General features: G+C 75.8%; 51 protein-coding genes and 2 tRNA genes. 33 read left to right on the top strand and 20 right to left on the bottom strand.

Features of this window, described 5'->3' with window-relative positions:
• Positions 1-110 precede the first annotated feature (110 nt).
• Together ACI781_RS15560 and ACI781_RS15555 are read right to left on the bottom strand one after the other, a co-directional pair.
• Positions 111-533, bottom strand: coding sequence for a PaaI family thioesterase (locus ACI781_RS15560; RefSeq protein WP_456567025.1), 423 nt, complete (start codon positions 531-533; stop codon positions 111-113).
• Complete coding sequence (locus tag ACI781_RS15555; RefSeq protein WP_456567024.1) at positions 530-892, bottom strand: VOC family protein; 363 nt, start codon at positions 890-892, stop codon at positions 530-532. The genes ACI781_RS15560 and ACI781_RS15555 overlap by 4 nt, the downstream gene beginning before the upstream one ends.
• Positions 893-1074: 182 nt before the next feature.
• Between ACI781_RS15555 and ACI781_RS15550 the strand changes: the two genes are divergently transcribed.
• Positions 1075-1788 carry a YbaK/EbsC family protein gene (locus tag ACI781_RS15550; RefSeq protein ID WP_456567023.1) on the top strand — a complete coding sequence of 238 codons (714 nt, stop codon included), beginning with the start codon at positions 1075-1077 and terminating at the stop codon, positions 1786-1788.
• Positions 1789-1791: 3 nt separating this feature from the next.
• On the opposite strand, the gene mscL is transcribed toward ACI781_RS15550, so the two are convergent.
• From mscL to ACI781_RS15530, 4 genes are all read right to left on the bottom strand, one after another.
• Entirely contained in the window at positions 1792-2229 is a 438-nt protein-coding gene (mscL, locus tag ACI781_RS15545) for a large conductance mechanosensitive channel protein MscL (protein ID WP_456567022.1), read from the bottom strand.
• Between the two features lie 52 nt (positions 2230-2281).
• Entirely contained in the window at positions 2282-2899 is a 618-nt protein-coding gene (cpaB, locus tag ACI781_RS15540; protein WP_456567021.1) for a Flp pilus assembly protein CpaB, read from the bottom strand.
• A gap of 84 nt (positions 2900-2983) precedes the next feature.
• Positions 2984-3313 (bottom strand): FmdB family zinc ribbon protein, encoded by a 330-nt coding sequence (locus tag ACI781_RS15535; RefSeq protein WP_456567020.1) that lies wholly within the window; start codon positions 3311-3313, stop codon positions 2984-2986.
• Positions 3314-3779: 466 nt separating this feature from the next.
• Positions 3780-4307, bottom strand: coding sequence for an ArsI/CadI family heavy metal resistance metalloenzyme (locus ACI781_RS15530; protein ID WP_456567019.1), 528 nt, complete (start codon positions 4305-4307; stop codon positions 3780-3782).
• Positions 4308-4406: 99 nt separating this feature from the next.
• Between ACI781_RS15530 and ACI781_RS15525 the strand changes: the two genes are divergently transcribed.
• From ACI781_RS15525 to ACI781_RS15515, 3 genes are read left to right on the top strand one after another with little or no spacing between them, the layout of a single operon-like run.
• Complete coding sequence (locus ACI781_RS15525; RefSeq protein ID WP_456567018.1) at positions 4407-4796, top strand: ArsR/SmtB family transcription factor; 390 nt, start codon at positions 4407-4409, stop codon at positions 4794-4796.
• Between the two features lie 5 nt (positions 4797-4801).
• Positions 4802-5539, top strand: coding sequence for an aquaporin (locus ACI781_RS15520; protein ID WP_456567017.1), 738 nt, complete (start codon positions 4802-4804; stop codon positions 5537-5539).
• Complete coding sequence (locus tag ACI781_RS15515) at positions 5536-5973, top strand: arsenate-mycothiol transferase ArsC (protein WP_456567016.1); 438 nt, start codon at positions 5536-5538, stop codon at positions 5971-5973. Before ACI781_RS15520 ends, ACI781_RS15515 begins: the two co-directional genes overlap by 4 nt.
• Before the next feature lie 25 nt (positions 5974-5998).
• Here ACI781_RS15515 and ACI781_RS15510 read toward each other — a convergent pair whose 3' ends face one another.
• The 3 genes from ACI781_RS15510 to ACI781_RS15500 form a co-directional block, all read right to left on the bottom strand.
• Positions 5999-6169: a hypothetical protein gene (locus ACI781_RS15510; RefSeq protein ID WP_456567015.1), complete on the bottom strand. Its 171-nt coding sequence runs from the start codon at positions 6167-6169 to the stop codon at positions 5999-6001.
• 27 nt (positions 6170-6196) lie between these two features.
• Positions 6197-7363, bottom strand: coding sequence for a lactate 2-monooxygenase (locus tag ACI781_RS15505; RefSeq protein WP_456567014.1), 1167 nt, complete (start codon positions 7361-7363; stop codon positions 6197-6199).
• A gap of 80 nt (positions 7364-7443) precedes the next feature.
• Complete coding sequence (locus tag ACI781_RS15500) at positions 7444-7995, bottom strand: dihydrofolate reductase family protein (RefSeq protein ID WP_456567013.1); 552 nt, start codon at positions 7993-7995, stop codon at positions 7444-7446.
• A 133-nt stretch (positions 7996-8128) separates the two neighbouring features.
• Between ACI781_RS15500 and ACI781_RS15495 the strand changes: the two genes are divergently transcribed.
• Entirely contained in the window at positions 8129-8629 is a 501-nt protein-coding gene (locus ACI781_RS15495; protein WP_456567012.1) for a MarR family winged helix-turn-helix transcriptional regulator, read from the top strand.
• A 49-nt stretch (positions 8630-8678) separates the two neighbouring features.
• On the opposite strand, the gene ACI781_RS15490 is transcribed toward ACI781_RS15495, so the two are convergent.
• The 3 genes from ACI781_RS15490 to ACI781_RS15480 all read right to left on the bottom strand — a co-directional run bounded on the left by ACI781_RS15490 (position 8679) and on the right by ACI781_RS15480 (position 11305).
• On the bottom strand, positions 8679-9392 hold the full coding sequence (locus tag ACI781_RS15490; RefSeq protein ID WP_456567011.1) for an AAA family ATPase: 714 nt from the start codon (positions 9390-9392) through the stop codon (positions 8679-8681).
• Between the two features lie 30 nt (positions 9393-9422).
• Positions 9423-10610: a CaiB/BaiF CoA transferase family protein gene (locus tag ACI781_RS15485; protein ID WP_456567010.1), complete on the bottom strand. Its 1188-nt coding sequence runs from the start codon at positions 10608-10610 to the stop codon at positions 9423-9425.
• A 101-nt stretch (positions 10611-10711) separates the two neighbouring features.
• Positions 10712-11305 (bottom strand): 5-formyltetrahydrofolate cyclo-ligase, encoded by a 594-nt coding sequence (locus ACI781_RS15480; RefSeq protein ID WP_456567009.1) that lies wholly within the window; start codon positions 11303-11305, stop codon positions 10712-10714.
• 31 nt (positions 11306-11336) lie between these two features.
• On the opposite strand from ACI781_RS15480, the gene ACI781_RS15475 reads away from it, so the two are divergent.
• The 7 genes from ACI781_RS15475 (at position 11337) to ACI781_RS15445 (ending at position 16910) form a co-directional block, all read left to right on the top strand.
• On the top strand, positions 11337-12254 hold the full coding sequence (locus ACI781_RS15475) for a UTP--glucose-1-phosphate uridylyltransferase (RefSeq protein WP_456567008.1): 918 nt from the start codon (positions 11337-11339) through the stop codon (positions 12252-12254).
• Between the two features lie 35 nt (positions 12255-12289).
• Positions 12290-13681 carry a molybdotransferase-like divisome protein Glp gene (gene glp, locus ACI781_RS15470; RefSeq protein ID WP_456567007.1) on the top strand — a complete coding sequence of 464 codons (1392 nt, stop codon included), beginning with the start codon at positions 12290-12292 and terminating at the stop codon, positions 13679-13681.
• 6 nt (positions 13682-13687) lie between these two features.
• Positions 13688-14311: a GNAT family N-acetyltransferase gene (locus tag ACI781_RS15465; protein ID WP_456567006.1), complete on the top strand. Its 624-nt coding sequence runs from the start codon at positions 13688-13690 to the stop codon at positions 14309-14311.
• Positions 14312-14511: 200 nt separating this feature from the next.
• Positions 14512-15231 carry a divisome protein SepX/GlpR gene (gene sepX, locus ACI781_RS15460; protein WP_456567005.1) on the top strand — a complete coding sequence of 240 codons (720 nt, stop codon included), beginning with the start codon at positions 14512-14514 and terminating at the stop codon, positions 15229-15231.
• A gap of 77 nt (positions 15232-15308) precedes the next feature.
• Positions 15309-15382, top strand: a tRNA-Ala gene (locus ACI781_RS15455).
• A 79-nt stretch (positions 15383-15461) separates the two neighbouring features.
• Entirely contained in the window at positions 15462-16688 is a 1227-nt protein-coding gene (locus ACI781_RS15450; RefSeq protein WP_456567004.1) for a 3-deoxy-7-phosphoheptulonate synthase, read from the top strand.
• A 3-nt stretch (positions 16689-16691) separates the two neighbouring features.
• A complete protein-coding gene (locus tag ACI781_RS15445) occupies positions 16692-16910 on the top strand; it encodes a hypothetical protein (RefSeq protein WP_456567003.1) in 219 nt (72 codons plus the stop codon).
• A 10-nt stretch (positions 16911-16920) separates the two neighbouring features.
• Here the strand turns inward: ACI781_RS15445 and ACI781_RS15440 are convergent, their stop codons facing one another.
• Positions 16921-17715, bottom strand: a complete 795-nt coding sequence (locus tag ACI781_RS15440) for an enoyl-CoA hydratase/isomerase family protein (protein WP_456567002.1) — start codon at positions 17713-17715, stop codon at positions 16921-16923.
• A 98-nt stretch (positions 17716-17813) separates the two neighbouring features.
• Positions 17814-19331: a dolichyl-phosphate-mannose--protein mannosyltransferase gene (locus ACI781_RS15435; protein WP_456567001.1), complete on the bottom strand. Its 1518-nt coding sequence runs from the start codon at positions 19329-19331 to the stop codon at positions 17814-17816.
• A gap of 90 nt (positions 19332-19421) precedes the next feature.
• On the opposite strand from ACI781_RS15435, the gene rsmI reads away from it, so the two are divergent.
• A complete protein-coding gene (gene rsmI / locus ACI781_RS15430) occupies positions 19422-20261 on the top strand; it encodes a 16S rRNA (cytidine(1402)-2'-O)-methyltransferase (protein ID WP_456567000.1) in 840 nt (279 codons plus the stop codon).
• 104 nt (positions 20262-20365) lie between these two features.
• Here rsmI and ACI781_RS15425 read toward each other — a convergent pair whose 3' ends face one another.
• A complete protein-coding gene (locus ACI781_RS15425) occupies positions 20366-21067 on the bottom strand; it encodes an endonuclease domain-containing protein (RefSeq protein WP_456566999.1) in 702 nt (233 codons plus the stop codon).
• Positions 21068-21501: 434 nt separating this feature from the next.
• Entirely contained in the window at positions 21502-22611 is a 1110-nt protein-coding gene (gene corA / locus ACI781_RS15420; RefSeq protein WP_456566998.1) for a magnesium/cobalt transporter CorA, read from the bottom strand.
• Between the two features lie 144 nt (positions 22612-22755).
• Between corA and ACI781_RS15415 the strand changes: the two genes are divergently transcribed.
• From ACI781_RS15415 to ACI781_RS15380, 8 genes are all read left to right on the top strand, one after another.
• Positions 22756-24261: an amino acid permease gene (locus ACI781_RS15415; RefSeq protein ID WP_456566997.1), complete on the top strand. Its 1506-nt coding sequence runs from the start codon at positions 22756-22758 to the stop codon at positions 24259-24261.
• Positions 24262-24357: 96 nt separating this feature from the next.
• Complete coding sequence (locus tag ACI781_RS15410) at positions 24358-24999, top strand: hypothetical protein (RefSeq protein ID WP_456566996.1); 642 nt, start codon at positions 24358-24360, stop codon at positions 24997-24999.
• A 34-nt stretch (positions 25000-25033) separates the two neighbouring features.
• Positions 25034-26830 (top strand): methionine--tRNA ligase, encoded by a 1797-nt coding sequence (gene metG / locus ACI781_RS15405; RefSeq protein ID WP_456566995.1) that lies wholly within the window; start codon positions 25034-25036, stop codon positions 26828-26830.
• A gap of 25 nt (positions 26831-26855) precedes the next feature.
• Positions 26856-27728, top strand: coding sequence for a TatD family hydrolase (locus ACI781_RS15400; RefSeq protein WP_456566994.1), 873 nt, complete (start codon positions 26856-26858; stop codon positions 27726-27728).
• Positions 27729-27925: 197 nt separating this feature from the next.
• The gene (locus tag ACI781_RS15395) at positions 27926-28765 is read left to right on the top strand and encodes a hypothetical protein (protein ID WP_456566993.1); all 840 of its coding nucleotides are present in this window, start codon (positions 27926-27928) and stop codon (positions 28763-28765) included.
• Positions 28766-29126: 361 nt separating this feature from the next.
• The gene (locus ACI781_RS15390) at positions 29127-30230 is read left to right on the top strand and encodes a ubiquitin-like domain-containing protein (protein ID WP_456566992.1); all 1104 of its coding nucleotides are present in this window, start codon (positions 29127-29129) and stop codon (positions 30228-30230) included.
• A 70-nt stretch (positions 30231-30300) separates the two neighbouring features.
• Entirely contained in the window at positions 30301-31140 is an 840-nt protein-coding gene (rsmA, locus tag ACI781_RS15385; RefSeq protein WP_456566991.1) for a 16S rRNA (adenine(1518)-N(6)/adenine(1519)-N(6))-dimethyltransferase RsmA, read from the top strand.
• Positions 31137-32105, top strand: coding sequence for a 4-(cytidine 5'-diphospho)-2-C-methyl-D-erythritol kinase (locus ACI781_RS15380; protein WP_456566990.1), 969 nt, complete (start codon positions 31137-31139; stop codon positions 32103-32105). The genes rsmA and ACI781_RS15380 overlap by 4 nt, the downstream gene beginning before the upstream one ends.
• A 42-nt stretch (positions 32106-32147) precedes the next feature.
• Here ACI781_RS15380 and ACI781_RS15375 read toward each other — a convergent pair whose 3' ends face one another.
• Together ACI781_RS15375 and ACI781_RS15370 are read right to left on the bottom strand one after the other, a co-directional pair.
• Positions 32148-32741 (bottom strand): TetR/AcrR family transcriptional regulator, encoded by a 594-nt coding sequence (locus tag ACI781_RS15375; RefSeq protein WP_456566989.1) that lies wholly within the window; start codon positions 32739-32741, stop codon positions 32148-32150.
• Positions 32742-32845: 104 nt separating this feature from the next.
• Positions 32846-33796, bottom strand: coding sequence for an acyl-CoA desaturase (locus tag ACI781_RS15370; protein WP_456566988.1), 951 nt, complete (start codon positions 33794-33796; stop codon positions 32846-32848).
• Positions 33797-34046: 250 nt separating this feature from the next.
• Here ACI781_RS15370 and ACI781_RS15365 point away from each other — a divergent pair.
• The 9 genes from ACI781_RS15365 to ACI781_RS15325 all read left to right on the top strand — a co-directional run bounded on the left by ACI781_RS15365 (position 34047) and on the right by ACI781_RS15325 (position 42978).
• Positions 34047-34119 (top strand) — tRNA-Gln (locus tag ACI781_RS15365).
• A 58-nt stretch (positions 34120-34177) separates the two neighbouring features.
• Complete coding sequence (glmU, locus tag ACI781_RS15360) at positions 34178-35716, top strand: bifunctional UDP-N-acetylglucosamine diphosphorylase/glucosamine-1-phosphate N-acetyltransferase GlmU (RefSeq protein WP_456566987.1); 1539 nt, start codon at positions 34178-34180, stop codon at positions 35714-35716.
• A gap of 13 nt (positions 35717-35729) precedes the next feature.
• A complete protein-coding gene (locus tag ACI781_RS15355; protein ID WP_456566986.1) occupies positions 35730-36710 on the top strand; it encodes a ribose-phosphate diphosphokinase in 981 nt (326 codons plus the stop codon).
• Between the two features lie 336 nt (positions 36711-37046).
• Positions 37047-37751 carry a 50S ribosomal protein L25/general stress protein Ctc gene (locus ACI781_RS15350; protein WP_456566985.1) on the top strand — a complete coding sequence of 235 codons (705 nt, stop codon included), beginning with the start codon at positions 37047-37049 and terminating at the stop codon, positions 37749-37751.
• Positions 37752-37846: 95 nt separating this feature from the next.
• Positions 37847-38416: an aminoacyl-tRNA hydrolase gene (gene pth, locus ACI781_RS15345; protein ID WP_456566984.1), complete on the top strand. Its 570-nt coding sequence runs from the start codon at positions 37847-37849 to the stop codon at positions 38414-38416.
• A 300-nt stretch (positions 38417-38716) separates the two neighbouring features.
• A complete protein-coding gene (locus ACI781_RS15340) occupies positions 38717-40123 on the top strand; it encodes a sugar transferase (protein WP_456566983.1) in 1407 nt (468 codons plus the stop codon).
• Between the two features lie 127 nt (positions 40124-40250).
• Entirely contained in the window at positions 40251-41507 is a 1257-nt protein-coding gene (locus ACI781_RS15335; RefSeq protein ID WP_456566982.1) for a DUF1972 domain-containing protein, read from the top strand.
• 35 nt (positions 41508-41542) lie between these two features.
• Positions 41543-42256, top strand: a complete 714-nt coding sequence (locus tag ACI781_RS15330; RefSeq protein ID WP_456566981.1) for a hypothetical protein — start codon at positions 41543-41545, stop codon at positions 42254-42256.
• Positions 42257-42267: 11 nt separating this feature from the next.
• The gene (locus ACI781_RS15325) at positions 42268-42978 is read left to right on the top strand and encodes an acyltransferase (protein WP_456566980.1); all 711 of its coding nucleotides are present in this window, start codon (positions 42268-42270) and stop codon (positions 42976-42978) included.
• Positions 42979-43229: 251 nt separating this feature from the next.
• Here ACI781_RS15325 and ACI781_RS15320 read toward each other — a convergent pair whose 3' ends face one another.
• On the bottom strand, positions 43230-43988 hold the full coding sequence (locus ACI781_RS15320) for a CDP-alcohol phosphatidyltransferase family protein (protein WP_456566979.1): 759 nt from the start codon (positions 43986-43988) through the stop codon (positions 43230-43232).
• Between the two features lie 357 nt (positions 43989-44345).
• On the opposite strand from ACI781_RS15320, the gene ACI781_RS15315 reads away from it, so the two are divergent.
• Entirely contained in the window at positions 44346-48860 is a 4515-nt protein-coding gene (locus ACI781_RS15315) for a PKD domain-containing protein (protein WP_456566978.1), read from the top strand.
• Positions 48861-48935: 75 nt separating this feature from the next.
• The gene (locus ACI781_RS15310; RefSeq protein WP_456566977.1) at positions 48936-50207 is read left to right on the top strand and encodes a hypothetical protein; all 1272 of its coding nucleotides are present in this window, start codon (positions 48936-48938) and stop codon (positions 50205-50207) included.
• A 4-nt stretch (positions 50208-50211) separates the two neighbouring features.
• Here ACI781_RS15310 and ACI781_RS15305 read toward each other — a convergent pair whose 3' ends face one another.
• Complete coding sequence (locus ACI781_RS15305; RefSeq protein WP_456566976.1) at positions 50212-51381, bottom strand: glycosyltransferase family 4 protein; 1170 nt, start codon at positions 51379-51381, stop codon at positions 50212-50214.
• A 129-nt stretch (positions 51382-51510) separates the two neighbouring features.
• On the opposite strand from ACI781_RS15305, the gene ACI781_RS15300 reads away from it, so the two are divergent.
• Positions 51511-52605: O-antigen ligase family protein (locus tag ACI781_RS15300; protein WP_456566975.1), on the top strand; the 1095-nt coding region annotated here is incomplete at its 3' end.

The following is a 52605-nucleotide window of genomic DNA, read 5'->3' as shown; positions in this document are numbered from 1 at the left end:
CCCCCCCGCCCCCCCCCCCCCCCCCCCCCCCCCCCCCCCCCCCCCCCCCCCCCCCCCCCCCCCCCCCCCCCCCCCCCCCCCCCCCCCCCCCCCCCCCCCCCCCCCCACGGTCAGGTCTGCGGCCGCGGCACGTTCTGCAGCCGCACCTGGCCGCGGGCGACGGTCTTGCCGTCCTCGGCGCGGGTCAGCACGACCTGCCACAGCTGCAGGGTGCGGCCCTGCTGGATCGGCTCGGCGACGACGTCGAGCCGCCCGGCGGTCATCGGGCGCAGGAAGTCGGTGCTGTTGTTGACGCCGACGGCGAACTGGCCGCGGTCGGCGACGGCCGCGCTCGCGCCGATGCTGGCGGCGGACTCGACGACCGCGCAGTAGAGACCGCCGTGCACCACGCCCCACGGGGTGTGCTGCTCCGGGCCGGTCTGCACGGTGCCGGTGACCCGCGTGCCGGTGGCCTCGGTGACGTCGAAGGCGGTCGCCGCGACGAACGGGCTGGCGACGGCCAGGTCGACCGGGGGCAGGTCGGCGGCGCTCACGCGGCGTCCCAGACCAGGCAGAAGGGGTGGCCGACCGGGTCGGCGTAGACGCGGAAGTCCCCGCCGCCGCCGGGCAGCTTCCGGGCGCCGAGCGCGAGCACCTCCCGCTCGGCCTGCTCGACGTCGGTCACGAAGACGTCGAGGTGGAACTGCTGCGGCCGGTCGGGGTCGGGCCAGTCCGGCGGCTGCAGGTCCGGTGCCTGCTGGAAGGCCAGGCGGTGGCCCTGCCCGGTGACCACGACCCAGTCGTCGCCCGGGCCGCCCTTGCTCACCTCCAGCCCGAGGAGCTCGGCGTAGAAGGTGGCGAGCGCGTGCGCGTCGGGGGCGTCGAGGACGACGGAGTGCAGCCGGCCGATCATGGCCCCCATCCTCGTGCGGCCGGCCGGTCGCGGCCCAGCGGGGATCCGGCCAGGAACCAGCCGGATCCGGCCGCCCCGTGTGCAGGACCGCACTCCTGCCCGGGGCGGAACCGCACTCCTGCCCGGGGGCGGGGGCGGGGGCTCGGGTGCGCGGGTCGGCGGCGGTGCCGGAGGATCGGGAGGTGCCCGACGCCGTTCCCGCCCCCAGCCTCGGCTCCCTGACCTGGCTGCCCGCCGCGCAGCACCCCGAGCTGCTCGGCGCGCCCGTCGCGGCAGCCCTGCCCGCCCTCGACGGCGCCGCGTGGGTCGCCGCCATCGACGAGGACCTGGCCGACACGGCCGCGTTCAGCGAGGCCTACGACGTGCCGCTGGAGGCGTCGGCGAACTGCGTGGTGGTCGCCGCCCGGCGCGCCGGCCAGACCAGCCTCGCGGCGTGCCTGGTGCTCGCGACCACGCGTGCCGACGTCAACGGCCTGGTGCGTCGCCACCTCGACGCCCGCAAGGCGTCGTTCGCCCCGCAGGACGTCGCGGTGGCCGGCAGCGGCATGGCCTACGGCGGCATCGCCCCGGTCGGCCTGCCCGCGGGGTGGCCGGTACTGGTGGACGCCGCGGTCGCCGCCGCCGGCCTCCTCGTCGTCGGGTCGGGCACGCGCGGCAGCAAGCTCGCCGTCCCCGGGCCGGTGCTGGCGGCCCTGCCCGGTGCCGAGGTGGTCGAGGGCCTGGGCCGGCCGGTGCCGGTCGAGGAGCCACGGGCGGTGGCTCCGCCCGCGCCCGCCCCGGCGGCCGAGCGGGCGCCCGACGACCGGGACGTCGGCTGGGGCGAGCGGTTCCCCGACGTCAGCGACGACGACCGCCGCTACCTGGAGGACCGCCCGCCGCACTGGGGCAGCGACTAGCGCCTACAGCTGGCCGGGGAACGTCGTCGTGCCCGGACCCGACGGGTCGCGGCCGGGGCCGGCGCCCTGCTGGGCGCGCAGCAGGTCGCGGATCTCCACCAGCAGCTCGATCTGCGTGGGCCCGGCCGGGCCGGCCTCCACGCCGCGCTTGCGGCGCTCGGCGATCTTCTTCAGCGGCAGCACCACGAGGAAGTAGACGACCGCCGCGGTGATCACGAACGTGATGACCGCGTTGACGAACGCGGCCCAGTCGAAGACCTGCTCGTTGACCGTGAAGGTGCCGCCCTCGAGCCCGCCGCCGCCGAAGAGCGCGATGAGCGGCTCGAGGAACGAGGCGGTGAACTGGCTGACGACCGCGGTGAACGCGGCACCGATGACGACGGCCACGGCGAGCTCGACGACGTTGCCGCGGAGCAGGAAGTCCTTGAATCCCTTGAGCATGGGGCCCATTGGCGCACGCGCTCGCGGAACGGGTCCAGCACCGTACGGAGTGTCACGGCGGGGGCAGGCTGAGCGTCAGGGTCGAGGTCGTCGCCGCGGCCGCCAGCTCCGCGGCCGTGCCTACGTCGACCGCGAGCAGCAGGAGCCCGGCAGCGGGGTCGTCGGGGCCGGAGGGGGCGAGCAGCACCAGGGCTCCGCCGGCCACCCGGCGCGCCTGCCCGTCACCCTCGGCGGTGGCCAGGACGTCGACCCGGTCGCCCGGCCGGGCCAACGCGCTCACCGCGACGTCGGCCGGGCGCACCGGCGCGGCCACCGTGCCCGGGGGCAGCAGTGCGGTCAGGCCGGCGCCCACGAGGCGGACGTCGGTCACGGCCTCCCCGGCGCGGACCGCTCCGGCCAGCGTGCGACCCACCAGCGCCGCGGGGTCTGTCGCCGCCCCGCCCGGGGCGGCGGGGAGCCGGACGACGGCCAGGTCCGGCGCCGCCAGCACCGTCCCGGCCGGCAGATCGGCGGCCGCGGTGACCACGGGCGCGCCGGCCTCGACGGCGTCCGCGGCCGGCCCGGCGGGCGGGGGTCGCACCGCCAGGACGAGCGCGCCGGCCGCCAGTGCCGCGGCCAGGCAGCGACGGACGAGGACGGGGATCGACCGGGGGCGGCGCAGGCGGACCATGCCCACCACCGTGCGCGGCCGGCGCCCTCCGCGAGGGGCCGGCCGCGAGGATGTGGACGGGCGGGCGCGCTGTGGACGGCCCGGTCAGCCGGCGCTGGCGGCCTTGGCGGGGGTGCTGCTGGAGCTGCTCGACGACGAGCTCGTCGACGACTCCTTCTTCGCGCTGCTGCCGCCGTCCGAGCCGGACGACGAGGAGGAGCTCGAGGACGCCGACTCGCTGGCCGACGAGGTCTTGCGGCTGTCGGTGCGGTAGAAGCCCGACCCCTTGAACACGACGCCGACCGAGCCGTAGACCTTGCGCACCCCGGCGCCGCACTGGGGGCACTCGGTCAGGGCGGCGTCGGAGAACGACTGCACGACCTCGAACTCGTGCTTTCCGTCGGGGTTGGTGCAGGCGTACTGGTAGGTCGGCACGGCGGGATGCTCCTGGTCGGACGCGGGTGGGGCGCGCCGGGCTGGCACTCTCACCCGGCGACTGCCAATGATGCGCCACCGTTCGCCGTCCGTCCATCACCCGTGGGCGAGGTTCACGTCCACGGCCGTGATGTGGGTGACCGCAGGCGCAGCGTGTGCCGTGGCCGGTCCGAGCGGCGTGGGCGGCCCCGGCGGTGGCCAGGAGGCAGGGCTGACAGCGCCGGCCGACGGCTGTGCGGCCGGGCCGTGCCCGGCCGCGGGGGGGGGGGGTGGGGGGGGGGGCCGGGCCCGGCCCGCGCGGCGACCCCCGGTGCGGTGCAGCGAGGGTCGCCGCGGTCCTGTCAGCAGCAGCCGGTGGCGCACTCCTGGCTGGTGCAGCCCTCGCAGCACTCGTCGGTCATGGCGGGTCACCTCCTCTCGGGGGCGGTGGTGGGCGCGGCGGCCGGACCCCGTCGACGCCGGGGGCTCAGCAGCAGGCGGACGGGGCGGCCGGCTGCGCGGTGGTCGCGCCGCCGGCGGGCGCGGTGGTCCCCGCGGCGGGGGCGCAGCAGGCCGGCGCGGCGCCGGGGGAGCCGGGCCCGCTGCCGGTGTCGGCGGCCGCCGCTGCTGTGTCACCGGAGAACGTCTGCGAGTCGGCGAGCACGGTGTAGATCTCGAAGCGCACGTCGTCGGGGGTGTTCTCCACCCAGAACTTCGTCTGCTCGGCGTAGCAGCAGGTCGAGTCGCGCTCCTCGGTGGAGGCGAGCCCGGCCGCGGCGAGGCGGGCCTGCTCGGCGTCGACGGTGGCGACGTCGGCCACCTCGATGCCGAGGTGGTTCAGGGTGCCGCCGGCGCCCGGGTTCTCCAGCAGCACGAGCTTCAGCGGCGGGTCGGCGATCGCGAAGTTCGCGTAGCCGGGCCGCGTCTTGGCCGGCTCGACGCCGAAGAGCGTGCTGTAGAAGGCGGTGGCGACCGCGACGTCGTCGACGTCGAGGGCGAGCTGGATGCGGGACACGGGGACCTCCGGGGCCTCGGCTCGGGGATCGGAGCCATTGACGGTTGTCGATGAATGACTGTGCCGCTAGCATCGACAACTGTCAATGGATCCGCGTGAGTGGCCGCCGACGACGAGGAGACCGACCCGATGACCGTCCGCGAGCTGCCGGTGCTCGACCAGCCCGAGGGAGGCGCCGCCTGCTGCGCGCCGCTGTCGGTCGAGCTGCTCTCCGCCCCCGACGCCAGGACGCTGGCCAGGCAGTTCGCGGCCCTGGGCGACCCCGTGCGCCTGCAGCTGGTGTCGCTGCTGGCCACCGCCGAGGGCGGGGCGATCTGCGTGTGCGACCTGACCGGGCCGGTCGGCCGCAGCCAGGGCACGGTCAGCCACCACCTGCGGATCCTCGTCGAGAGCGGACTGGCCACGAGCGAGAAGCGCGGCCGGAACGTCTGGTACGCCGTCGTGCCCGCCGCGCTGGAGGCGCTGCGCGGCGCCCTGGCCCCCCGCTGACCGCGGTGGGGTCGGCGCTGGCGCGCAAGGCGCTGGCCGAGGGGCTCGGCACGTTGCTGCTGGTCGCCACCGTCGTGGGCTCCGGCATCGCCGCGCAGCGGCTGTCCCCGGACGACGTCGGTCTGCAGCTGCTGGAGAACGCGCTGGCCACCGGGGCCGTCCTCGTCGCGCTGATCCTCGCGCTGGGCCCGGTGTCGGCGGCGTTCAACCCGGTGGTCACCCTCGCCGAGCGGCTCCTCGGTGCGATCAGCACCCGCGACGCCGTGGTGTTCATCGCCGCCCAGTTCGCCGGGGGCGCCGCCGGCGCGGTGCTCGCGAACCTGATGTTCGACCTGCCCGTGATCGAGGTCAGCACGCACGACCGCGCCGGCGGCGGGCTGTGGCTCGGCGAGGTGGTGGCCACCTCCGCGCTGCTGCTGGTCGTCTTCGGCGTGGTGCGCGGCGGCCGCGGGCCGCACGTCGCCTACGCCGTCGCCGGCGTCATCACGGCCATGTACTGGGCCACCAGCAGCACGTCCTTCGCCAACCCCGCGGTCACCGCCGCGCGCACGCTGAGCGACACGTTCGCCGGCATCGCCCCGGCCTCGGTGCCCGGCTTCGTGGTCGCCCAGCTGGCCGGCGCCGCGCTCGCCGTCGGCGCGGTCCGGCTGCTCTACCCGGACGCGGCCGCCGTGGCCGGCGAGCTCGCCGCCACCGACCCCGCCGACCGCCCCCGCCGTCCCTCCCCGGAAGGAACCCCATGAGCGCCGGACGCCCCTCGGTCCTGTTCAGCTGCGTGCACAACAGCGGCCGGTCGGTCGCCTCCGCCGCGCTGGCCCGGCACTACGCCGGCGACGCCGTGGAGGTCCGCGACGCGGGCTCCGAACCGAGCGGCGAGGTCAACCCGGTGGTCGCCCAGGTCCTCGCCGAGGCGGGCCTGCCGGTCACCGGCCACACCCCGACCAGGCTGAGCCACGAGCTGGTCGACGCCGCCGACGTGGTGATCACCCTCGGCTGCTCGGAGCAGTGCCCGGCGGTGCCCGGCGCGCGGATCGAGGACTGGCCGATCGACGACCCGAAGGGCCAGGACCCGGCCACGGTCCGGCGCATCGTCGCCGACCTCGACACCCGCGTCCGGGTCCTGCTCGGCGAGCTGGCCCCGCAGCTGGCCCTGCCGCCGTCGGTGCTCGAGGGCTGACGCGGCCGCGGCGCCGGGGGCCGGGTCAGTCGCCGTCCGCGTCGCCGGAGCCGCCGTCGGCCCAGGGCAGGGCGTCCACCCGCCAGTCGGCCGGGGGCGGCACCGGCTCGGACTGCACCTCGACCTGGGCGTCCAGCGGCACCCGCGCGCCGGCGAGCAGCTCGTCCTCCGCCAGCCGGTACCGGTTCTCCGTCATCGCCACAGACTGGCAGGCGCACGGGGCTCACCGCACGGGGCGCAGCGCCTCCCGGTGCAGCGCGCCGACCGTCGGGTAGCCGTTGATGGCCATCGTCAGGTCGGTCTCGGCGAGCAGGCAGCGGAGCACGTGCTCGATCCCGGCCTGGCCGCCGACTGCCAGGCCGTAGGCGTAGGGACGTCCGACGGCCACCGCCCGCGCCCCCATCGCCAGCGCCTTGACGACGTCGGCGCCGCCCCGCACCCCGGAGTCGAAGACGACCGGCGCGTCCCCCGCGGCGTCCACGACCTCGGGCAGGCAGTCCAGCGCCGGCAGGCCGCCGTTGGCCTGGCGGCCACCGTGGGTGGAGCAGTAGATGCCGTCGATGCCGGCGTCGACGGCGCGCCGGGCGTCGTCGGGGGAGCAGATCCCCTTCAGCAGGATCGGCAGCGTGGTCAGCGAGCGCAGCCAGGGCAGGTCCGCCCAGCTGAGGCTCTGGTTGCCGAAGACCCGCGACCACGCCCCGACCGCGGCCTGCGGGTCCTCCTCCGGCGGCGCGGCCAGCCGCGACCGGAACACTGGGTCGGACATGTAGTTGGCCAGGCACAGGCCCGTCAGCTGCGGGAAGCTCGCGATGGACAGGTCCCGCGGCCGCCAGCCCAGCGCCAGGGTGTCCAGCGTGATGACGACGGCGGTGAACCCGGCCGCCTCCGCCCGCCGGACGAGGCTCTCGGTCAGCTCCCGGTCGTTGGGCGGGTACAGCTGGAACCAGCCGGGGGTGTCGCCCAGCGCCGCGGCGACGTCCTCCATCGGGTCCTGGGTCAGCGTGGAGGCGATCATCGGGACGCCGGTCGCCGCCGACGCGCGGGCGGTGGTGAGGTCCCCGTGGCCCTCCGGCTCGCAGATGCCGATCACCCCGACCGGGGCGAGCATCAGCGGCGTGGGGAACCCCTGCCCGAACAGCTCCACGGACAGGTCCCGCTGGGCCGCGCCGGCGAGCATCCGCGGCATGAGGCCCCAGCGGGTGAACGCGGTGACGTTGGCCCGCTGGGTGTGCTCGTCGCCGGCGCCGCCGGCCACGTAGGACCACACCTCCCGGGACATGGCCCGTTCGGCCGCCGCCTCGAGGCTGGCGAAGTCCATCGGCAGCGCCGGCGTCACGCCGGTCAGCCCCTCCAGGTAGATGCCCAGCTGCCAGTCCCCGAAGTTGGCCACGTGCACTCTCCTTGCGCTGGTCGCGGGCGGGTCCCTGCAGCGTCGCAGGCCCGCGCCGTCCTGTCGCCGCGGGAGCGCGCTCAGCACACGCGGAAGTGCAGCGTCGTGCGCACGCCGACCTCCGCGACGCCGATCTTCTCCAGCGCCCGGGGCCCCGCACCGGCGAACAGCGGCAGCCCCGAGCCGAGCAGGACGGGCATGACGTCCACGCGGAGCTCGTCGGCGAGCCCGGCCGCCAGCAGCTGCCGGTTGAGGTCCGCGCCGCCGACGACGGTCACCGCGCGGTCGCCGGCCGCCGCCACCGCGCGTGCCACGGCTGCCGCCACGCCGTCGGTCTCGAACGTGAACGTGAGCCTGTCGGTGCCCCGCGGCGCCACCGCGGGAGGGGAGTGGGTGACGACGACGACCGGCACCTGGAACTCGTAGTCCGCATCCGCCCACGCGTCCGGGCCACCGCCCATGTCGAACGTGCGCCGGCCCATGAGGACCGCCCCCGTCTCCTCCTGCAGGGTCCGCATGTAGTCCGAGTCCGCCAGCACGTCGAAGTCCGGGTACAGCGCGGCGGAACTGCCCGCGTCGTCGGCCACGAAGCCGTCCAGCGACATCGTCATCCCCGCGATCACCCTGGCCATCGGTCCGCCTCTCCTCGCGCCCCGGCGGGGCGGTCGCAGGTGAGGACCGGGCCGGGCCCGGGGACTCATCGCCCCGCGGCGGCCGGCCGGCGGACGGGTGTGCCGGCAGGCCGGGGGACGTACGGTCGCCCCCGTGGCGACCCGGTGGCTGGACGACGAGCAGCAGCGCGCCTGGCGCGCCTGGCTGAGCGTGGCCGAACTGGTGCCGCGGGTGCTCGACGCCCAGCTGCGGCGCGACGCGGGGCTCAGCCACACCGCCTACGTCGTGCTCGCGATGCTGTCCGAGGCCCCCGGCAGGGCGCGGCGGATGAGCGACCTGGCCCGCCGGGCCAACCAGACGCAGAGCCGGCTGTCGCACACGGTCGCGCGGCTGGAGCAGCGCGGCTGGGTGCGCCGCGAGCGGGCCGCCGACGACGGCCGGGGCAGCCTCGCCGTCCTCACCGACGCGGGGTGGGAGGTCGTCCGGCAGGTGGCACCGGGGCACGCGGAGGCGGTCCGCGACGCCGTGTTCGACCCGCTCACCCCCGAGCAGACCCGCGTGCTGCGCGAGGCGCTGGAGCGGGTCCTCGAGCAGCTGGACCCCGACCACAGCCTGCGCGTCGAGCACGGCGCCGACGCCGCGCCGGAGCGCTGACCGGGGAGCCGGGCCGGCTCCCGGAGCCGTGCGACCTGCCCCGCCCCGCTCAGCGCAGGTGCCGCAGGTAGGAGTCCGGTGCCTGCAGGAACCGGCGCCAGTTCTCGGTCAGCTCCAGCTCCGCCCAGGCGGCCGGCCGGATGCCCCAGGGGCCGACCTCCAGCAGCGCGGCGCCGGGGAGGGCGGCCAGCACCGGGGAGTGGGTGGCGACGACGACCTGTGCGCCGCGGGCGGCGAGCTCGGTGAGGGAGGCGACCAGCGACAGCGTCGCGGTGAACGACAGCGCGGCGTCGGGCTCGTCCAGCAGGTAGAGCCCGGGGCGGGTGGCGCGGTCGTGGAACAGCGCGAGGAACGCCTCGCCGTGCGACAGCTCGTGGAACGCCGTCCCGTCGCCACCGGGGTTGTCCTCCAGGTAGCTGTAGAGGCCGTGCAGCGTCTCGTCGCGCAGCAGGTAGGCCCAGCGGGGGGCGCCCGGCCCACGCTCCACCACGAGGTCGAGCGAGCCGGGCTCGCTGGGGCGCGTGCTGTGCCGGGCGCCGACCGACCCGCCCTCGGCGTTGAGCCCGACCGCCGCGGCGAGGACCTCCACCAGCGTCGACTTGCCCGAGCCGTTCTCGCCGACGAGCACCGTCACGCCGGCGGCGAGCTCCAGGCCCTCCCGGAGGACCTGCGCCACGGCCGGCACGGTGGCCGGCCACACGTCGCCCGGGACCGGCGCCGCGTCCGGGTCGGGGCGCAGACGGCGGACGGGGCGGCGGTCCATGGCGTCATCCTGTCCGGGCGCCGGTCGGGGTCAGCCGGTCCCCTCGGCCAGCCACGCCCGGATCGCGGCGTCGGACGCGCCGAGCACCGGGGGAGCGGTGTGGTCGCGGCGGGTCGTCTCGGTCTCGCCGTCCGGACCGGCGGCGAAGAACCGCAGCGGCGGGCCGGGCAGCTGCAACCGGCCGAGCGTGGCGTGGTCGACGTCGACCAGCAGGCCCTGCGACAGCGTCTGGTCCCAGCCGTAGGTCTCGTCCAGGGTCCGCACCTCGCCCGCCGGGATGCCGGCCGCGGCCAACCGGGCCAGCAGCTCCGCCGGCCCGATCCCGGCGAAGGCCTCCTCCAGCAGCGCGACCACCCGCTCCCGGGCGCGGACCCGCTCGCCGTTGGTGGCCAGCCCGTCGGCCTCGGCGTCCAGGCCGAACTCCGCGCACAGCCGCCGCCACAGCGACTCCGAGCCGCAGGACAGCTGCACGCTGCCGCCGGCGCAGCGGAACAGGCCGTAGGGCGCGATCGAGGGATGGTGGTTGCCCTGCGCCCGGTTGACCTGCCCGCCGACGGTCCACGCCGTCCCCTGGAACGCGTGCACGCCGACGATCGCCGCCAGCAGCGAGGTGCGCACCACCTGGCCGCGGCCGGTCCGCTCGCGTTCCAGCAGCGCGGCCAGCACCCCGTAGGCGCCGTAGATGCCGGCCAGCAGGTCGCCGATCGGGACGCCGACGCGCTGCGGGTCGTCGGGGCCCGAGCCGGTCAGCGACATCAGCCCCGCCTCGCCCTGCGCGATCTGGTCGTAGCCGGCGCGCCCGCCCTCGGGACCGTCGTGCCCGAACCCGCTGATCGCCAGCGTCACCAGCCGCGGGTTCAGCCCGGCCAGGACGTCGGTGCCGAAGCCGAGCCGGGCGAGCGTGCCGGGCCGGAAGTTCTCCAGCAGCACGTCGGCGCGGCGGACCAGCTCGCGCAGCAGCTCCTTGTCGCCCTCGTCCTTGAGGTCGAGGGTGATCGACTCCTTGTTGCGGTTGGCCGACAGGAAGTAGGTGGACTCCCGCTCGCCGGAGTCGGGCTGCACGAACGGCGGGCCCCACCCGCGGGTGTCGTCGCCCGTGCCGGGGCTCTCCACCTTGATCACGCGGGCGCCGAGGTCGCCGAGCATCATCCCGGCGTGCGGGCCGGCCAGCGCGCGGGTCAGGTCAACGACGAGGACGCCGTCCAGCGGTCCGGGCACGGACCACCTCCGATCGGTCGGGAGCCACCCCCGGGCCCCAGGGACGAGCCAGGTCGGAACGGTCCCACGACCGCCGCGACCGGCGGGTGTCCCGGGCTCCCTCAGCGCGCGGCGGGCAGCGTCTGCCAGCCGCCCGACGGCGTCACCACCGCACCCACCCGGCGGTCGTGCGGCTCGGCCGGGAGCTCGTCCACCAGCTCGTCGTCGTACACGACGGCCACCAGCAGGGCGCCGGGCCGCGCGTGCACCAGCGCCCGGTCGTAGAAGCCCCCGCCGCGGCCCAGGCGCACGCCCGAGCGGTCGACCGCCACCGCGGGGACGACGACCGCCTCCGCCGTCCCGACCGCCGTCGGACCCAGGCGGGGGCCCAGCGGCTCCAGCACGCCGTACCGGCCCGGCGCCAGCCGCCCGGTGTCCACCGCCCAGCGCAGCTCCGCGTCCCCCTCGGCCACCACCGGCAGCAGCACGCGCGCGCCGAGCTGGGTGAAGGCCGCCGGGAGCCGGCCGTGCCCGGGCTCCAGCTCGTCGGGGCAGAACGCGGCGACCGTGCGGACGCCGGCCAGGCCGCGCAGCAGGGCCGAGCTCACCGCCGCTGCGGCCGCCTCGCGCTCCGGACCGGGCCGGGCGCGACGCCGTTCCCGCAGCTCCTGCCGCAGGGCGGCCTTGGCCGCACCCACCTCGGAAGGGGGAGTCACCGGCGCAGGCTAGCTGGATACGCTCCCCGCCATGTCCCCCGCGAGCTCGCGCGCCGCGCGCAAGGCCGTCATCCCCGTCGCCGGCATGGGCACCCGCTTCCTGCCCGCGACCAAGGCCGTGCCGAAGGAGCTGCTCCCGGTCGTGGACCGCCCGGCCCTGCAGTACATCGTCGAGGAGGCCGCCCGCGCCGGCCTCGCCGAGGTGCTCATGGTCACCGGCCGCAACAAGGCCGCGATCGAGGACTTCTTCGACCGCGTACCCGAGCTCGAGGCCGCGCTCGAGAAGAAGGGGGACGCCGGCCGGCTGGCCGCCGTCTCCGAGTCCACCGACGTGGCGCAGGTGCACTTCGTCCGGCAGGGGGAGGCCCGCGGCCTCGGCCACGCCGTCCTGCAGGCCGCGGCGTTCGTCGGCGAGGAGCCCTTCGCCGTCCTCCTCGGCGACGACCTCATCGACGCCCGCGACCATCTGCTGGAGCAGATGCTCGCGGTGCAGGCCGACAAGGGCGGCTGCGTGGTGGCGCTGCTCGACGTCGGCGCGGAGAACATCGACAAGTACGGCGCGGTGGCGATCGAGGAGGACACCTCCGAGGGCGTCGTCACGATCACCGGGCTGGTCGAGAAGCCGCCGGTCGACGAGGCCCCCAGCAGCCTGGCGATCATCGGCCGGTACGTGCTCGCGCCCGAGGTGTTCGACGTGCTCCGGGAGACCGAGCCCGGCCGCGGCGGGGAGATCCAGCTGACCGACGCCCTGGCCACCCTCGTCGCGCGCGGCGAGCCGGTGCACGGCGTCGTGTTCGACGGCCGCCGCTACGACACCGGCGACAAGCTCGACTACCTCAAGGCGGTCGTCCGGCTGGCCGTCGAGCGCGAGGACCTGGGGCCGGCGCTGCGGGCCTGGCTGACCGAGTTCGTCGGCCAGCTGCCCGCCGAGGGCGCGTCGCAGGCCTGACCCGTGGCTCCCAGGGGGGAGCATCGGGAGTCGTGATGGGTGTGGACGACGACAGCGCCGGGGCGGCCGCGCCCGGGCCCCGGGACACGACGGCGCTCGACCTGCGGTCGGGCACGGTGGGCGGGGCCGCCGTCGGCGTGCAGCACACGGCGCAGATCGACCCCTCGGCGGTGCCCCCGCCCCCTGGCGTGCCCGAGCCCGAGCTGCCCCGCTCGGTCGAGCAGCACCTGGACGAGATCCTCGCCGCGGTGCCCCAGCCCGACGCGATCGAGCTCGCCGTCCTCGACGCCCAGGGCCTGCTGTGCGCCGAGGAGGTCGTCAGCCGGCGCGCCCTGCCCGCCCACGACCAGGCCGCCCTGGACGGGTACGCGGTCCGCGCCGAGGACGTCGCCGCGGCCACGCTGGAGGCGCCGACCGCGCTGGCCGTCGTGGGGGAGACCGTGGCCGGGGCCGCCGGCCCGTCGTCCATCGGCCCGGGGCTGGCCCACAAGGTGGCCGCCGGGGCCCTGCTGCCCGGCGGCGCCGACGCCGTCGTCCCCGCCGTGTGGACCGACCGCGGCGTCGTCACCGTGACCGTGCACGCCGGCGTCGCGCCGGGCAACTACGTCCGCCGCGCCGGGGACGACGTGGCCGCCGGCACCCCCGCGGTCGCCGTCGGCACCCCGATCGGGCCGGCGCAGATCAGCCTGCTGGCCGCCGTCGGCCGCGAGCGCGTGCTGGTGCGTCCCCGCCCGCGGGTCGGGATCCTCTCCGGTGGCGGCGAGCTGGTGGACATCGCCAGCGACCCGGCGCCCGGGCAGGCCGTCGACGTCAACAGCTACGCGCTCGCCGCGGCGGCCCGCGACGCCGGGGCCGACGCCTACCGGTCGGGCATCGTGCCGGCCGACCCGCGCCGGCTGTCCGAGGTGCTCGAGAGCCAGACGCTGCGCAGCGACCTCGTGCTCATCTCCGGGACCTTCCCGGACGAGGGCGACCCGGTGCGCGAGGCGCTGTCCGCGCTCGGCGAGGTGCGGTTCCGTCCCGTGACGATGCACCCGGGGCCGGTGCAGGCGTTCGGCCGGATCGGCCGGGAGCAGGTGCCGGTGATCGTCGTGCCGGGGGAGCCGGTGGCGGCGCTCGTGGCCTTCGAGGTGTTCGTGCGCCCGGCGATCCGGCTGATGCTGGGCAAGCGGCAGCTGTTCCGCCGCACCGTGCAGGCGATCGCGGCGCAGCCGCTGTACTCGCCGCTGGGCTACCGCCAGTACCTGCACGGGCAGGTCATGCGCCACCCCGACGGCGGGTACGTGGTCGAGCCGCTGGGCGACGGCGACGAGGCGATGCTCGCCCGCATGGCCCGGGCCAACTGCCTGATCGTCGTCGACGAGGACGTCACCGAGGTGGCGGCGGGCGGGCTGGTCACCGTCATGCCCCTGCTGCTGGGCGGCTGAGGCGCCGTGCTGGGCGACCCGGCCCTGCGTCCGGGGTGGCCGGCCACCCTGGGCTGGGGGCCGGTGGAGCTGCACCCGCTGCGCCGCTCCGACGCCGCCGAGTGGAGTCGCGTCCGGCTGGCCAACGAGGCGTGGCTGGCGCCGTGGGAGCCGACCGCCGCCCAGCCCTGGGCGCAGCGGCACACCCCCGCGGCGTTCCGCGCGGTGCGCCGCCGGGTGCTCCAGCGCGCCCGGCTGGGGCTGACGCTCCCGTTCACCGTGCGCGTGGAGGGGCGGCTGGCCGGCCAGGTGACGATCGACAACGTGGTCCGCGGGGCACTGCGCTCGGGCAACGTGGGCTACTGGATGGACCGCGCCGTCGCCGGCCGGGGGATGGGGTCGCTGGCGGTCGCGCTGGTCTGCGACCACGCCTTCGCCGCGGCGGGGCTGCACCGGCTGCAGGCCGACATCCGGCCGGAGAACGCACCCAGCCGGCGGCTGGTGGAGCGGCTGGGCTTCCACGAGGAGGGACTGCTGCGCCGCTACCTGGACATCGACGGGGACTGGCGCGACCACCTCACCTACGGGCTGCTGGCCGAGGACGTGCCCGGCGGCGTGCTCGCCCGCTGGCTCGCGCGGTCCGGCGGTTGAGCGCGGCCCGCGGTGGGTACCACGCGTGGTCGCCTAGCACGGAACCGACCGGTCCCCCCGGGTCGCCGTGTCGACACGCCGTCGCCGGTGCACTCCCGTCACACAACACTCCGACGACACACCGCGCGCCTCCCGCCGATGGGCCCGCGACCTGCATAACCTGCCGCGGCAAGTGACTCGTGTGACGGGTGGTGTTCTCCATGGGATCGGGTGTGCTGCTGGCCGCTCTGGTCGTCCTCTGGTTCGTCGTGCTGGTGCCGATGGTGGTGACCCGCGGCGACGAGCGGACGCGCTCGGCGGCGGGTGACTCGGGCCGCACGCTGAAGCGCCGCCGGGTCGTCGACCCGGTGGTGCACGCGGAGACCGAGCGCGTCTCGGTCGACCGCGGGCGGCTGCTGGAGACCGGTGAGCTGCGGGTCGACGTGCACGCGGTGCGCCGCCGCACCCTGGCCGGCCTGGTCGCGCTGACGCTGCTGACCCTGGTCGGGGCGCTCGTCGTCGCCTCGTGGATCTGGGTCCTGCAGGTGCTCCTGGACGCCGCGACCGTCGCCTACCTCGCGGTGCTGCGCGCCGCGGCCCGCCGCGAGCAGGCCGCCGCCCGCCGCGCCGCCCGGATGGCCGCGCGCCGCGCCGCCCGGGTCGCGCCGGCCCCGCGCCCGGCGATGGCCGAGGAGCACCTCGCCGAGGAGTTCGCCGAGGAGGAGCTCGCCGAGGCCGGGCCGGTGCACCACACCGTCGGCCTGCGCCACCCGAGCCTGCCGCTGGCCCCGGTGCACCCGCTGCGGCCGGGCCGTGTCGTCGCCGCCCGCACCGGCACCCCGGCCGGCTGGCAGAACAGCGCCGTCGTCGGCCTGGACGACGACGACATCGGGTTCGCCGACATCGACGAGTACGAGCCGCGGCGCGTCGCCAACGCATAGGCGTCGCCCGCGACACCCCGGCGCCACCACCCCGTGGTGGGGCCGGGAGCGGTGGGCGGTAGTCTTGTCCCCCGTCAGGGGCTGTAGCGCAGTCCGGTAGCGCACCTCGTTCGCATCGAGGGGGTCAGGGGTTCGAATCCCCTCAGCTCCACCCCGACACCCAGGGCGTCCTCCACCCGGAGGGCGCCCTGAGTCGTTCCGGGGCAGGGAAGCCGAGCGAGGAGAGGTCGATGACGCAGGACGGGAACCGGTTGCTCCCGGAGGCGGCCCGCATCGCCGAGCACCTGCTCGCGGTGCAGCAGCGGGTCAACGACCAGGTCGACACGCTGCAGGCGGGGCTCATCCCGGAGGTCCGGCGCCGGCTGGGGCTGCCCGAGGCCGAGCCGGTCGACGTCGCCGACCTGGTGAACGCCCGCATCGCCGGCCTCAGCGTCGTCGTCACCCCGGAGGCGGTCGCCACCGTCGTCCCGCTGACCGCCGCCTCCGCCGCCACCACCCGGGCCGGGCGCGCCGCCATGACCGGCATCGTCACCGGCACCGACCCGCGGCTGGCCGTCATCGCCGGCCCCTGCTCGATCCACGACCCGGCCGCCGCGCTGGAGTACGCGGCGTTCCTCGCCCGCATGCGGGAGCGCTTCGCCGCCGACCTCGAGATCCTCATGCGCACCTACACCGAGAAGCCGCGCACCGAGGTGGACTGGAAGGGCTTCGCCTACGACCCGTACCTGGACGGGTCCAACCGGATCAGCGTCGGCCTCGTCGCCACCCGGATGCTGATGATCGCCGTCACCGGCCTCGGCGTCCCCGTGGCGGCCGAGCCGCTCAACGCGCTCACCCCGCAGTACGTCAACGGCCTGGTCACCTACAACGGCGTCGGCGCCCGCAACGTCACCGACCAGACCGCACGCGAGCGGGTGTCCGGGTTCTCCTCCGTCGTCGGGTTCAAGAACTCGCCGGAGGGCAGCATCGAGGTCGCCGTCCAGGCCGTCGTGTCCGCCCGTGCCCCGCACGAGTTCCTCGGCGTCGACCGGCACGGGGTGACCGCGCAGCTGTCCACGACGGGCAACGAGACCGGCCACGTCATCCTGCGCGGCGACAAGTCCGGCCCCAACCACTCGGCGGCCCACATCGCGGCCACCCGCGCCGCGCTGCGGGCCCGCGGCCTGCCCGAGGTCGTCGTCGTCGACGCCTCGCACGGCAACAGCCAGAAGGACCACCGCCGCCAGTTCGACGTCGTCCGCGACCTCGCCGCCCAGGTCCGCGGCGGGGAGCCGGCCATCCGCGGGGTGATGCTGGAGAGCAACCTGGTCGCCGGCCGGCAGGACCTCGACCAGCGCGACCCGGGGTCCCTGGAGTACGGCAAGAGCGTCACCGACGGCTGCGTCGACCTGCCCACGACCGAGGCGATGCTGGAGGAGCTGGCCGCGGCGTCCCGGGCCCGGCGGACGGCGGCCTGACCGGTGCCCGGCGTCGTCGACGCGGTCCTGGCCGCGCTCGCCGCCGGGGACCGGTCCGGCCTGCGGCTGCTGCTGCACCCCCACCTGCACTGGACGACGCCCGAGGGCACCGTCGTGCGGGGCCGGACGCGGGTGCTGGCCCTGCTCGAGACGTCCCCGCTCCCACCGCGGCCGGCCTCGGTGGAGCTGCGCGACGGTCAGGTGTACCGCTGGACCTGCTGACCGCGCGGGGTCAGCCGGCGGAGCGGAAGTCCGGCAGCCGCCGCTCGACGAAGGCCCGCACGCCCTCGCGTCCCTCCGGGTCGTCGGCGGACGCGGCGATCAGCCGGGCCTCCTCGTCCAGCTGCTGCTCGAGCGTGCGGACCGCCGCCTGCCGCACCAGCTCGCGGGTGCGCACCATGGCGCGGACCGGGCCGGCCGCGACGGCGTGCGCCAGCGTGGTGGTGGCCGCGTGCACCTCGTCGTCCTCCACCAGCCGGGCCACCAGGCCCGCCGCGTGCGCCTCGGCGGCGGTCAGCGAGCCGTTGGTCAGGCACAGGTCCAGGGTCCGCGGGGCACCCAGCGCCCGGGTGAGCGCCCAGGACGTGCCACCGTCGGGGGAGAGGCCGATCGCCCCGTAGGCCGGGCGGATCTTGGTGGAGCGGGCGCAGACGACGATGTCGCAGGCGCCCACGAGCCCGACCGCGGCACCGGCCACGGCCCCCTGGATGCCGGCCACGACGGGCACCGGGCAGTAGAGGACCTCCCGCACCACCCGGTGCCAGGACTCCGCGAGCCCACCGACGAGCGCGCCGGGGTCGGCCGCCTCGGCGAACAGCCGCACGTCACCGCCGACGCTGAACCGCAGGCCGTTGGCCAGCAGCAGCACCGTCCGCGCCGCTGCCGGGCGGGCGGCCAGCGCGGCGGTCAGCGCGGCCGCCAGGGCGGGGTCGATGGCGTTGCCGGTCTCGGGGCGGTCGAGGGTGATCCGCCAGACGTCGCCGTCGATCTCGCCGAGCACGGCAGGGCGTGTGCCTGGGCTGGTCATCGTCGTCCCCTCGTCCGGTCCGCGGACCCACCGTACGGCCGGTCGGCGGCCGGGGCCCGGCGGTCCGGCGGCGGCCCGCCGTCGCCGGCGCCCGGTGCTCAGAACCAGGAGGGGAACCACATCCGCTGCAGCCACTCGCCGTGCGACAGCGGCTGCCCGGTGAGCACCGGGTGGAAGAACACGAACGTGGCGGCGACCACGCCGACGTACAGGGCCACCAGCCCCAGCCCCACCCGGCGCCGGACGGGCGGGCCGGTGGCCGGACCCAGGACGTCCTGCAGCGCGAGCACCACGGCCAGCACGAAGAACGGCACCACCGGGGCCATGTAGAAGACGAACATCGTGCGCTCGGCGTTGAGGAACCACGTGCCCCAGCCGGCCCCGATCATCACCGCGAGCAGCACCGCGGCCGGGTCCCGGCGCGCCACGATGCGCCAGCCGAGCCACACCAGCGCCGGCGCGAAGGCGAACCAGAGCGTCGGCGTCCCGACCATGAGGATGTACCGCACCACCTGGTCGCCGGCGGCGTCGGTGAGCCCCTGCGGGTTCCACAGCAGGATGGGGCGGCCGTTGACCAGCCAGGACCAGGGCCCCGACTCCCACGGGTGCGGGGAGGACAGCCCGTTGTGGAACTCCAGCCACTGCGCGTGCTGGTGCCACAGGGCGCGCAGCGGCCCGGGGATCCAGGGGAAGGCGGTGTCGGGGTTCTGCTGCGCCCAGGCCTTCCCCTGCGACGTCTCGCCGAGGAACCAGCCGGTGAAGGTCGCCAGGTAGGTCAGCACCGGGACCGCCGCCAGCGCCCACAGGGCGCCGGGCAGCCCGCGGCGCGCCGTGACCGCCGTCGGCCGGGGCACATTCGCCTCCCGCCAGGCGGCACGCTCCCAGAACAGCGAGAGGACGGCGGCGGACGCCAGGAACCACACGCCGCTCCACTTGACCGCGCAGGCGCAGCCGAAGAGGACGCCGGCCGCGATCCGCCAGCCCCGGGGTCCCAGCCGGAAGCCGGTCCGCGGCACCTCGCCCAGCGCGCGCACGCGGGCGCGCACCCGGTCGCGGTCGACCACCAGGCAGGCGACCGCGGAGACGACGAACACCTGCAGGAACACGTCGAGCAGGCCGATCCGCGACAGGGTGAAGGAGAACCCGTCGAGCGCGAGCAGCAGCCCGGCGACGACGCCCAGCAGGGTCGAGCCGGTCAGCCGCCGCGCCAGCCGGACGAGGACGACGACCGCGATCGTCCCGGCCACCGCGGAGGGGAACCGCCAGCCGAGGGACTCGTAGCCGAAGAGCTTCACGCCCAGCGCGATCAGCCACTTGCCCAGCGGTGGGTGGACGATGAACGTGTAGCCGCGGTTGTACTCGTGGCCCCAGGTGAGCAGGTCCTGCGCCTCCGGCGGGTAGTAGGCCTCGTCGAAGAGCAGGTCGCGCGGGTAGGAGATGTCCCAGAGCCGGACGGCGAACGACACGACGCCCAGGACCCCGGCGAGCACCCACGCCAGCCGGTTGTCGCCGGGCAGCGGCGGGATGCGGTCCAGGCGGCGGGCCGGCAGGCGGCGTCGCCGCGTGGCCTGCGCCGGCGGCTCCTGCTCCTCGCGCTCGGGAGCCAGGACCGCCATGGGCCCAGGGTAGTGACCGGACCTGCCCACCTCCCGGCGCTCGTCCGGCCGCGTCGGGCCCCGGGCGGCGGCCGTGACAGGCTCCTCGCCGTGAGCGGACGGCTGGTGCTGGGCGGGGCGCCCCTCGGGCAGCCCGGCGACGTCGGCCCGCGGCTGCGCGAGGTGATGGCCTCGGCCGACGTCCTGGCCGTGGAGGACACCCGCCGGCTGCACCGGCTGGCCACCGACCTCGGCGTGACGCTCACCGGGCGGGTGGTCACGTTCCACGAGTCGGTGGAGCGGGCCCGCCTGCCCGGCCTGCTCGACGCCCTGGCCGGCGGCGCGACCGTGCTGCTGCTCACCGACGCGGGCATGCCCTCGGTGTCCGACCCCGGCTACACGCTGGTGCGCGCGGCCATCGACGCCGGCGTGCTCGTCACCTCGGTGCCCGGGCCCTCGGCGGTGACGACGGCGCTGGCCGTCAGCGGCCTGCCGGTCGACCGGTTCTGCTTCGAGGGGTTCCTGCCGCGGCGCGGGGGTGAGCGGCGCACCGCGCTCGCGGCGCTGGCCGGTGAGCGGCGCACAATGGTCTTCTTCGAGTCCCCGCACCGGCTGGCCGACGCGCTCGCCGACGCCGCCGCCGCGTTCGGCGACGAGCGGCCCGCCGCGGTGTGCCGGGAGCTGACGAAGACCTACGAGGAGGTCCGGCGCGGGCCGCTGGCCGAGCTCGCCGCGTGGGCCGCCGAGGGCGTGCGCGGCGAGATCACGCTGGTGATCGGGGGAGCCCCCGAGGTGCGGGTGGAGCTGACGCCGGCCGAGCTGGCCGCGGAGGTCGCCGCCGAGGAGGCCGCCGGGGCGACCCGCAAGGACGCGATCCGGGCGGTCGTCGTCCGCACCGGGCTGCCGCGGCGCACCGTCTACGACGCCGTCGTCGCCGCGAAGCCCCGCTGACCGCCGGCGATTGTGCACATCGCCCCGCCGACGAGGCATGGGAAGCCTTCCCCACGCTTGAGGCCGCCGGACGTGGGGATCGCTTCCCATGCTTCGTGGGCGGATTAACCCACGCGCAACTGGGCGGCCCGCGCGGCGTAGACCTCGAGGACCCGGCGGCGCACGGCCTCCGGATCGCGCAGGACGTCCGCGTAGGTGAAGCGGAGCACCACCCACCCGAGAGCGGCGAGCGCCGTGTCTCGGGCGAGGTCGCGCCGCCGGTCAGCCGGGGACGTGTGGTGCTTCGCGCCGTCCAGCTCGACTGCCAGCTTCACCTCGGGCCAGGCTCGATCGAGTCGCACCGCGCCCTGGGGCAGGACCAGCCGGTGCTGCCCGACGCTCCTGGGCAGGGAGCGGTGCCGGAAGACGTTGAGCACGCCCAAGGCCTCGAGCTCACTCTGGCACCCGTCCTCGATGAGGTCGATGGTCTGGGCGAGGGCACGGTGGCCGCCGACGTTGGGCCGTTCGGCGAGCGCCTGCCGGACGTCCTTCGCGACGACGAGGCCGCGGCGGGCTGCGTCGAGGAGGAGCGGACGACGGTCCGGGACCGGCAGCAGCGGCCAGGAGTCGACGAGAGTCCTCGGTAGCACGGTGATGCGGAGCCCGTTCCGCTCCACGCACTGCGGCGCCCCGGGCGTGAACCGCAGGCGACGGTGGACGAGGAGGTCCGGCGCCCCTGCTCGGCGCACTGAGTGGTCGACGGTCACGTGCAGCGGGCGGTCGAGGGGGATCAGTCCCCACACCGCCAGCGCCGTCGTGTGGCTCAAGGCAGCGACCGGTCCGGCATGGCGGAGGGCGGCCCGGAGGAGCAGGTCGTCCGTCATCGGTTCCCCTGCCCGGCAGTAGACGTGGGGGAAGACGCGGTGGAGGACGCGGCGTCCGACGTAGCCGTCCAGGACCGTCTCGGGTAGTCGGGCGAGCAGTTCACGTCGGGTCGCCAGCCCTCCGTGGATCTGGAGGACGTCACGGAGGAGCTCGCGCCACTGCATCGCGGCAGCCTGGCCGAACGCGGGCGGGGGCAGCGGCGATCGGGCCCGACCTGTGGATGGACTGGGCTCGGCGACACCTGTCCGGAGCGCGAAGGGGCGCGGCATGGGAAGCGATCCCCACGTTCTCGCCGCGCAGACGTGGGGATGGCTTCCCATACCTCAGGAGAGCGGGCCCGGCGCTCGTGAGGTGGATCAGTGCACAGCGGTGGGGGTCAGAGCCAGCCGTTGCGCTTGAAGCCGCGGTACAGCCACACGCACGACACCGCGATCACCAGCAGGACCAGCGGGTACCCGAACCGCCAGTGCAGCTCCGGCATGAACGCGAAGTTCATGCCGTAGATCCCGGCGATCGCGGTGGGGACGGCGACGATGCCCGCCCACGCCGAGATCTTGCGCATGTCCTCGTTGTCGGCCATCGACGTCCGCGCCAGCGAGGCCTGCAGGATCGACGACAGCAGCTCGTCGAGCCCGGCGACGGTGTCGCGCACCCGGATGGCGTGGTCGAGCACGTCGCGGAAGTAGGAGCGCATCGCCCCGGGGACGACGGCCATCGACCGCTCCGACAGCCGCTGCAGCGGGACCTCCAGCGGCGCCACCGCCCGGCGCAGCGACATCAGCTCCCGCTTCAGCTGGTACAGGCGCCCGATGTCGTCGGTGCGCTCGGGGCTGAACACCGACGCCTCGAGCTCGTCGACGTCGTCCTGCACCGCGTCGGCGACGTCGACGAAGGTGTCCACGACGAGGTCGGCGACGGCGTAGAGGACGGCGGCCGGCCCCAGGCACAGCAGCTCCCGCTGCTCCTCCAGCCGGTGCCGCAGCTCGGCCAGGTCCCCGTGCCGGCCGTGCCGGACCGTGATCACGTAGTGGCGGCCGAGGAAGACCATGACCTCGCCGGTGTCGACCACCTCGCTGGTCGCGGTCAGCCGGTCGTGCTCGACGTAGGTCGCCGTCTTCAGCACCATGAACAGGTCGTCGTCGTAGTGGTCGAGCTTGGGGCGCTGGTGGGCGTAGACGGCGTCCTCCACCGCCAGCGGGTGCAGGCCGTAGCGCGCGGCGATGGCCTCCAGCTCGGCGGCGCTGGGCTCGAACAGGCCCAGCCACACGAACCCGTCCCGCTCGACGGCGACGCCCAGCGCGTCGCCGGGCTCCACCGGCGCCTGCCGCCGGCCGTCCACGTAGACCGCGCAGTCGACGACGGCGCCCTGCCCCGCCGCCCGGCCGGGCGTGGCCGGCGGCGCGCCGGCGGGGCGGGGCCGGGTGGTGGGCTCGCGCCGCCCGGGGGTCCCGGTGGACGCGTCGTGGGACGGGTCGGTCGCGGTCACGGCACCTCCTCGGTTCCCTCTCGTGACGGTCCAGCGTAGGCATGCGGACCTGGGGCGCCCGTGCCACGCTGCCGGAGTCGAACGGGCAGGTCGCACCGGGAGGGGGACGTCGTGGCGGACACGGCTCGCGGGAACAGGGCCCGGGTGAAGTCGGTCGAGGACTCGATCCGCGACACCGAGGAGCCCGAGCACCGGCTCAAGCGCAACCTCTCCGGGCTCGACCTCACCGTCTTCGGGGTCGGCGTGATCATCGGGACCGGCATCTTCGTGCTGACCGGTGAGGTCGCGAAGACGACGGCCGGCCCGGCGGTGGCCATCTCGTTCGTGATCGCCGGCATCACCTGCGCCCTGGCCGCCGTCTGCTACGCCGAGTTCGCCTCGACGGTGCCGGTCGCCGGCTCGGCCTACACGTTCAGCTACGCCACCCTCGGGGAGCTGCTGGCCTGGATCATCGGCTGGGACCTCGTGCTGGAGCTGGCGCTGGGTGCGGCCACCGTGTCGGTCGGCTGGTCGGGCTACCTCAACCAGCTGCTCGGCGACATGGGCATCCCGCTGCCGGAGTCGATCGCGGGGGAGGACGCGACGGTCAACATCCCGGCCATCGTCATCGCCCTGCTGATGACCGGCGTGCTGGTGCTGGGCATCAAGCTGTCCTCGCGGGTGACGAGCGTGATCGTGGCGATCAAGGTCGCGATCGTCCTGTTCATCATCGCGCTCGGGTTCTTCTACACCAGCGCCGACAACTACAGCCCGTTCGTGCCGCCGTCGCAGGGCGCCGCCGAGGGGGAGACCGGCTGGCAGCAGCCACTGATCCAGCTGTTCGGCGTCACCCAGGGCACGTTCGGCTGGGGCGGGGTGATCGCGGGGGCGGCCATCGTCTTCTTCGCCTTCATCGGCTTCGACATCGTCGCCACGGCCGCGGAGGAGACCCGCAACCCCAAGCGGGACCTGCCGCGCGGGATCATCGGCTCGCTGCTCGTCTGCACCTTGCTCTACGTGGCGGTGTCGCTGGTCGTGGTCGGCATGCAGCCCTACGACGAGCTCTCGGTGACCGCGCCGCTGGCCGACGCGTTCGCCAGCGTCGGGCTGTCGTGGGCGAGCAGCCTCATCTCGGTGGGCGCGCTGGCCGGCCTCACCTCGGTCGTCATGATCCTGATGCTCGGCCAGTCGCGGGTGCTGTTCGCGATGAGCCGCGACCACCTGCTGCCGCCGTCCCTCGGCGCCGTCCACCCGCGCTTCGGCACGCCCTACAAGATCACGATCGTCACCGGCGTCGTCGTCGCCCTGCTGGCCGGTTTCCTGCCGATCTCCACGCTGGCGGAGCTCGTCAACATCGGCACCCTGTTCGCCTTCGTCCTGGTGTCGATCGCGGTCGTCGTGCTGCGCCGCACCCGGCCGGACCTGCCCCGGGCCTTCCGCGTGCCGCTGGTGCCGCTGCTGCCCGGCCTCTCCGTGGTCGCCTGCCTCTACCTGATGGCGAACCTGCCGGTGGAGACGTGGGTGCGGTTCGCCGTCTGGATGGTCCTGGGCCTGGTCGTCTATCTCGTCTACGGACGGCGGCGCAGCCGGCTGGCGGGGGCCGAGGGTGCCGCCGCGGCCGAGCGCGCAACCGCCGACCGCGCGGCCCGGGGGAGGACCGGGGACGGCTGACCCCATGGGGTGAGCCGCCGCCCGCGGCCGTACAGCGCGGCGCGCGGCGGGACGACCTGACCGGAGACCGACCGTCCCCGGCCAGGGAGCAGCCCCGTGGCGAGCGCCACCACCCTCGACGTCCGCGCCGACCGTGCGACCGCCACCCCCGTCCCCCGCCGGCACCCCCGGCCCCCGGCCACCGTGCTGGCCGCCACGGCGCTCGCGCTGCTGGAGGCGCTCGCCGTCCTCGCCGCGGCGCTGACCGGGCTCGACGGCCTGCTCACCTCCCTGCAGCGCCCGCCGGGCCTGCTGGCGGCCGGGCTGCTGGTCGGGCTCGCCGCGTGGGCGGTCTTCGGCGCCGGCGGCGGCCTCGTGCTGCTCGACGGCTCCGGCGCCCGGCTGCTGACCGGCGTGGCGTGCGCCGAGCTGGGCGTGTGCGCCGGCGTGTTCGTGCTCGGGCTGACCACCTCCGCCGTGGGGAGCGAGGTCGCCGGGCTGCCCGTGCCGGCGCTGGCGCTCAGCGCGTCGGCCCTGCCGGTCGGGAAGCTGCTGCTGGCCACCTCGCCGTCGGCGGGCGCCTGGGTCGACGCGGGTCCGCGCCCCCGTGCGCCGCAGCCCCAGCTGGGCGCGGGCCGCCGCGTCCTGCGCGCCGCCACCGTCGTGGTCATCGGGCTGGCGCTGGTGTCGGTGGCGCTGCTCGACCCGGGCCGGCCCGACGCCGGGCAGCCCGCGCCGGCCTCCACCGGCCAGCACTGAGCGGCCCCGCCCGCGCCATCACTACTCTCGTGCCGTGAGTGATCGGCACATCCTGACCGCCGTGGCCTGGCCCTACGCCAACGGCCCGCGGCACATCGGCCACGTCTCCGGCTTCGGCGTCCCCTCCGACGTCTTCAGCCGCTACCACCGGATGGTGGGGGACCGGGTGCTGATGGTCAGCGGCACCGACGAGCACGGGACACCGATCACGGTCGCGGCCGACGCCGAGGGGGTCACGCCCCGCGAGATCGCCGACCGGAACAACCGCATCATCACCGGGGACCTGCAGTCGCTCGGCCTGAGCTACGACCTGTTCACCCGGACCACGACCGGCAACCACGCCCAGGTGAGCCAGGAGATCTTCCTGGGCCTGCTCAAGAACGGGTACGTCTTCCCGCAGACGACGCTCGGCGCGATCAGCCCCTCCACGGGTCGCACCCTGCCCGACCGCTACATCGAGGGCACCTGCCCCATCTGCGGCTACGACGGCGCCCGCGGCGACCAGTGCGACAACTGCGGCAACCAGCTCGACCCGACCGACCTGATCAACCCGGTCAGCCGGATCAACGGGGAGACGCCGAGGTTCGTCGAGAGCGAGCACTACTTCCTCGACCTGCCCGCGTTCACCCGGGCGCTGGGCGACTGGCTGGCCACCCGCAAGAGCTGGCGGCCCAACGTCCTGAACTTCAGCGTCAACCTGCTCGACGACCTCAAGCCGCGCAGCTACACCCGCGACATCGACTGGGGCGTGCCGGTGCCGCTGGACGGCTGGCGCGACCGGCCGGACAAGCGGATCTACGTGTGGTTCGACGCGGTGGTCGGCTACCTGTCCGCGTCGATCGAGTGGGCCCGCCGGTCGGGGGACCCCGAGGCGTGGCGGCAGTGGTGGCAGGCGCCGGACTCCGACGCCTACTACTTCATGGGCAAGGACAACATCGTCTTCCACTCCGAGATCTGGCCCGCCCAGCTGCTCGGCTACAACGGCGAGGGCGACCGGGGCGGCAGCCCGGGCTCCCTCGGTCGGCTCAACCTGCCCACCGAGGTCGTCTCCAGCGAGTTCCTCACCATGGAGGGGCGGAAGTTCTCCAGCAGCCGCCAGGTCGTCATCTACGTCCGCGACTTCCTGGCCCGCTACGACGCCGACGCGCTGCGCTACTTCATCGCCGCCGCCGGGCCCGAGTCGCAGGACACCGACTTCACGTGGTCGGAGTTCCGCCGCCGCAACAACGACGAGCTGGTCGCCGGCTGGGGCAACCTGGTCAACCGCTCGGTGTCGATGGCCGCCAAGAACGTCGGCGCCGTGCCCACGCCCGGTGACCTGACCGACGCCGACCGGGCGCTGCTGGCGACGACGTCGGGCGCGTTCGGCCCCATCGGCGAGCTGCTCGCCCGCAACCGGCAGAAGGCCGCGGCCGCCGAGACCATGCGGGTGGTCGGCGAGGCGAACAAGTACCTGTCCGACCAGGCGCCGTGGAAGCTCAAGGAGGACCCCGCCCGCCGGGACACCGTGCTGCACACCGCGCTGCAGGCGATCAGCGACTGCAACGCGCTGCTCACGCCCTTCCTGCCGCACTCCGCGCAGAAGATCCACGAGCTGCTCGGCGGCACCGGCGTGTGGTCGCCGGCGCCGCGGATCGACGAGGTCACCGACCTCGACGACGGGTCGCCGTACCCGATCATCACCGGCGACTACGACTCCGCCCAGGCGGTGTGGGCCTCCCGCCCGCTGCAGCCGGGGACGCCGCTCGCCCCGCCGACCCCGGTGTTCACCAAGCTCGACGAGTCCATCGTGGAGGAGGAGCTGGCCCGGCTGGAGGGCGGCGCCTCGTGAGCACCGCGCGCGCGGGACGGCGCCGGTGAGCCGCTCGGCCTCCTCGCGGGCCAACCGGCGCGGTGAGCTGCCGCCGGACCCCGAGCCGCTGCCGGCACCGGTCGTCGACAGCCACACCCACCTGGACATCACCGTGGGCGGCTTCGACCGGTCCCCGGACGACGCCGAGGTCGACGCCCAGGTCGCCGCCGCCGCGGCGGTCGGGGTGCCCCGGCTGGTGCAGGTGGGCGTCGACGTCCCCTCCTCGCGCTGGTCGGCGGAGCTCGCGGCGCGGCACCCGAACGTGCTGGCCGCCGTCGCCGTCCACCCCAACGACGCCGCCGAGGGCGGGGCCGGCGACGACGCCCTGGCAGAGATCGACCGGCTCGCCGCGCTGCCGCGCGTGCGGGCGGTGGGGGAGACCGGCCTGGACCGCTTCCGCACCGGACCCGAGGGCTGGGCGGCGCAGGAGGCCTCCTTCCGCGCGCACATCCGCATCGCCAAGGAGCACGGCACGGCGCTGGTCATCCACGACCGCGACGCCCACGACGAGGTCCTGCGCGTCCTCGACGACGAGGGGGCCCCGGAGCACACGGTGTTCCACTGCTTCTCCGGCGACGCCGCCTTCGCGCGGGCCTGCGTGGCGCGCGGGCACGTGCTGTCCTTCGCCGGCACGCTGACCTTCGGCAGCGCCGGGGCCCTGCGCGAGGCGGCCGCGGTGACGCCGCTGGACCAGCTGCTGGTCGAGACCGACGCCCCGTTCCTCACGCCGGCGCCGCACCGGGGGCGCCCGAACGCGTCGCGGCTGGTGCCGCACACCGTCCGCACGCTGGCCGACGTCACCGGCGTGGAGCTCGACCAGCTGTGCGCCGCGCTCACCGCCACCGCCGAGCGCGTGTTCGGCGCCTGGGAGCCGTGACGAGCGGGGGCCCGGAGGGTCCCCCGAGGAGCGGCGGGTCCCGCGCAGCGGTCTGACCGAGCGGGAGGCCGGAGGCCTCCCCGAGGCCGGACGGGGAGGGCTCCGACCAGCGGGGGGACGGCACCTGGCCGCCGTGTCGCCCGGAGGGCGACGAAGTCGTGGTGGCGGTGTCGTCCGGTAGGACGACAATGAGCGGCGTGGGTCGCCTCATCGCCGTCGTGCTCTTCATAGCCGTGCTGGTGCCTGGGGTCCTGCTCGCCCGCGGCTGGGCGCTGGCCGCGGGGCGGCGGGCGGTCGCCGCGGCCTCGGTCGAGTTCGCCCCGCCCAGCGAGGAGGGGCGCCGCACCCTGCGGCGTCAGGCCGTGCACGGGCGCCGCGTGCGCCGGGTGGGCCTGCTGCTGGGCCTGGTCGCGGTCGTGGGCAGCGTCGTCGTCTTCGCCGAGGCATCGGTGTTCCTGTGGCCGCCGGCGATCGCCGTCGGGCTGCTGCTGGGCGTCGTCCTGGCCGAGGCGACCCGGCCCCGGCCGCGCTGGCGGGCCAGTTCACCCCCGCGGCGGCCCCGGCGCCCGGAGCAGATCTCGCTGTGGCTGCTGTGGACCATGCGCGCCGTGGTCGTGGCCGAGGTGCTGACCGTCGCCCTGCTGTGGCGGCACGACGACGTACCCGACCGCGTCGCGTGGCCGGCCGTGGCCGTGCCGCTCGCGGCCTGGCTGCTCGCGGAGGTGGCGCTGCTGCGGTCGCTGGTCCGGCCGCTGCCCGCCGAGGGCGCCGACGTGCCGGTGGACGAGGCGCTGCGCACCTGGACGGCGCACCTGGTCACGGCCGCGACGAGCGTGCTGGCCCTGCTGCCGCTGGGCGGGTTGCTGCTCGCCGCCGGGGTGTGGCTGGGCGACCGCGTGACCGAGGGCGTGGACCTGTGGCCGGTGGCGCTGGTGGCGGCCGGCTTCTCGGCGTTGGCCGCGGGGCTGGCCCTCGCGGGCTTCCTGGTGACGTGGCTGCGGCCGGTGCAGGTCGCCGAGCGCGCGCTGGCCGGCTGACCGACCGGGCTTCATACCCCTCTGTGTTCACGAGCACGCGGTGACATCGGTCACCTCGTCCGTCTCACCCTGCGCGACCGCACCACCCGTCCCACGCGGCACGTCCGTCACGGACCGTGTCGGCGCGGCGCCATGTCGACGTGTCGGCCACCTGGAACACTCCTCCACGCACCGTTGCCACCTGCACCACGCCCGTTATCGTGTCGTGACCAGCCGGGGTGGGGACCGACCCCGGGCAGCGTCGTCGGAGCCCCCGCTGGGCCGGCGTCGGCCGCCCGGGAGCGGAGCCGCCCGGCGCGCCGCTGCCCGCTGCGCGCCGGAGGGCACCCCCTGCCCGGTCCCGTGACCCCGTGGAAGTGTCGTGCCTCGATCCCTGAAGTTCTCCCTCTTCGCCCTGGTCCTGCTCGGGCTGGTCGGCGGCTCCGTGGCGTTCTACGCCGCGCAGAAGTCGCTGACGCTGACGGTCGACGGGCAGGCGCGCGAGGTGCGCACCTACGCCGACACGGTCAGCGAGGTGCTGGACGAGGAGGGCCTGGAGACCCGGGCGCACGACGTCGTCCTCCCCGAGCCCGACGCCTCGGTCGACGACGGTGACACCGTCGTGGTGACCCGCGCCCGGCCGATCCAGCTGACCGTCGACGGTCGCTCCAGCGAGGTCTACGTCACGGCCCTGTCGGTCGACGAGGCGCTGGACCAGCTCGGCTTCCGCGCCGACGGCCTCGTGCTCTCCGCCAGCCGCAGCGAGCGCCTCCCGCTCGACGGCATGGCGCTGTCGATCTCGACCCCCAAGGACGTCACGCTGATCGCCGACGGCCAGCAGCGCGTGGTGACGACGACGGCCGCGACCGTGGGCGACCTGCTGACCGAGCAGGGCGTCACGCTGTCCGAGACCGACCGCACGAGCATGTTCCCGACCCAGCCGCTGCTGGCCCGGATGACGCTGCAGGTGTACCGGGTGCAGGTCAGCGAGGTCGTCGAGACCACCGAGATCCCGTTCCAGACGGTGCGGTCCGAGGACCCCGAGGCCCTCGAGGGCGACGACACCGTCACCCAGGAGGGCGTCGACGGGCAGCAGACGACCACCTACCGGGTCACGGTCGTCGACGGCGTGGAGACCGCCCGCGAGCAGGTCTCCACCGTCGTGGACGTCGCGCCGGTCGACGAGCTCGTCACGGTCGGCACCAAGCCCCGCCCGGCCGCCTCCTCCGGCTCGGTCCCGGCGACCGCCGACGGGCTGAACTGGGCCGCGCTGGCGCAGTGCGAGTCCGGTGGCCGGCCGAACGCCGTGAGCTCCACCGGCCGGTACCGCGGCCTCTACCAGTTCTCGATGTCCACGTGGGCCTCGGTCGGCGGCAGCGGCGACCCGGCGGCCGCCTCCCCGGAGGAGCAGACGATGCGCGCGCAGATGCTGTACGCGCGCTCCGGCGCGGGTCAGTGGGGCTGCGGCTCCCATCTGTTCGACTGATGTCGGACCTCCCCGTTCCGCACCGCTCGCGTCCCCGCGGGCCCCAGCAGCGAGGCCGTTCCTGACCGCCTTGCTGGGGCCCGCGGCGATCCGCGAGCTGGCCCAGGAACTGGACCTGCGGCCCACGAAGTCGCTCGGCCAGAACTTCCTGCACGACGCGAACACGATCCGGCGGATCGTGGGCACCGCCGAGCTGCGCCCGGACGACGTCGTCCTCGAGGTCGGGCCGGGGCTGGGCTCGCTGACCCTCGGCCTGCTGCCGGCCACCGCGGCCGTGACCGCCGTGGAGATCGACCCCCGGCTGGCCGGCCGGCTGCCGCGGACCGTGGCCGAGCGGGCGCCGGAGCTGGCCGGCCGGCTGACCGTGGTCGAGGCCGACGCGCTGCGGGTCGAGGCGCTGCCCGGGCCGCCCCCGACGGCGCTCGTGGCGAACCTGCCGTACAACGTGGCGGTGCCCGTCCTGCTGACCCTGCTCGAGCGCCTGCCGACCCTGCGGCGGGCGCTGGTCCTCGTGCAGGCCGAGGTCGCCGAGCGGCTGGCCGCCCCGCCCGGCTCCGCGGCCTACGGCGTCCCCTCGGTGAAGGCGGCCTGGTACGGCCACGTGCGCCGGGCCGGGAACGTGGGACGGCGGGTCTTCTGGCCCGAGCCCAACGTCGACTCCGGGCTGGTCGCGCTGGATCGCCGCCCGCCCCCGCCCGGTGACCGCGCGGCCACCTTCGCGGTCGTCGACGCCGCCTTCGCCACCCGGCGCAAGGGGTTGCGCGCGGCCCTGGCGGGCTGGGCGGGCAGCCCGGTCGCCGCCGAGGCCCGGCTGCGCGCCGCCGGCATCGACCCGGCCACCCGGGGGGAGCGGCTGTCGGTCGCCGACTTCGCCCGGCTGGCCGCCACCCCGGGGGCGGGCACCGCGTGAGCGGCGCGTCGCACGGCGGGCCCGGGCGGATCACCGGGGACGGCGCGGTCGTCGCCCGGGCTCCGGCGAAGGTCAACGTGCACCTGGCCGCCGCGCCGGTCGGGGGCGACGGCTACCACCAGCTGCACACCGTCTTCCTCGCCGTCTCGCTGTTCGACACGGTCACGGTGCGCCCGGCCGGCGGGCTGACCATCGAGCTGACCGGGGAGTTCGCGGGCGGCCGCACGGGCCCCGACCGGATCCCCACCGACCGGCGCAACATCGTGTGGCAGGCCGCCGAGCTGCTGGCCGAGCGCGCGGGCGTCCGCGCCGAGGCGGCGATCACCATCGACAAGTCGATCCCGGCGGCCGCGGGCCTGGCCGGGGGCAGCGCCGACGCCGCCGCCGCGCTGGTCGCCCTCGACGCGCTGTGGGGCACGCGCGCGACCCGCGGCGACCTGGCGCAGCTGGCCGCCCAGCTGGGCAGCGACGTCCCGTTCAGCCTGCTCGGCGGTGTCGCGCTCGGCGCGGGCCGCGGGGAACGGTTGAGCCCGGTCCTGGCGCGGCGTCCGTGGCACTGGGTCCTCGGCATCGCCGGCGAGGGGCTGTCCACCCCCGCCGTGTACGCCGAGCTGGACCGGCTGCGCGCCGAGGGGCTGCTGCCCTCGGGCGAGGCGCTCGTCTCGCCCGAGCCGGTGGTGGCGGCGCTGCGCAGCGGCCCGGTCGGTGCGCTGGCCGCCGCGCTCTCCAACGACCTGCAGGCCGCGGCGATCAGCCTGCGCCCCTCCCTGCGGGAGGCGCTGGACGCCGCCACCGCCGCCGGGGCGGCGGGCGCCCTGGTCAGCGGGTCCGGCCCGACCGTGGCCGCGCTGGCCGCCGACGAGGACGACGCGGCCGCGCTCGCCGCGCAGCTCACCGCGGACGGGGCGTTCCGCACGGTGCGCGCCGTGCACGGGCCGGTGCCCGGGGCGCGCCTCGTCGGCTGACGGCCCGCCGGCCCGGGAGGGGCGGGCGCGGCCGCGGGCCCGTCAGTCCGACAGGCGGGGGCGGCGCTCCAGGTGGCCCATGCCGTTCCAGGCGAGGTTCACCAGGTGCGCGGCGACGTCGGCCTTGGCCGGCGTCCGGTCCTCCAGCCACCAGGCGCCGACCAGCGCGACCATGCCGACCAGGGCCTGGCTGTACAGGCCGGCCAGCCGGGGGTCGTACCCGTTGTGCCGGAACTGCGACGCGAGCAGGTGCTCGACCTCGTGCGCGGCCTCGCCGAGCAGTGAGGAGTAGTGCCCGGCGGCGTCGCTGATGGGGGAGTCGCGGGAGAGCACCCGGAAGCCGTCGGTGTCCTCCTCGATGTAGTCCAGGAGCACCAGGGCGGCCCGCTCGAGCAGCAGGCGGGGGTGGCCGCCCGCGGACAGCGCCGCGGTGAACCGGTCGAGCAGGCGGCGCATCTCCTGCTCGACGACGACGGCGTACAGCCCCTCCTTGCCGCCGAAGTGCCCGTACACGACGGGCTTGCTCACCGACGCGCGGGCGGCCAGCTCCTCGATCGAGGTGGCCTCGTAGCCGCGCTGGCCGAACAGCTGCCGGCCCACGTCGATGAGCTGCTGGCGGCGTTGCGCGCCGGTCATCCGCACGCGCGGGCGCGGGGACGCCCCCGCGCCCCCCTCGGGACGTCGCCGCCCGGGCGACCGTGCCGGAGCAGGTCGCCCGGGCGGGACGTCCGCGGTGGTGCTCAGCCGGCCGCCCCGGCGGGAGCCTGGCGCTTGGCCGCCAGCCGCTGCGGGTCGGGCCACTTGACCCCGTGCACCCAGCCCAGCTTCTCGAAGACCCAGATCAGCCGGGCGCTCATGTCGACCTGGCCGCGCAGCACGCCGTGCCGGGCGCTGGTCGGGTCGACGTGGTGCAGGTTGTGCCACGACTCGCCGGCGCTGAGGATCGCCAGCGGCCAGACGTTGGTCGCGCGGTCCCGGGAGGCGAACGGCCGGCTGCCGATCACGTGGCAGACCGAGTTGACCGACCAGGTGACGTGGTGCAGCAGCGCGGTCCGGACCAGGCCGGCCCAGAAGAACGCCGACAGCGCCCCGGCCCACGAGCCGGTGACCAGGCCGCCGATGACCGCGGGCAGGGCCAGGCTCAGGAACGCCCAGACCACGAACAGGCGGCTGACCACCCGCAGGCCCTTGTCCTTGAGCAGGTCGGGGGCGTAGCGCTCGGGGTTGGTCTGGCGGCGGTCGAACAGCCAGCCGAGGTGGGCGTGCCACATGCCCTTCAGCAGGGCCCGCGAGTCGGTGCCGTAGCGCCAGGGGGAGTGCGGGTCGCCCTCGCGGTCGGAGAACGCGTGGTGGCGGCGGTGGTCGGCGACCCACTGCACGACCGGGCCCTCGATGGCCATGCAGCCGGCGATCGCCAGCGCGTAGCGCAGCGGCTTGCCGGTCTTGAACGACCCGTGCGTGAAGTACCGGTGGTAACCGACGGTGACGCCGAGCAGCGGTACGAAGTAGAAGCCGACCAGGAGGCCCAGGTCCAGCCAGCTGAGACCCCAGCCCCAGACGACCGGGACGATCGCGGCCAGGGCGAGGAACGGGACGATCACGAACAGGTAGAGCGTGATCTGCTCGATCGCGCCCTTCTCCTTGCCGTAGGCGTTGGCCGGCAGGCCGGCGTCCGGGTCGGCCGGGCGCATCGGAGCCGTGGGCCGGGTGAGGGCGGGAGCGGACAGGACGGCCTCCAGGGGCGGTGTCGAACCGGTCGATCGCCGCAGCGTCCCCGACCGTGGTTACGACTGCGTAACCTACGTGCCCGTAGCCGGGCCCGCGCAGCGGGGCCGGGGGTCGGGAGAGTGTCCTGGTGAGGGCGCTGGCCGCCCGTCCGCGGGCCCCGCGGCCTAGGCTGCGGACGGCGCGGAGGCGCCCCGCGGGCGGTGTGCCGGCGGATGGGGGATGGGGTAATCGGCAGCCCGCCGGCCTTTGGAGCCGGGAAGTCTCGGTTCGAGTCCGAGTCCCCCAGCGCGTCCGCAGCGACGTCCCCCCAGCGCAGTCCCGACCGCCGTCGCCCGAGGAGACCCGTGAGCCAGACCCAGCCGGGAGCCGACCACCCCGAGGACCGGGCGGCCGTCGCCGCGGTCGTCGTCCTCGCCGCCGGGCAGGGCACCCGCATGCGCTCGGCGACGCCCAAGGTGCTGCACGCCCTCGGCGGTCGCAGCATGCTCGGCCACGTGCTGGCCGCGGCCGAGCCGCTCGGTGCCGGCACCACCGTCGTGGTCGTGGGCGCCGGCCGCGAGGCCGTCGTCGAGCACCTGGCCGCCGTCGCCCCGCGGGCGCGGGCGGTCGTGCAGGAGGAGCAGCGGGGCTCCGGGCACGCCGCGGCGGTGGCGCTGGAGGCGGTGCCGGACCTGGAGGGCCCGGTGCTGATCGTCAACGGCGACGCGCCCCTGCTGCGCGCCGGGACCGTGGCCGGCCTGGTGGGGGCCCACCACGCGACCGGCGCGGCGCTCACGGTGCTCACCGCGGTCGTCGAGGACCCGACGGGGCTCGGCCGGATCGTGCGCGACGGCGAGGGCGCGGTGCGCGCCATCGTCGAGGAGCGGGACGCCGACGCCGCGCAGCGGGCCGTCCGCGAGGTCAACGCCGGGGTGTACGTCGGCGACGCCGCCGCCCTGCGCCGCTCGCTGGCCCGGGTCGACGCCGACAACGACCAGGGCGAGGTGTACCTGACCGACGTCGTCGGCCTGCTGGTCGCCGACGGCGAGCCGGTCGCCGGCGCGCAGGCCGACGACCCCGTCGACGTGCTGGGCTGCAACGACCGGCGCGAGCTGGCCGCCCGCCGCCGCGTGCTCAACGACCGGGTGCTCGACGCGCTGATGGTCGCGGGCGTCACGGTCGTCGACCCGGCGACCACCTGGGTCGACGTGACCGCGTCGGTGGGCGCGGACGCGGTCCTGCAGCCGGGCACCCAGCTGCTGGGGACGACGCGGGTCGCCGGCGGCGCGGTCGTGGGGCCGGACACGACGCTCACCGACTGCGAGGTGGGGGAGGGCGCCTCCGTCGTCCGCTCGCACTGCGCCGGCGCGGTGATCGGCGCCGCTGCCACCGTGGGGCCGTTCAGCTACCTGCGGCCGGGCACCCGGCTGGGCCGCGGGGCCAAGGTCGGCGCGTTCGTCGAGACCAAGAACGTGCAGGTCGGCGACGACTCCAAGGTGCCGCACCTGTCCTACGTGGGGGACGCGACGATCGGGACGGGCTCGAACATCGGCGCCGCCACCGTGTTCGTGAACTACGACGGCGTCGCCAAGCACCACACGACCGTCGGCGACCACGTCCGCATCGGCTCGGACACGATGCTCGTGGCGCCGGTCACCGTCGGGGACGGTGCCTACACCGCCGCCGGTTCGGTCATCACCACGGACGTCCCCCCGGGTGCGATGGGCGTCGCGCGGGCCAAGCAGCGCAATGTGGCAGGCTGGGTGGGCCGCCGCCGCCCGGGCACCGCCGCCGCGCAGGCCGCAGCGGCCGCCGGGGATGCAGGCGCCGCGCAGGCGGCTGACACTCGACCCGGGACCCGCGAGGGCCGAACGGCGGCCCCCGCCAGCCAGTCCGACGAGTAGGGGCAGCGCAGCGATGAGCGCGATCCGGCAGACCACGAACAAGAGCCTGATGCTGTTCTCCGGGCGTGCCTTCCCGCAGCTGACGGACGAGATCGCCGGGCACCTCGGCGTCACCCCGACGCCGACCGCGTCCTACGAGTTCGCCAACGGCGAGCTGTTCGTCCGGTTCGAGGAGTCGGTCCGCGGCTGCGACGCGTTCGTCGTGCAGAGCCACACCGCGCCGATCAACACCTGGCTGATGGAACAGCTGATCATGGTCGACGCGCTCAAGCGGGCCTCGGCCAAGCGGATCACCGTCGTGGCGCCGTTCTTCCCCTACGCCCGGCAGGACAAGAAGCACCGCGGCCGCGAGCCCATCTCCGCCCGGCTGGTCGCCGACATGTTCAAGACCGCCGGTGCCGACCGGCTGATGACCGTCGACCTGCACACCGCCCAGATCCAGGGCTTCTTCGACGGGCCGGTCGACCACCTGTTCGCCCTCGACCTCCTCGTGGACCACGTGAAGAAGCGGTGCGAGGGCAGCGACGTCACCGTCGTCTCGCCGGACTCGGGCCGGGTGCGCGTCTCGGAGCGGTGGAGCGACAAGCTCGGCGGCGTCCCGCTGGCCTTCATCCACAAGACCCGCGACCCGCTGCGGCCCAACGAGGTCGTCGCCAACCGCGTGGTCGGTGAGGTCGAGGGCCGCGTCTGCGTCCTCGTCGACGACATGATCGACACCGGCGGCACCATCGTGAAGGCCGCCGAGACCCTGTTCGAGGCCGGCGCGGCCGACGTGATCGTGACCGCCACGCACGGGGTCCTCTCCGGCCCGGCCGTCGACCGCCTGAAGAACAGCCGGGTCAGCGAGGTCGTCGTCACCAACACGCTGCCCATCGAGACCGAGCGGCAGTTCGACAAGCTCACCGTCCTCTCCATCGCCCCGCTGCTGGCGCGCGCGATCAAGGAGGTCTTCGAGGACGGCTCGGTCACGAGCCTCTTCGACGGCGCTTCGTGATCTGCGGTCCTCCGGACCGCACCGCGGCCAGGTGCCGTCCCGACGTGCGCTGAGCCCTTCCCACGGATCCGTCGGGGAGCCTCCGGCCCCCGCTCCGGCCCCGTGCCTCGCAGGGCGCGGAGCGTCCCGGCGTCCTCGGCCTGCGTCCCGTCCGGCCTCGGGGGACCCTCCGGGCCCCCGCTCCGCCGGACCTGGCCGCGGTTCCCCGGCGGATGCCGGGTAAGGTGGCAGAGCCCGGCGAGGGAGAACCCGTTCTCCGTGATCGACGTGCGTGTGCCCGCTCGGGTGCGCCGCGCCGCGCGCCGGCCCAGATCCCCGAGCTAGGAGCACACCACCGTGGCTGACCACCGCCTCGTCGCCGAGCCCCGCACCGAGTTCGGCAAGGGCAGCGCCCGCCGCACCCGCCGCGCCGGCCGCATCCCCGCCGTCCTCTACGGCCACGGCCAGGACGTCGTCCACCTGTCGCTGCCGGCCCGCGAGTTCGCCGCGGTCCTGCGCAACGGCGGCAGCAACGCCCTCATCACCGTCGTCCTCGACGGGGCCGAGCACCTGGCCCTGGCCAAGGCCGTCCAGCGCGACCCGCTGACCCGCGTGCACGAGCACGTCGACCTGCTCGCCGTGCGCCGCGGCGAGAAGGTGACCGTCGACGTGCCGGTCGTCACCGTCGGCGAGGCCGGCCCCGACACGCTGGTCAGCATCGAGCTGAACACCGTCTCGGTCGAGGCGCCGGCCATCGCGATCCCCGAGAGCATCGAGGTCGACCTGACCGGCCGCACCGCCGGCCAGGGCGTCACCGCCGGCGAGCTGACGCTGCCCGGTGACGTCACCGTCCTCACCGACGCCGACGCGCTCGTCGTCAACGTCATGGCCGCCCCGAGCGCCGAGGCCCTCGAGGCCGAGCTGGAGGCCGCCGAGGCCGAGGCCGGCATCGAGCGCGAGGAGTCCGACGCGGCCGCCGAGGGCGCCGGCCAGGGCGACGTCGTCCCCGAGCCGCAGGACCAGGGCAGCGGCGAGTCGGCGGACGCCACCACGAACAGCTGAGGCACCCGCTGACCGAGAGCACGACCCGCAGGGGCGCCGGCACCGCCGGCGCCCCTGCGGCGTCCCCGCCGGCCGCGCCCTCCGAGGGCCCCTTCGTGGTGGTCGGCCTGGGCAACCCGGGACCGGCCTACGCCGGCAACCGGCACAACGTCGGCGCCATGGTGCTCGACGACCTCGCCGCGCGCGCCGGGGTCAGGCTGTCCCCCGGCAAGGGGGCCCGGTCCCGGACCCTCGTCGGGGAGGGCCGGCTGGCCGGGCGCCGCGTCGTCCTGGCGCGGCCCACCTGCTACATGAACGAGTCCGGTGGCCCCGTGCGCGGGCTGCTCGACTGGGCGAAGGTGCCCGCCACCGACCTCGTCGTCGTCCACGACGAGCTCGACATCCCCTTCGCCGCCGTCCGCCTCAAGCGCGGCGGGGGCGAGGGCGGCCACAACGGCCTGCGGTCCATCAGCCGCTCCACCGGCACCAAGGACTACCTGCGCGTGCGGGTCGGCATCGGCCGCCCGCCCGGCCGGCAGGACCCGGCGGACTTCGTGCTCAAGGACTTCTCCGGCACCGAGCGCAAGGAGCTGGACCTCCTGATCGCCGAGGCCGCAGACGCCACCGAGGAGCTGCTGGCCCTCGGGCTCGAGGCGGCCCAGAACGTGGTGCACCCACGCACCTGAGCGTCCTTCTGACGTTGCGTGATCGGAGCGTGACGGCCTCGGCCCCTCCAACGAGTGAACGGTGACGGTGCGTGTTGACCGGAGCCATCACCGACTGTGAGGGTCATCCGTGCTGCCGGGTCCCAACCCCTGGGAGAAGTCGCACGTCGAGCGTGTGATCTCTGGTTCGGGTCCGGCCACACAGTGTCACGTCGGTGTCCGGGGGGAACCGTGCTGCTCGATCAGGAACGAGTCCGGCTGACGTCGGCGTCCGTGCGGACCGAGATCGCACCCGGTGTGCGCTTCGCACCGCGAGCGACGGTGCGTCGCGCTCCGGCGGCCTGGGTGCGGCGGTACGTCCTCTCCCTCGTCGCAGTCGACTCCCTGGCCGCCGCGGTCACCGCCGGCGCGGTCCTCTGGGTGCACCGTGCCGCGCTCGGCGTGGCCAACCCGCTGCTGTGGGCCGCCGCCGCGCTCGTGGTCGCCTGGCCGCTGCTCCTGGCCGCCACCGGCGCCTACGCGCAGCGCGTCTTCGGCACGGGCAGCGACGAATACCGCCGGGTCGGCCGGGCCGGCGGCCTGTTGCTCGCGACCCTGGCCCTCGTCTCCTACGTCGGGGCGCTCGAGTTGTCGCGCGGCCTCGTCGTCGTCGCCGTCCCCGCGCTCACCGTCGCCACGCTGGCCGGCCGCTACGTCGCCCGCCGCGTGCTGCAGCGGCTGCGGGCGCAGGGGTCCTGCACCACGCGGGTCATCGTCGTCGGCCGCGGAGGCGCGGTCCTGGAGCTGGTGGACCGGGTCGGCCGCGAGCGCTTCGCCGGGATGGACGTCGTCGCCGCGTGCGTGACCCCTGCCGACCGCGACCGGGTGGGCGCCGCGCTCGACCTGCCGGTCGGCGGCCTGGACGACGTCGTCGCGATGGCCGGCCGGCTCGGCGCGGACACCATCGCCGTGACCTCGGCCAGCGAGACCGCAGCGCAGTACCTGCGCCAGCTCTCGTGGCAGCTGGAGGGAACCGGCATCGAGCTCCTCGTCGCGCCCGGCCTCATCGAGGTGGCCGGCCCTCGGCTGCACATCCGCCCGTTCGAGGGGCTGCCACTGCTCGCCGTCGAGCAGCCCCGCTTCGAGGGGTGGCGGCGGGTCGCCAAGGCCGGGCTGGACCGCACCGTGGCCGCGGTGGCGCTGCTGCTGCTCGCCCCGGTCATGTCGGCCATCGCCCTGGCCGTGAAGTTCGGGAGCCCCGGTCCGGTGCTCTTCCGCCAGGAGCGGGTGGGCGTGAACGGCCGCACCTTCACGATGCTCAAGTTCCGCAGCATGGTGGTCGACGCGGACCGCCAGGTCGAGGCGCTGAGCGCCGACAACATCTCCGACGGGCTGCTCTTCAAGATGCGGGTCGACCCGCGGGTCACCCCGGTCGGGCGGCTGCTGCGACGCCTGTCCCTGGACGAGCTGCCCCAGCTCCTCAACGTCCTCGGCGGCTCGATGTCGCTGGTCGGCCCGCGGCCCCCGCTGCCGGGCGAGGTGGCCCGGTACGACACCCAGGTGAGCCGCCGCCTGCTGGTCAAGCCCGGTCTCACCGGTCTCTGGCAGATCTCCGGCCGCAGCGACCTCCCGTGGGAGGAGGCCGTGCGCCTGGACCTGCGGTACGTGGAGAACTGGTCGATGGCGATGGACCTGCTGATCCTCGCCAAGACCTTCCGCGCGGTGCTGAGCCGCTCCGGCGCCTACTGAGCGTCAGGGCCGGCGCGGTCCCTCACCCCGCAGGGGGACGACCGCGCCGGTCCGTTCCTCCAGCATCGGGCGTGTCCTGCCGATCAGGGGAGGACTGCACCCCGAGGAACGGACTCCCATGACCGGCATGAGCATCGCCATGGTGGGGACGCGCGGCGTCCCCGCCCGGTACGGCGGCTTCGAGACCGCCGTCGAGGAGATCGGGCGCCGCCTCGTCGACCGCGGGCACCGGGTGGTCGTGTACTGCCGCACGGTCCCCGGCGCGGACCAGGCGCCGCCGCGCGAGCACCTGGGCATGGAGCTCGTCCACCTCCCGGCCGCCCGCACGCGGTCCCTGGAGACCCTCAGCCACACCGCCCTGTCGGTCCGCCACCTGCTCGCCCACCGCACCGACGCGGCCATCGTGTTCAACGCGGCGAACGCGCCGCTGCTGCCGCTCCTGCGCGCGGCCCGTGTCCCCGTGGCCACGCACGTGGACGGACTGGAGTGGAAGCGTGCCAAGTGGGGTGGCGCCGGGCGGCGCTACTACCGCGCGGCCGAGAGCCTCGCCGTCCGCTGGTCGGACGCGCTGATCGCCGACGCGCAGGGGATCGCCGACTACTACGCCGACGCCTTCGCGGCGCCCACCACGCTGCTGACCTACGGCGCCCCGGTCATCGAGCCGGGCTCGGACCGGCTCGCCGAGCTCGGGCTCGAGTCCCGCGCCTACCACCTGGTGGTGGCCCGGTTCGAGCCGGAGAACCACGTCGACCTGATCGTCGACGGGTACGTGCGCAGCGAGGCCGTCAAACCGCTGGTCGTCGTCGGGTCGGCGCCCTACGCCGACGACTACACGCGTCGGGTGCACGCCCTGGGCGACGACCGGGTGCGCTTCCTCGGCGGCGTCTGGGACCAGGAGCTGCTCGACCAGCTGTACGCCCACAGCGCCACCTACCTGCACGGCCACTCCGTCGGCGGCACCAACCCCTCGCTGCTGCGCGCCATCGGCGCCGGCGCGACCGTGACGGCCTTCGACTGCTCCTTCAACCGAGAGGTCGTCGCCGACGCCGGGCGCTACTTCCGGACCCCGGAGGACGTCGCCCGGGAGGTCACCGGCATCGAGGCCGACCCCGAGCGGGCCGCCCGTGACGGCCGCCGGTCCCGTGTCCTGGCCCGCGGCTACGACTGGGACCAGGTGGCCGCCGGCTACGAGCAGCTGGCCCGGGACCTGGTGACCCGCCGCTTCCCGCAGCGCCGGCCCAGCGGCCGGCGCCGGCCCACGGACGCGGACCTGCGGTCGACGGCCATCGAGCGCGCCCCGCTGCCGGACAACGTGGTGCAGCTGCCCGCGCCCACCCCGCCGGTGCCGGCGCGCTGGGAGCACTTCTCGGCAGGTCAGCAGTGAGCCGCGCGGGAGCGCGGCCCGGCAGGAGGGACGTCGTGGCGACGCACGAGGACGAGGCGACGGGGCGGACGAGGGCGGACCTCCGGACGTCCGGCGGCACGGACGTCCGGGCGGACACGGGCCGGCGGCGCCGTCCGCCCGGCTGGTCGATCGCCGCGGCCGCACTCGTCCTGCTGCTGGTCGCCGGGCTGCTGGTCCTGCTGGCCGACCGCGACGACGACGGCGGGGAGACCGCCGCCCCGGCCGCCACCTCCGCGGCGCCGTCCGGCACCGAGGCGCCGTTCACCCCGCCCCCGGCGCCGGACACGCCCGAGCCGACGGGGCCGACCGAGGACGTGGACGCGCTCCCGCCCGCCCTGCCCGAGGTGCCGCTCGACGAGACGGCCGCGGTCGGCAACGGCATCACCGCGTCGATCGACTCCGTCGAGGCGGTCAGCGCCGAGGGCGGGGAGCCCGGCGACGTCGCCGGCCCGGCCCTGCGGGTCACCGTCCGCATCGACAACGGCACCGCGGACCCGGTCTCCCTCGACGGTGTCGCGGTCAACGCCTACCACGGTGCCGACCGTGTCCCCGGCTCGCCGGTCAGCGACCCGACCGAGGCGCCGTTCGCCGGCACGGTGCAGCCGGGCGCGTCCGCCGAGGGGGTCTACCTGTTCCGCGTGCCGGAGGTGCGCCGCGACGTCGTCGTCGTCGAGGTCGGGTACCAGGCCGGCGCCCCGCTGCTGGTCTTCACCGGCTCGGCCGCCTGAGCGGCCCGGAGATGGACTCCGCCGCCCTGCGCCGCTGGGCCGTCCGTCGCGGCAGCCTGCTGCGCGGACGGCCGCTGGCCATCGACGAGCGGGTCGAGGTCCGTGACCTCGCCGCGCTGATCGCCGAGCGCGCCGCGATGGTCATGCGGGGGCTCCTGCGGTTCCCCGGGCGGACCCACCGGCCCTCGGTCGGGCGGGGCGTGCGGCTGCGGTCGCGGCGGCGCCTGGTGCTCGGCCGCGGCGTCACCCTGGGGCACGGCTGCCTCGTCGACGCCACCTCCGTCTCCGGGGTGCGGCTGGGGGACGGCGTCACGGTGGGGCGCAACACCCGCATCGAGTGCACGGGCAGCATCGCCACGCTCGGCGTGGGCCTGACCGTCGGGAACGGTGTGGGCCTGGGCACCGACAGCCTGTACGGCTGTGCCGGGGGCATCCGGATCGGTGCCGACACGATCGTCGGCAACTACGTCTCGTTCCACTCCGAGCAGCACGTGTTCACCGACCGGTCCGTGCCGATCCGCGACCAGGGCGTGACCCACCAGGGCATCGAGGTGGGCGCCGGGTGCTGGATCGGCTCCCGCGTCACCGTCCTCGACGGCGCACGCATCAGCGACGGCTGCGTCATCGCCGCCGGCGCGGTGGTGACGGCGGGGGAGTACCCCGCGTACGGGATCTACGGCGGCGTGCCCGCGCGCCTGCTGCGCACCCGCCCGGAGACCTGACGGCCGGGGCGGTCCCGCCCTGGGCGTCCGGTGCTCGGCGCCCGGGTGATGCGGCCGGCTGCGCGGGCCGCCGTCGACCCGCGTCGTGGCCGGGCCGCCACGACCCGCGGGGACCAGGACGACGGGCAGCCGCCGGCCCGGGCCGCTGCAGCGCGGGGCATCGCCGCGGCCCGGGGAGGTCACCCCCGGGGTCGAGGTCACCCTCGGTCGAGGTCGTCCCCGCCGGCGCAGCCGCGCCGGGTCAGCGCGGATCAGCGCGCCGCGTCGAGGGCCGCGAGCTGGCGGCGCCACCGGACGAGCCCGGCGGCGAGGTAGCCGGCGGAGCCCGCGAGCAGCACCGCGTAGACCGGGACGAAGACCGCACGGTGCCCGAAGGTGGCGAAGGCGAGGCAGAGCAGGCCGTAGTCGGCCGGGGCCACCAGGACCGAGCGCAGCGGCGAGGGCGGCGTCGCCGGCGCCGGAGCGCGCCCGGTGCCCGCGCCCCGGCGCAGCTGGTCGGTCAGCACCGTGCCGAAGAACATCACCGTGACGACGAGCTGGAAGGCCGCCGGGAGCAGCAACAGCGCCGGCGGGGCGGGGTCGACGAACCGGTAGAACGAGATGAGCACGGCCAGGTGCACGGCGGCGTTCTTCGCGCAGTCGAGCACGTGGTCGAGCCACTCACCGGTCAGCGTGCCACCGCCGCGCAGGCGGGCGAGCTGGCCGTCGGCGGAGTCGAGCGCGTAGCCCAGCACGAGCAGGGCGGCGACACCGACGCCGAGGCCCGTGCTCGGCGGGACCAGCGCCAGCAGCGCGATGCCGGTGGCCGTCACCAGGCCGCTGAGCGCGGTCACCTGGTCCGGGGTCCGGCCCAGCCGGTGGGCGACCGCCGCCAGCCAGCGACCCACCGGGCGGTTGACCAGTCGGGAGTACAGGGGTGCGGTCGCCGACGGCTTGCCGGAGGACCGCAGCAGCTCGACGGTCGCCGCGACCGACGGCGCGCGCCGAGCCTCCAGTGGCGTGACGGACATGGGCTCGCGCTCCTGGTGTCGATGGGTCGTCCCGCGGGTGGCGGGGAGCCGGTGCCGCGACCGGACCAGTGTCGCCGCACGCGCGCGGCCCGGACCCGGCACGCAGGAGCGCCTGACCCGAAGGCGTGAGACCACCGGTCGGAGCACCGGGCCGGCTGCCGGCACCGGGCACGCATGTCCTCGACGGACAGCGCTCGACGCATCACCCTCAGTGAGCGAGTTGATGTGTGCTGGGTCCTTCCACTACATCGGGTGACGGAACGTCCCTTGCCCAGGCGGGAGGCGGTGACTGAGAGTTGCCATCGACCGCCACGTCACCACGTGCGGTCACGGGGACCGAACGACGGGGGATGGTTCATGTCTGCACGCGCGTCCAGCATGCCGAGGAGGCTGCTGGCCGGTCTGGTCGGCTCGCTGCTGGCGGCCGGCGTCCTGGGGCTCGCCGCCCCGGGGACCGCCCTCGCCGACTCCGCACCCGCCAACGCTGCGGACCCGGCGACGCCGCCCACGGTCACCGCGGACGCGCTGCCCACGGTGCAGATGAACGGCGTCGCGTGGTCCCAGGTGATCGTCGGCAACACGGTGTACGTGGCCGGCGCGTTCACCAGCGCCCGGCCGGCGGGCGCGCCGGCGGGCACGCAGGAGACGCCGCGGGCGAACCTGCTGGCCTACGACGTCCGCACCGGTGTCCTGGTCCAGTCCTTCGCCCCGGTCCTCAACGCGCAGGCCCTCGTCGTCAGCGCGTCACCGGACGGTTCCCGCATCTACGTCGGCGGCGACTTCACGCAGGTGAACGGTCAGGTCCGCAACCGCGTCGCCGCCTTCGACACCGCCACCGGCGCGCTGGTCGCCGACTTCCGGCCGAGCGTGTCCGGTCAGGTCCGCGCGATCGCCGCCACGAACTCCACGGTCTACCTCGGCGGCGTCCTCACCGCCGTCGGTTCGGTCAGTCGCACCCGCCTCGCCGCCGTCTCCGCGACCAACGGCGCGCTGCTGCCGTGGGCGCCGGTCCCCGGCGTGGGCCCGACGACGGGCAACCGGCTGCCCAACAACCCGACCCGCAACGCGCAGACGAGCAACGAGGTCATGGCCCTCGTCCTCACCGGGGGCGGCAGCCAGGTCGTCGCGGGCGGGCGCTTCCACACGATGAACGGAGCCGTCGCCACCGGTGTCGCGGCGCTCGACCCGGTCACCGGGGCGAACCGGCCGTTCGCCGTCAACCAGATGATCACCAACCAGGGGATCAACTCGGCGGTCTACAGCCTCAGCACCGACGGCGCGACCGTCTACGGGTCGGGCTACGACTACTACGGCCCCGGCAACCTCGAGGGCGTCTTCGCCGCCGACGCCACCGGTGGTGCGCTGCAGTGGGTCGCCGACTGCCGCGGTGACACGTACTCGACCGCGCCCTCGGGCGGCGCCGTCTACGTGGCCTCGCACGAGCACAACTGCGAGAACATCGGCGCCTTCCACGACCGCAGCCCGCAGGTCTGGAAGTTCGGCACCGCGCTGGGCCGCACGGCGACGCACCGCACCGGCCCGTACACGATCGCCAACAGCACGTTCGCGAACAAGCCGGCCCCCACCATGCTCGACTGGTTCCCGACCTTCTCCTCCGGCACCTACACCGGCGCCTACCAGGCCGGCTGGACGGTGACCGGCAACGGCCAGTACGTCGTCTACGGCGGCGAGTTCCCGCGCGTCAACGGCACCAACCAGCAGGGCCTGGTCCGTTTCGCGGTCCCCTCGATCGCGCCCGGCAAGGTGGGCCCGACCGCGCAGGCCGCGCCGACCGCGGTGTCGGTCGCCCCGGGCAACGTCCGCGTCGGCTGGCGGGCCAGCACCGACCTGGACAACGAGAACCTGACCTACCGGGTGTACCGGGACGGCGGGGCCACCCCGGTCCACCAGGCCACCCTGCCCTCGCGCTGGTACGACGCGCCGCTGTACGCCTGGACCGACACCGGTGTGGCCGCCGGCTCGCACAGCTACCGGGTCAGCGTCACCGACCCCTCCGGCAACACCGTGCAGTCGCCGGCCACCACCGTGACCGTGGCCGCCGGGACGACGCCCACCCGTGGGTACTCGGCCACCGTCCTCGCCGATGCCCCGGCCTCGTACTGGCCGATGGACGAGACCTCCGGTACCACGGCCCACGACCGCGCGGGCGGCAACGACCTGACCGTCGGCGCCGGGGTCACCCGTGGCTCCGGTGGGGCCGTCACCGGTGACCCGGCGACCGCCTACTCGTTCGACGGCACCACCACCGGCCTCGCGGCGACCCAGAACGTCGTCACGGGCGCCAACACGGTGTCGCTCGAGGCGTGGTTCCAGACCACGTCGCGGACCGGCGGCAAGATCGTCGGGTTCGGCGACAAGGCGACCGGCACCAGCTCCAACTACGACCGGCACGTCTACCTCGACGCCAGCGGCAAGGTGAACTTCGGTGTCTACCAGGGCGGCCAGCGAGTCGTGACCAGCCCGCTCGCCTACAACGACGGGCGCTGGCACCACGTCGTCGCGACCCTCGGCCCGCAGGGCATGGCCCTGTACGTGGACGGCCGCCTCCTCGGTTCCCGCACCGACACCTTCATGGGCCAGCCCTTCGACGGCTACTGGCGCGTGGGCGGGGACACCTCGTGGTCGGGCGCGGCGTTCCTCACCGGCCGCATCGACGAGGTCGCGGTCTACCGCACGGCCCTGTCGGCCGCGCAGGTCAGCGCCCACCACGCCGCCGGCACCACCGGGCGCGCGGCGAACATCGCCCCCATGGCGACGTTCGGCTCCACGGTGACCCAGCTGGACGTCGCCTTCGACGCGTCCCCCTCCCGGGACGCCGACGGGACCGTGGCCGGCTACGCGTGGGACTTCGGTGACGGCACGACCGGCACCGGCCGCACCGCCACACATCGCTACGCCGCGTCCGGGACCTTCCCGGTGACCCTGACCGTCACGGACGACCAGGGGGCCACGGGCCGCTCGACGCAGTCGGTGACCGTCCTCGCCCCGCCGCCCAACGTGGCCCCGGTGGCGCGGTTCGTCTCGGCGGTGTCCGGCTCCGACGCCGCGTTCGACGCCTCGACCTCCACCGACTCCGACGGCACGGTGGCCGGCTACGCGTGGGACTTCGGTGACGGCACCACCGGCACCGGGCGCACGCCCACGCACGCCTACGCCCAGGACGGCACGTACACCGTCCGGCTCGCCGTGACCGACGACGACGGTGCCACGCACGCGGTGCAGGGGACCGTGACGATCTCCTCCGCCGTGATCGCCGCGGACGCCTTCGGGCGCCAGGTGACCAGTGGGTGGGGCACCGCCGACACCGGAGGCACGTGGACCGTGGGTGGCGCGGCGACCGCGTCCGTCGCGGACGGCACCGGCACGATGGTCTCGGCCCCCGGCCGGTCGACGAGCGCCCTGCTCGGGGCCGTGTCGGCCGCGGACACGACCGCGCAGGTCGACGTCGTCCTGCCGGCGACCACCACGGGCGGTGGCACGTACCTGAGCCTGGCGACCCGCCGGGTGGGCACCAGCGACTACCGGGTCAAGCTGTGGTTCCGCTCGACCGGCGACCTGCAGGTGTCCCTGGTCCGCATGGTGGGCAACGCCGAGACCACGCTGGCCGCCACCTCCCTGCCCGGTGGTTACGCACCGGGTCAGGAACTGCGGGTCCGCTTCGAGGCGGCCGGCAGCGGCACCACGACCCTGCGCGGCAAGGTGTGGGCTCCCGGCGCGACCGAGCCGGGTGCCTGGACGGTCACCGCGACCGACGGCACCGCGGCGCTGCAGCAGGCCGGGGCGCTGTACCTGTACCAGTACAGCTCGGGCTCGGCGACCGCGCCGGCGACCCTGCGCTACGACGACCTGTGGGTCGGCGTCGCCGGCGCCGCCCCGGGGCCCCAGCCGCAGCCGGAGCCGGAGCAGCCGGTCAATGCCGCGCCGGTCGCCGCGTTCACCCAGTCGGTGACGGACCTGGCGGTGTCGGTCGACGGCACCTCGTCGCGCGACTCCGACGGCACGGTGGCCGGGTACGCGTGGGACTTCGGTGACGGGCAGTCCGGCACCGGCGCGACGGCGTCCCACACCTACGCCACCCCCGGCACGTACACCGTCCGGCTGACGGTCACCGACGACGACGCCGCCACCGCGCGGGCGGAGCAGCCGGTCACCGTGACCGCCCCCGCCGGCCCGCAGGAGCCGCAGGACCCGGCTTCCCCGGCCGCGTTCGCGACCGACACCTTCACCCGGACGGTGACCGGCGGGCTCGGCACCGCCGACCTGGGCGGGGCCTGGACCCCGTCGTTCGGCGGCTCGCGGATGTCGGTGGCCGGAGGCGTCGCGACCCTGGGCCTGAGCGCGCCTGGCAACAACACCGGCGCCTTCCTGGGCGACGTCGACCAGGCCAGCAGCGACCTGCGGACCTCGGTGGCCCTCGCCCAGGCCCCGACCGGCGGTGGCGTGTACGTCTACCTGCGCGGCCGCGTGGTGGACACCTACCAGGAGTACCGGGCCCGGCTCCGCTTCACCGCCACGGGCGCGGTCGCGCTCGGCATCACGAAGCAGACCGGGACGGCCGCCGACGCGCTGATCGGCCCCGAGGTCGTGGTGCCGGGTCTGACCTACACGCCCGGCACCGTCCTCGACGTCCGCTTCCAGGTCTCGGGCAGCGGCACGACGCAGCTCGCGCTCAGCGTGTGGGCGCACGGTGCGACCGAGCCGGCGACGCCGACGGTGACCCGCACCGACACGACCGCGTCGCTGCAGGCCACCGGTGGGGTGGGGATCTCGGCCTACCTGACCGGGTCCGCCACCGCCGCGAACGCGGTGCGGGTCAGCGCCTTCTCCGCGACCCCGGTGGTCGCGGGCTGAGCGACACCGGATCGAGATGACCGTGCCCGGCTCCGCCTCCGCGGAGCCGGGCACGGCCGCGGGGAGGATGCATCCGTGACGCCCGCCCTCCCGTCGGTCGTCCGCAGCCCGGCCGCCGGCGCCGTCCTGGGGCAGGTCACCCAGGTCCTCGGCGGACTGGTGCTGCAGGTGGCCGCGGCGCGCTCCCTGGGGGCGACCGGCCTGGCCACGTTCTCCCTGGCCTACGGGGTCCTCGTCCTGGCCACGGCCGTCGTCAGCGGCCTGGTGGGTGACTCGCTGACCGTCCTGGACCGCGCCGACCGCGCGATCCGCGCCGGGCTGCACGTCTGGACCGCCCTGCTCGCGGGTGCCGGCGCCGTCCTCGGCGCCGGGGGCGCCCTGCTGTCGGGGGCGCTGCCGGTGTGGGCGGGGCTGCTGGTGGGCCCCGCCGTGGCCGTCTTCCTCGTCGAGGACACGATGCGCCGGATGCTCATGGCCGGGGGCCGATTCTGGTCCCTGCCCGCGGTGGACGGCGCGGCGCTGGTGACCTCCCTGGCCGTCCTCGGGGCGGCCGCCTCCGGGGGCGGCGTGGACCTCGCCGACCTCGTCACGGCCCTGCTGGCCGGCCAGGCCGCCGGCTCGCTCGTCGCCTGGCGCCTGCTGGCGCCCGCCGAGCGCCCCCGCGGTCCGTGGCGGGCGCCGGCGCTGGGCGCGGTCTGGTCGTTCGGCGTCTGGCGCGCGCTGGCCCAGACCATCCGGCCCGCGCTGCTCACCGGCCTGCGGTTGCTGGTGGTCGGCGTGCTCGGCGCCGCGGCGTACGGCCCCGTGGAGGCCGCGCGGGTCCTCACCTCCCCGACGCTCGTGGTCGTCGGCGGCCTCGGGTCCTTCCTGCTGCCGCACTTCGTCCGGCTGCAGGACGCCCCACCCGGGACCGTGCTCCGCCGTGCCGACCGCGCCGTGCTCGCCCTCGTGGGCGGGGTCGCCGCGATCGGCGTGCTGGTCGTCGCGCTCCTGCCGTGGGCCGGACCGCTGCTCACCGGCGGCGGGTACGAGGTCCCGGTGGCGTCGGTCGCGGGCTGGTCGGCCTACGCCGTCGCCAGCGCCGCGCTGCTGCCGTACTCGAGCCTGGCCGCAGTCCACCGCCGCCAGCGGCAGGTCCTGGCGCTGCGGGGGCTGGAGTTCCTCTCCCTGGCGGTGGCGCTGCTGCTCGTGCTCGTCGCCGACGGCGGTGCGGCGTGGACCCCGTGGGCGCTGTGCATCGGTCCGCTGCTGGCGGCCGCCGCCGTCCGCCGCCGGGTCCTGGTGCGGGCGCTCGCCGACGGCCCCGACGCCGCGGCGGACCCGGTCCCGGCCGCGACCCCGGCCTGACCGGTCAGGAGGGGGTGGCTCCCGCGCCTCCCGATCGCCTGCCCGCGGTGTCGGCCACGGCACCGACGACGGCCGCGCGGTAGCGCTCGCTGGTGAACCGGCGCAGGGCGGACTCCCGCCCGGCCCGCGCCAGTTCGGCCGAGCCGGCCGGGTCGTCCAGCAGCCGGGCGAGTGCCCCGGCCAGCGCGCCGGGGTCCTCCGGCGGGACCAGCAGCCCCGTGCGGCCGGGGTCGACGATCTCCCGCAGGCCCTGGACGTCGGAGGCGATCACCGGGCGCCCGGCGAGCTGGGCCTCCACGGCGGTGTTGCCGAACGGCTCGGCCCGGGAGGGGACGAGCACGACCTCCGCGCGGGCCAGGGCGTCCCAGGTGGGCGAGGTGTAGCCGGCGAAGTGCACGGCACCGGCGAGGTCCGGGCGCTGCGCGCGGGCCTCGAGCTCCTGCTGGAACCACTCGTAGCCGCGGAACACCGACCCGCAGAGCTCCAGCCGGACGTCCCGGCCCGCGTCGCGCAGGCGCGCCACGGCCTCGAGGGCGACGTCGGTGCCCTTGCGCGGGGAGAGCCGGGCGACGAGCACCACGTGGTGGGTGCCGTCGCCGGCCGCCGGCGGCGGGCCGGGCGGCTCCGGGGGCCCCGCCATGCCGTTGTGGACGACGCGGGTCCGGGAGCGCAGCACCGGCACCGCACGGACGACGGTCTCCTCGGCGGCGCGACTGTTGACCACCACGGTGCGGGCGAGGAGCAGCGGGGCGTTCAGCAGCAGGGACAGCGCCCGCCCGACCTCCTCGGCCTCGTGCACGTGGCACAGGGCGGGGACGCGGGCCAGCCGGGCGGCGACCAGCCACAGCGGGACGGTGACGGTGTTGACGTACACGACGCGGTGGCGCCCGGCGCGCAGCTGGCGCCACATCCGTGGCAGGGCCCGCGCGCAGGAGACCGCCAACCGGCCCAGCCCGAGCGGGCTGAGCAGCGACTTGCGCACGACCGGCACCGGCAGGAGGCCGACGACCGCCCCCGTGGCCTCGAGCCGTGCCACGAGCGGGCCCGGCCCGGGCACCGACACGACGACGTGCCAGCCCGCGTCGACCAGTCCCCGCACGCTCTCCAGCAGCTGCAGGTCGGAGCCGTACAGGTCGGCCGACGGGTGCACCACCAGGATCGATCCCGACGTCACGGTCCGCCCTCCCTCGAAGGGGTCGGACCCGCCTCCGACCAGCACACCGATGCTGCCAGACGCCTTAGCCTCGACCCCGCGTCCACGCCGACGCCCGAGAGCGGACGAGCCAGAGCGGAGGGCCCGGCGGTGAACCTGCCCCCTGCCCGCACCGCCGTCGTCTGCCTCCTGCTGGTGGCCAGCTCGGTGGCCTGGCGGCGCGGCACGCTGTTCTCCGGTTCCCTCGACGCGGTCGTGGTCGCCAAGGCGCTGCTGAGCGTCGTGGCGCTGCTGGTCGTGCTGCTCTCGGGCAGGTGGCGGACGGGCACCCGCCGGCTGGGGACCGGCAGCCTCTGGCTGCTGGCGCTGCTGCTGGCCTCCTCCGCCCTCGGGGCGCTCACCGCCGGCACCCTCCTGGCCAGCGGGGCCGTGGCCGCCCGCGTCGTGGTGCTCGCCGTCACCGTGACCCTGCTCCTGCGCACCGCCCCCGTCCTGGAGGTCCTCGGCGGCCTGGTGTGGGCCTGCGGCGCGATCGGCGCAGTCGCCGCCGCCACGGGTCTGGCCCACGAGGGGCGGGGCGGCCGGTTGTTCGGCGGGATCCCGCCGCTGAACCCCAACGAGCTGGCGCTGCTGGCCGGCGTCGTCGTGCTCTGGTGCGCCTGGCGCGCCGTGCTCGGCGAGGCCCGCTGGGGCGCTGCCCTCGCCGGCCTCGCGGGGACGGCGGTCGTCTACCTCACCGGGTCGCGCACCGCCCTGCTCGTGCTCGTGGCGGCGGTGGCGGCGATGGCGCTGTACCTCCGCCGCGCGCGCGTCGGGCTCGTCGTCGGCGCGCTCGTCACCGCCGCCGTGGGCGTGGTCGGCCTGGCCGCGACCGGGGCCGTGACGGAGTTCCTCAGCCGCGACGGGGTGGGCGACAGCACGCTCGACTCACGCTTCATCGCGTGGGACGCCGCCGTGTCGTGGGCGCGCAGCGGCTGGCAGGTGGCCTTCGGCGGCGGCCTGTCGGTCAAGAAGATCCCCGTCTCCGGCCAGGCCTGGGACGACCAGCTGCTCGACAGCTCGTGGGTGTCGGCACTCGTGCAGGCCGGCCTCCTCGGCCTCCTGGTCGCCGTCGTCTGGGCGGTCTGGTCGTGGGGGGGGGGGGGGGGGGGGGGGGGGGGGGGGGGGGGGGGGGGGGGGGGGGGGGGGGGGGGGGGGGGGGGGGCGGGGGCGCGGGGGGGGGGCGGGGATTTTTTTATCCCCGGC

It is taken from the genome of Blastococcus sp. SYSU D00695, from assembly GCF_054050555.1.
The sequence above is the reverse complement of the archived record's forward strand: the minus strand, read 5'-3'. Positions and strand labels throughout refer to the sequence as shown.

Excerpts from the sequence above, each read along its gene's own strand:
- ACI781_RS15320 (WP_456566979.1), bottom strand. The coding sequence starts at position 43,988 with ATGTCCGTCACGCCACTGGAGGCTCGGCGCGCGCCGTCGGTCGCGGCG.
- ACI781_RS15370 (WP_456566988.1), bottom strand. The coding sequence starts at position 33,796 with ATGCGCCCGGCCGACCCGGACGCCGGCCTGCCGGCCAACGCCTACGGC.
- ACI781_RS15435 (WP_456567001.1), bottom strand. The coding sequence starts at position 19,331 with ATGGCGGTCCTGGCTCCCGAGCGCGAGGAGCAGGAGCCGCCGGCGCAG.
- ACI781_RS15375 (WP_456566989.1), bottom strand. The coding sequence starts at position 32,741 with ATGACCGGCGCGCAACGCCGCCAGCAGCTCATCGACGTGGGCCGGCAG.
- ACI781_RS15500 (WP_456567013.1), bottom strand. The coding sequence starts at position 7,995 with ATGGCCAGGGTGATCGCGGGGATGACGATGTCGCTGGACGGCTTCGTG.
- ACI781_RS15475 (WP_456567008.1), top strand. The coding sequence starts at position 11,337 with ATGTCCCCCGCGAGCTCGCGCGCCGCGCGCAAGGCCGTCATCCCCGTC.
- cpaB (WP_456567021.1), bottom strand. The coding sequence starts at position 2,899 with ATGGTCCGCCTGCGCCGCCCCCGGTCGATCCCCGTCCTCGTCCGTCGC.
- ACI781_RS15325 (WP_456566980.1), top strand. The coding sequence starts at position 42,268 with ATGGACTCCGCCGCCCTGCGCCGCTGGGCCGTCCGTCGCGGCAGCCTG.
- ACI781_RS15315 (WP_456566978.1), top strand. The coding sequence starts at position 44,346 with ATGTCTGCACGCGCGTCCAGCATGCCGAGGAGGCTGCTGGCCGGTCTG.
- glp (WP_456567007.1), top strand. The coding sequence starts at position 12,290 with ATGGGTGTGGACGACGACAGCGCCGGGGCGGCCGCGCCCGGGCCCCGG.
- mscL (WP_456567022.1), bottom strand. The coding sequence starts at position 2,229 with ATGCTCAAGGGATTCAAGGACTTCCTGCTCCGCGGCAACGTCGTCGAG.
- ACI781_RS15515 (WP_456567016.1), top strand. The coding sequence starts at position 5,536 with ATGAGCGCCGGACGCCCCTCGGTCCTGTTCAGCTGCGTGCACAACAGC.
- ACI781_RS15510 (WP_456567015.1), bottom strand. The coding sequence starts at position 6,169 with ATGACGGAGAACCGGTACCGGCTGGCGGAGGACGAGCTGCTCGCCGGC.
- ACI781_RS15355 (WP_456566986.1), top strand. The coding sequence starts at position 35,730 with ATGAGCGCGATCCGGCAGACCACGAACAAGAGCCTGATGCTGTTCTCC.
- ACI781_RS15490 (WP_456567011.1), bottom strand. The coding sequence starts at position 9,392 with ATGGACCGCCGCCCCGTCCGCCGTCTGCGCCCCGACCCGGACGCGGCG.
- ACI781_RS15555 (WP_456567024.1), bottom strand. The coding sequence starts at position 892 with ATGATCGGCCGGCTGCACTCCGTCGTCCTCGACGCCCCCGACGCGCAC.
- ACI781_RS15335 (WP_456566982.1), top strand. The coding sequence starts at position 40,251 with ATGAGCATCGCCATGGTGGGGACGCGCGGCGTCCCCGCCCGGTACGGC.
- ACI781_RS15450 (WP_456567004.1), top strand. The coding sequence starts at position 15,462 with ATGACGCAGGACGGGAACCGGTTGCTCCCGGAGGCGGCCCGCATCGCC.
- sepX (WP_456567005.1), top strand. The coding sequence starts at position 14,512 with ATGGGATCGGGTGTGCTGCTGGCCGCTCTGGTCGTCCTCTGGTTCGTC.
- ACI781_RS15440 (WP_456567002.1), bottom strand. The coding sequence starts at position 17,715 with ATGACCAGCCCAGGCACACGCCCTGCCGTGCTCGGCGAGATCGACGGC.